Consider the following 53,222-nt stretch of genomic DNA (forward strand, 5'->3'; position numbering starts at 1 on the left):
CCCGTCCGCCGCTAAGATCAGGGAGCAAGCTCCCATCTCTTCGCTCGACTTGCATGTATTAGGCACGCCGCCAGCGTTCGTCCTGAGCCAGGATCAAACTCTCCGATAGAAAGCTTAATCTAGCTTTTAAAACAATGTTTTGTTTCCGTAGAAACAACTACTTACATGGCGTTTCGTTCAGTTTTCAAAGATCAATTTATTTCTTTCGATGTCGTTTTCAGCGACTTTATTAATATACCATGTTAACTAAGTCGATGTCAACAACTTTATTGAAATTCTTTTCGGCGTCAACCGCGTTGTTGCGGCGACCTATATAACTATATCAGGGTTACTTTAGATACGCAACCCCTTTTTTGAATTCTTTTTAGAAAAACTAAAAAGAATGAAGTTCGATAAACGAACTTCATTCTAAAGGCTTTTAACTTCTATCGTTCCGTATTTCTCATTTGAGGGAATAGAAGAACATCTCTAATAGAAGGAGAATTTGTTAGAAGCATTACAAGACGATCAATTCCAATACCTAAACCACCGGTTGGTGGTAAACCGTACTCAAGAGCTTCGATAAAGTCATGGTCCATCATGTGGGCCTCGTCATTACCTTGCTCTCTCTCCACAAGCTGCGCTTCAAACCGTTCTCTTTGATCAATTGGATCATTAAGCTCAGTAAATGCGTTGGCGTGTTCACGAGCTACGATAAACAACTCAAAACGATCTGTGAAACGGCCATCTTCAGGATTTTTCTTAGCTAGAGGCGAAATAGCCACCGGATGTCCATATACAAAAGTAGGTTGAATGAGCGTTTCTTCAACTTTCTGTTCAAAGAATTCATTTACGACATGTCCGAATTCCATTGTCTCTTTGATTTCGACGCCATGTTCCTTAGCGATACTGCGCGCTTCTTCATCCGTCATCTCTTTCCAGAAGTCGACACCTGTTGCTTCTTTAACAGCATCGACCATATGCACTCTTTTCCACTCTGGTTCGAGGTTAATCTCATAATCACCGTACTGAATCATTGTAGAGCCTGTTACCTCTTTAGCGATGTGAGCAACCATTTGCTCTGTTAAGGACATGACATCTTTATAATCCGCATAGGCTTCGTATAACTCAAGCATTGTGAATTCAGGATTGTGTCGTGTAGAAACACCTTCATTTCGGAAAACTCTTCCGATTTCATATACACGCTCCATGCCACCTACAATCAATCGCTTTAGATGTAGTTCAATGGCAATACGCATATAAAGCTCCATATCAAGAGCGTTGTGGTGTGTAACGAAAGGACGTGCTGATGCGCCGCCAGGAATAGAGTGCATCATTGGTGTTTCAACTTCTAGGAAACCCTGGTCATCAAGATAACGTCTCATCGATTGGATGATGCGACTTCTTGCGATGAACGTTTCTTTAGAGTCAGGACTCATTATTAAATCAAGATAACGCTGACGGTAGCGTTGTTCTACATCTTTCAAACCATGGAATTTGTCTGGCAATGGACGTAGTGATTTTGAAAGCAAATGAAGGTCACTCGCTTTAACAGAGAGTTCTCCGACTTTTGTTTTGAATGCTTCACCACTTACACCAATGATATCTCCAATATCCATTGAATCAAAAAGATCATACTGCTCATCTCCAACAGTGTCTTTACGAACATAAAGCTGAATTTGACCAGTTAAATCTTGAATATGCGCGAATCCAGCTTTTCCTTTTCCACGTTTAGTCATAATTCTTCCAGCTAAGGAAACTGCCTTGCTTTGTTCAGCTAATTCTTCCTTTGAAAAAGAATCGAACTCTTCTAACATTTCGCTAGCTGAATGAGTACGATCAAACCGATGTCCGAATGGATCAATATTATTCTCTTTCAGAACGTCAAGCTTTTCTCTTCTTACTTTAAGAAGGTCATTCAGTTCAAGCTCCTGACTCATCTCTATCACTCCTGTCAAATCTATGTTTATCCCGCTATAACTTTATCGGAAAGCATCATGAATAGCAAGCATTCACTTATATAAAACTTATGACAAACGCCCCGGGTGTATCATGGCAAAGATGAAGAGCTAGTTAGAAGGTCAAACTGCCTGTCTAAATTCAAGCTCTGCAATAAACCCGCATAGTAATTCAGCAAGACCATCTCTCGTAGTCGTTACATTGATTTGGTAAAGAATCTTACCGTTACCGTGAAGTTCTATTGAGTATTATTCAACATGTTTACCTATTTAGTGAACGGAAACTTTTTCTCCTTTAAGCTCTATAAGACGATCAAGATGAAGCATTGCTACATCAATCTTCTCTTTAACCATAGGATACCCAGAATCTTTTCGGTTTCAAGGTATTGAACCGTGCGATAAAGCAACATCACCAGTCGTTAACACGCTTCACTTCACTTTTTAGTTGTGTTCTAAAGGAAAAAGTTCCTCAAGCGGAACTCTGAGCTGCTTAGCTACTAGCTGCATAAAATCATTTGTAGGTCTTCGGTTCCCTCGCTCGATCTCTCCTAGTACAGATACCGAAACGCCGAGTTCCTTCGCAAGCTGTTCCTGAGTATAACCTTTCAACTTTCGAAAAGCGCGAATACGTCTTCCGTAGATCTCCGCTTCCATAGACGTACACCTTCTTTATCTTCTATATGATTAAAATAGGAATCAATTCTCTTATTGGTAGTTGGAATAATAATATCAGGACTCAATTCGTGAAGAGGTATAACCACAAATCCTCTTTGAATGAGACGAGGATGAGGAATGACCAGACCTTCTGCTACAATATTCTCATGATTATAGAGCAAAATGTCAAGGTCTATTGTTCTTGGACCCCATCGAATGTCGCGCTCTCTACCTAGAGACTGCTCAATCCCTTGGAGAATTTCGAGCAGCTGAAATGCATTCAATTCTGTTTCTAGCAAAGCCACCATGTTAAGAAAAGCACCCTGCTCTGTTACACCTACAGGAGCGGTTTCATATAATGAGGATGTAGATGTGATCTCTACACCTGGGTACTCTTGAAGTCTTAATAAAGATGTTTTGATATAGTTTTCTCGATCCCCTACATTGGATCCAATACCAACATATACACTATTCATTACGTTCCCTCTTCATCTCGATTGCAACAGAATCATATTGACCATCGATTGGAGGATCCGGTTTAGTCACTTTCACCGTACAAGCATCGACAATCTCAAATTCTTGAAACATCTTTTTTGTTATTTCCTCAGCAACAGTTTCAACTAGCTTTCTTGGTGTGCCTTCAACAATTGATTTGATTGAATTATACGCGTCTGCATAATTCACAGTGTAATTTAAATCATCAGAGTTACTAGCCTTGGATAGATCTGTTTCGAGGGCCAAATCAACATAGAAACGTTGACCAAGCTTATTTTCTTCAGGAAAAACGCCGTGATAACCGTAAAATTTCATTCCGTTTAGATAGATCTTATCCATATCATTCACTCTCCTGTTGTTTAATTAAGCTGTGGTTTAAGCATAGCATCCATCATACGAGCCATACGTACCATTGGTTTCACATCATGAACTCTGATAATTTGAGCGCCTCTTTCAATCCCGAGACAAACTGTCGCTCCAGTACCTTCTACTCGATCATTCGGCGGCGTATTCAATGTTCTAGCAACAATCGATTTTCTTGATGTACCAAGCAAAACAGGATATCCAAGAGAAGAAAATTCATCGAGTCTCCTCATAACTTCAAGATTTTGCTCATGAGTTTTTGCAAATCCAATTCCAGGATCGAGAATGATATTTTCAGTCCGTACACCTGCAGAACGAGCTATCTCAATACTTTCTTCAATGTCAGACTTGATATCAAGCATGATATCCGCATAATTCGTGTCATACCGATTATGCATAAGAATAATTGGTACATTATGTTCCGCTGCCACCCTGGCCATATCAGGGTCCGCCTTAGCTCCCCATACATCGTTAATAATATCCGCTCCTGCTAATATTGCTTGATTAGCCACTTCCGCTTTATAAGTATCAATAGAAATAGGGACGTCAACAGTATGACGCACAGCTTTGATAACTGGAATTACACGGTTCAACTCCTCATCCACCGGAACTATTGTAGCCCCTGGGCGGGTAGATTCACCGCCAATATCAATTAGGTCCGCTCCATCTTCAACAAGTTGGAGAGCATGAGCTACCGCTTGTGCTGTAGTGTTATATTCTCCACCATCAGAAAACGAATCAGGGGTTGCATTCAGAATACCCATAATCCAGGTTTTTTCATTCCAGTCAATGAATCCATCCTGCCATTTCATCATCATTGGGTGTTTTTTATGATTATCTATTACCGTCGCCAAACGGCTCACTCCTTTTCGTACATACGTTCTCGGTTAGCATTCATTTCGACTCATTAACGAAGTGCGGTGTTGTTCATATTGAAGGATGAGCTCATTTGTCGCATGACCCTCAAGTCCCGGTAAAGATTTGTGCTCAATCTTAGATAATGGCACAATCTCTTGGATAGAATTTGTAACGAACACTTCATCCGCTTCAAGAATTTCCTTTTTCTCGAAGTTACCTTCCCTAACTAAAATCCCCTTTTTTCTTGCAACATCTATTACATATTGTCTAGTAATCCCATTTAAGATTCCTGTAGTAAGGTCCGGGGTGTAAAGAATGCCGTTTTTAAACCAGAATAAATTTGAAACAATTCCTTCAGCAAGCTTTCCTCTTTGTGAGAGAAAAATCCCTTCCACTGAAGGATCATTTCCAACTTCTCTTTTCGCAAGAATATTATTTAAATAGTGGTGTGATTTAAGTCTTACAGGGCCTTCAGGCGTATTTCGCCTAAGCGAAAGAATCACACCATGCTTTTCTTTTTGTACTGGGTCGCCTATTTCTTTCACATAAATAATTACCGTTGGACTATTGTAAGGTTCCGTCCTCAGACCAATCTCTCCTTCTCCAGCAGAAACATTTAAGCGAACATATGCGTCTGTAATGCCATTCACTTCAATCGTTCGCCTTATCTCAAAGAGAAGCCCTTCTTTTGTAAAGGGTAGTGCAATTTGAAGTTCATTTAAGGAATCACAAAGGCGATTATAGTGATCTTCAAATAAAAAGGGATGTCCATTGTACGTTCGAAACGTCTCAAAAACTCCTACTCCATAGAGATAACCGTGATCATAAGCCGGTATAACAGCTGATTTTTCATCGACAAGTTCTCCGTTAACGTTTATAAACATGGCTCTTTTCGATGCTCATCTATAAAGTTCTTAAGCAAAGCTTTCCCTATACCAGTCATAATCGATTCAGGGTGGAACTGAACCCCTTCAATCGCAAGCTCTTTATGTCGAATTGCCATGATTTCGCCTTCCTGTGTCCAGGCGCTGATCTCAAAGCATTCCGGTAATGTCTCTTTTTTGACAATTAATGAATGATATCTCGTTGCAGTAAACGGATTCTCGAGCCCCTTAAAGATTGATCGCCCGTCATGATGCATCGGGGATGTTTTCCCATGCATTAGTCTATCGGCTTTAATAACATCTCCACCAAATACCTGCGCAATTGACTGGTGACCAAGGCACACACCGAATATCGGTATGCTACCGGCAAAGTGCTGAATAACAGACATACTAATTCCCGCTTCATCAGGACTACACGGTCCTGGAGAAACCATAATAAATGACGGACGAAGCTGTTCAATTTCTTGAATAGTTATCTCATCATTTCTTTTTACAACTAGCTCTTCTCCCATTTCTCCAAGGTATTGCACAAGGTTATACGTAAATGAATCGTAGTTATCAATCATTAAAATCATTTTGTTTCCTCCTCTAAGCTAATCTCTGCTAATCTCTTCACTTAACTCTTTTGCTTTCCATAATGCTCTTGCTTTCTTTAGTGACTCTTTGTACTCCGCTTCGGGATTAGAGTCAATTACAATTCCAGCACCGGCTTGTACGTGAGCAATATTATCTTTAATGACCATAGTTCGAATAGCAATATTTAATTCCATATCATCATTGAACCCAATCCATCCGATAGATCCAGTGTAAACCCCTCGGCGAACAGGCTCAAGTTCTTCAATAATTTCCATTGTTCGTACCTTAGGAGCTCCCGTAATTGTCCCCCCTGGAAAAGTGGCTTTAATAGCATCAAATGCTGTCGCTTCAGGCGATGAAATACCACGAACGTTTGAAACAATGTGCTGCACATGAGAATATTTTTCGATCACCATAAACTCATCTACTTCTACCGTTCCATAGGTACAAACGCGCCCCAGATCATTTCGCTCAAGATCGACAAGCATCACATGCTCGGCGCGTTCTTTCTCATTCTCAATAAGGGTCCGTGCAAGTTCTTCATCCTCATCGTCATTCTTTCCCCGTGATCTCGTCCCCGCAATTGGTCTTGTACTTAATTCTTGTCCCTTTTTCTTAATAAGTAATTCTGGTGAAGCACTCACAAGATCAAATGAGTGAGTATGAATAAAGGACATATACGGAGATGGATTAATCGTTCTAAGCGTCTCGTAAATAGAAATAGGGGCTGTGTGGATACTTCTTGACTCTCTTAAGGAAAGATTGACCTGAAAAACGTCTCCAGCTGAAATATACTCCTGTACTTTTCGAACGGCCATCGAGAATGACTCTTGACTCATTGAAAAGGTCTGTGTAGCTGCTTTTGAATAAGAATCAGCCACAGAAGAACTTGCTTCACTTTGTTGTACCCACTTCTCCTTATACGCTTCGAGACGCCGCTTACCTTCTTCTTTATTTCCCTCTTCAACTTGTGCAATAAACCATAGTGTTTGCGTAGTGTGATCATATACGCCAACATCTTCATACACAACAAAGAAAAGTTCAGGAAGCTCCAGGTCATCTGATGCTATATCAGGAAGTTTTTCAATTTGACGCGCAATATCATAGCTCAGAAACCCCATTGCCCCACCCTGAAAGTCAGGTAAGCGTTCATCCATGATCGACACATTCCGTTCCATCCAGTGTTGCATCAACTCAAGTAAATTACCCTCTAACGTTTTCGGTTCTTTTCCTACTTCATCAATCGTAAGAAAAGTGCCGTGTCCATACAGGCTCGCAATAGGCTTAATACCAAACATGCTATATCGACCACCACGTGTACTATCCAATAAAATATGTTCATCGCGGCCTTCAATAAAAGATTTATACCCTGAAAACCACTCATCCGCACTTAATTCGAGAGTTTCAAAAATTGAAACCCGTGTTGTTTTCTCTAGTTGTTCCGGCAAATTTTTCACACCCTATCACAAGCTAAGCGTACGCCCTGTTTATGCCTCTATTCTACATGAAGTCTTTCGTTGCTTCATCCTTTTTATATTCCCCAAACTCTTCTGAACAACCTTTTAGAAAAACTTACCTTTTTTCTTTTCGTTTAGCTTTTTGTTGTCTCTAATAAAAAACTTGATAGACTGTCTTGTTTAATTAACTATTATTTAGGATAGTAAAGAATCAATACTTCAAAAAACTAAAAAGAAAAACAGCCCGTTAAGGACTGTTTTTAGAGTTGCTTAATCTTCATCAAATTGAAAAAGAGGTGTGCTGAGGTAACGTTCCCCATTACTTGGAATTACAGCAAGCACTTTCTTTCCTTTACCCAGTTTCTTTGCTACTTCCAGCGCTGCATAAATCGCCGCGCCTGAAGAAATGCCTCCAAGAATACCTTCTTCTCGTGCAGCTTTTCTAGCCCACTCAAAAGCCTGATCATTTTGAACCTGAACGACTTCATCATATACATCCGTATTCAAAACTGCCGGTACAAATCCTGCACCGATCCCCTGAATTTTATGTGGGCCAGGCTTGCCTCCGGATAGAATAGGTGAATCTGTTGGTTCAACCGCGTATAGCTTGATCGAAGGGAAATGCTTCTTTAACACTTCTCCTGCTCCAGTAATCGTACCACCAGTTCCAATACCTGCCACAAATCCGTCAAGCTGGTCCATCTGATCTACAATTTCTTGACCAGTCGTACGACGGTGCACTTCCGGATTTGCTTTGTTATTAAATTGCTGAGGCATGAAATAACCATGTTCCTTCGCTAGTTCTTCTGATTTACGAATCGCTCCGCCCATACCTTCAGAACCAGGAGTAAGGACAAGCTTTGCTCCATACGCCTTCAGCAGGTTACGACGTTCCGTGCTCATAGTATCTGGCATAACAAGAACAGCCTGGTAACCTTTTGCAGCCGCAACCATCGCAAGACCAATACCCGTATTTCCACTTGTTGGTTCTACGAATGTATCACCAGGTTTCAATTCACCTTTTTCTTCAGCTGCTTCGATCATTGCAAGTGCAATACGATCTTTAACGCTGCTTCCAGGGTTCATGAATTCAAGCTTTAAATATACCTCTGCATGTTCCTCGTTAGTGATGCGATTTAGTTTCACAATAGGTGTTTGACCGATTAAGTCAGTAATAGAATTTGCTACCCTCATCATCACGCCTCCTCAAACCCGAGTGTTTTTATAGGAATTCTCTTTCTAAAAGAATATCACCGTAGGTCAAAAGTGTCAATTTGAACCTTTTTAAACTTTACTCTCAGCGTGTAATTCTTCAAGCTCTTCTTTCGAGAAGTGATAATGTGCATTGCAGAAGTGACAAGTTGTTTCCGCTTCACCGTCTTCTTCAATCATACTTCTGATCTCTTCTTTGCCAAGTCCCATAATGCCATTCGAAAAACGCTCTTTGGAACAACTACATTCAAATTGAACAGGCATATTGTCAATAATTTTAATGTTTTCTTCTCCGAGAAGATCATTCAAAATTTCTTCAGGTGTTTTCCCTGCTTCAATCAATTTAGAGATTGGAGGAATCGCTTCAATACGCTTTTCAATAAAACGGATCGTTTCTTCACCTGCACCAGGAAGTAATTGAATCATAAAACCACCAGCTGCAAGAATCGTATTATCTGGATTAACAAGCACGCCCACTCCAACTGCTGAAGGAACTTGTTCTGAAGTCACAAGATAGTACGTAAAGTCTTCTCCTAATTCACCTGAGACAATCGGAACTTGCCCTGTGAATTTTTCACGCATACCAATATCTTTTACAACGGATAAGAAACCATCTTGTCCAACAGCACGCGCAACGTCCAATTTCCCATTATCATTAAGATCAAAGTGCACATGTGGATTGCTTACATACCCGCGCGTTTCACCTTTCGCATTAGCGTCTACTACAACGGCTCCGATAGGACCACCGCCCTCAATCTTCACAGTAATTTTCTCTTCACCTTTTAGTCCTGTTGCTATCATTGTCGAAGCAGTCATAGCACGACCAATTGCAGCGGATGCAGTTGGCCAAGTAGTGTGACGTCGCTGTGCTTCCGCAACCATTTCAGTACTAGATATCGCATAAGCCCTTACATTGCCATCGAACGCAAGTGCTTTTATCAAATAATCATTCATTTGTTTGTAGCTCCTTTCACTAATGGGCCAATGCCCAATTACACGATACAATATTTTTTCAAGAACTTCCATTATGAGAAACTGACATGCTCTCGCTTCCATATCTTTCGTTAAATAAATCTGTGGTCTGCGACTTACCTTTTAAATACTTTTGTGTACTAACTTTAGATATCATTATGGAAAACGTCTCATTCAATAATAAAATAAGAGATATAAAGAGTATCTATTTTTATTTTCCCCCAAAACGCAAAATGAAAAACGCACCCCGTTTTATCGGTATGCGTTTAATTCTTCTTTGTTCTTATTATAAATTAAGTGTAATCCTTTTAATGTTAGAAACGGGTCAACCACATCGATAAGATCGCATTCTTCTGCTATAAGTGAGGCAAGTCCACCAGTCGCTATTACAGTAGGTTCCTTCGGAGAATGTTTCTTCATCCTAGAAACAATCCCTTCCACTTGTCCTACGTATCCATATAGCGTGCCGCTTTGCATGGCGCTAACCGTATTCTTTCCAACGATATGATTTGGCTTCGCAATTTCAATTCGTGGAAGCTTTGCTGCATGCATGTATAGAGCTTCTGTCGAAATGTTAATGCCTGGTGCAATGGCGCCCCCAACATACTGTTTTTGCTCATCAATGTAGCAGTAAGTTGTAGCTGTTCCAAAATCCACAATAATTAGCGGTGCTCCATATAAATGAATCCCCGCCACGGCATTCACAATACGATCCGCTCCTACTTCTTTCGGATTATCATATTTTATATTGAGGCCCGTCTTAATTCCTGGACCAATCACTAACGGTTTATGATGAAAATATTTCTGGCACATACGCTCAAGAGCGAACATAATAGGTGGCACTACAGACGAAATAATGATGCCTTCCACATCGTCAAAAGAAAGCTCCTCATGAGAGAAGAGTCCTTTAATAACCATTGCGTATTCATCTTCTGTCTGTTTTCTGCTTGTCCCCATTCGCCAGTGATGCGTTAACTCTTCGCCTTCATATACACCAAGAACAATATTTGTATTTCCTACATCAAGCACAAGTATCATATTATCACCTTATTAAAAAAATTTAACTTTCATCATGCTCTCTATAGTTATACCACACAATGGAATTAAAAACGAAGTTCTTTTTTGAAAACGATTACTATCCATATGGATTTCACAAAAAACAAGCATTTATTTTAAATAAAAAAGCAGGACGTCCTTGAGACATCCTGCTTTCAATCATATTTATTCTTGTTCTTCATCTGTTTCAGGCTTATCTTCCTTTTTAGAGATGTTAACTTTCACATCTTCAGAGGTACCAGTTGCATGGTGACCTTCAGGAAGTTTTCCATCTTCAACAAGAGAACGAATTTGTTCAGCATCGAGAGTTTCAATATCCTTAAGCGTTTCAGCGACAAGGTTTAACTTATCCTGATTTTCAAGGAGTATTTCACGACAGCGTTCATAAGCTGATTTAATGATTTTTTGAACTTCAAGATCAATTTCATTGGCGAATGAATCACTATAGTTCTGTTCATTTTGAATATCACGTCCAAGGAAGACGTTTCCTCCTGAACCTGATCCAAACTGCATCGGACCTAGCTTTTCACTCATACCATATTCCGTAACCATACTACGTGCAATGGCTGTCGCACGTTGAAAGTCATTACTTGCTCCGGTACTTGCTTCACCGAATGTAATTTCTTCTGCAACGCGTCCACCAAGTAAACCAATGATTTTATCAACCAATTCAGGCTTAGTCATTAAGTAGCGATCTTCTTTAGGAAGCGTTACGGCATAACCACCAGCTTGTCCGCGTGGAACAATCGTAACCTTATGAACAATATCTGCATTATCAAGTTGTGTACCGATAATTGTATGACCCGCTTCGTGATAAGCAACGATATTTTTCTCTTTTTCAGAGATCACGCGGCTTTTCTTAGCAGGACCAGCAATAACTCGGTCAGTTGCTTCGTCGATATCATTCATATCAACCTTTTTCTTGTTATGACGAGCGGCTACAAGCGCAGCTTCATTCAATAAGTTCTCAAGGTCTGCACCAGAGAATCCTGGAGTACGCATAGCGATCGTTTTCAAATCAACTTCATCGCTTAACGGTTTGTTACGTGCATGCACTTGAAGGACAGCTTCACGACCGTTCACATCGGGACGGTTTACCGGAATTTGACGGTCAAAACGTCCTGGACGAAGAAGTGCCGGGTCAAGTATGTCAGGACGGTTTGTTGCTGCAACGATAATGATACCTTCGTTTGCACTAAAACCATCCATTTCAACGAGAAGTTGGTTAAGCGTCTGTTCACGCTCATCGTGACCGCCACCAAGACCTGCTCCACGTTGACGACCAACTGCATCGATCTCATCAATAAAGATAATACAAGGTGCGTTCTTCTTCGCATTTTCGAATAGGTCACGTACACGAGATGCACCGACACCAACGAACATTTCTACGAAATCAGAACCAGAAATTGAGAAGAATGGAACGCCTGCTTCACCAGCAACTGCTCGTGCAAGCAACGTTTTACCTGTACCCGGAGGTCCTACTAATAGAACACCCTTTGGAATACGGGCCCCAACTGCAGCAAACTTACGAGGATCCTTCAAAAATTCAACGACCTCGACAAGCTCTTGCTTCTCTTCATCAGCACCAGCTACGTCTTTAAATGTAACTTTCTTTTTCTCTTCGCTGTATAACTTCGCTTTACTCTTACCAAAGTTCATGACACGGCCACCGCCGCCTTGAGCCTGGTTAAGTAGGAAGAAGAACAGAATGAAGATAATAACGAAAGGAATGATACTTGTTAAAAATGTTACCCACCCGCTTTGTTCAGGGGCTGGTTCTGTCGTTAATTCTACAATTCCTTCGTCAGCTGCAGTTAAGATATTCTCTACAGCTTTCTCTGAGTCAGGTACATTCGTTACGAATGTATTAGCATCTTCGCTGTCTTCATCACCACCAGCTAATTGACCAGTGACAGTGTAAACCCCGCGCTCAGGTTGTAACGTTAACTCTTGAATCTCACCATTATTCAATTTGGACTGAAATTCGCCGTAATCGAGGACATTCGTGTCATTATTTGTTCCGTTAAAGAAACTGACAACACCTACTACGACGAGGAATATTAACAAATAAAATATTGTATTTCGGAAGATACGATTCATTCCTTACCTCCTCCCACGAACAGGAAACCATAGATTATCTTACCATACTGGCACAACTGACTACAACAAATTAACCTTGATAAATCTCGGGTTTAAGAATCCCGATAAACGGAAGATTACGATACCTTTCAGCGAAGTCAAGACCGTATCCGACTACAAACTCATCAGGTACGATAAATCCTGCGACATCCGGCTTTAAATCAACTTTTCTTCCAGTAGGCTTATCTAGAAGCGTTACAATCTTAATCGACTTTGCTTTACGGTATTTTAGAAGGTCGATCAAATAGCTAAGCGTTAACCCACTATCTATAATATCTTCGAGAATAAGAACGTCTCGTCCTTCTACGGAAGTATCAAGATCTTTAATTATCTTTACTTCACCTGAAGAAACGGTTGAATTGCCATAACTTGATACGTCCATAAAGTCCATCTCAAGATGACAAGTCATACGCTTTGTTAAGTCACCCATGAAAGGCATTGCACCTTTAAGGACGCCAATTACAAGCGGAAAGCGATCCTCGTATTCGTCTGAAAGCCGTTTCCCTAACTCGCGGCATTTCTCTTGAATCTGTTCTTCACTAATTAGTGTTTCTTGAATTTCATTCAACATCAGTGGTATTGCCCTCCCAACCTATGTAAGTGTTTTTTTCTCATAGTGCACGTGCACGAGCTGATTCTTTTTTGCAGACAGTGTTGCCTTTTCAGAACGAGTTACTCCAGCGACCCAGATTGTGTGGCCCATCACATCCTCAACGATTGGCCATACATCGCGTTCTGAACGGTCTATTTTACGGTCGATAAAAATATCTTTTACCTTTTTCGTTCCTATCATGCCTTTTGGCTGAATTCGATCACCAGGACGCCTGGAGCGTACAACCGCAGGAAGCAATTGCTCCTCAATAATAAGATCATCACTTGTCAGGTGTTGCGGAACGTCGTTAACTGGAACGGCCGTAATCGTTCCAAGCGGCGTTTCGACAGCACCCCATAAAGGGAGATGATACTTATACGGTTCTGGTTGCAAAAAGGTTTCAAAAGAAAAATAACAGGTGGTATAAGATTTTACCGCCCTCAGTTCCAGGGGTAGATTAAGGGAAGCAGAAGGGTGCTCAGAATCGAGCATTAACCGCAAATCCTCAATATGTATAGAAGAAAAAGGAGCATTGCCTGTATAAAGATAATTTAATATTAGATGAATCACTCTTCTTTGTAAAGGAATAGGAAGGCAATCATACGCCTTGTTATCCATCTTCACAAATTTGTCATTTTGATCGATGATCACTTCATCGAGATATCTCTTAGCTAAATCCATTAAAAATGCTTCGTCACTTTGAGCTCGTTCGCTATATAATTGGTATCTTATATGGACATTGGGGTTTTCTTCCTTAAGAAAAGGTAGCACATGATTCCGAAACCGATTCCTCATATATTGATTGCTCTCATTAGATGGATCGAGCCTATACCCAAGTAAATGCTCCTTACAATAGTTCACGAGATGCTCCTTTGTAACGCATAGAAACGGACGAATGATTTTTCCAGTTGAGAAGGGACGTTGGACCGGCATCCCAGTAAGTCCAGAACTTGAGCTACCGTGAACCTGTCGCATAAGCATTGTTTCAATCTGATCGTCTCCGTGGTGAGCAAGGGCCAGGGCGCTAGCATGATGTTTTTCCATTACTTTTCGAAAAAAATCATAGCGGCAATCTCGTGCTGCAACTTGTGTAGAGAGGTTTCGCTCCTTTTTGTAGGCATTCACATCTACCGTAGAAGCTTCAAAGATGATCCCTTCTTGTTCACAATAGCTCTCCACAAACGCTAAGTCTTCAGCAGATTCCTTTCCCCGTAAACTATGGTCCACATGCGCGGCAACAATTGATAATTTTAATCTGGGAGCAATACTTACTAAGTAGTGAAGTAGCGCAACAGAGTCTGGTCCTCCAGAAACTCCAATAACTAGTGTATCCCCATGTTTGATTAAATCATGCTTATGGATAAAACGTTCGACATCTTGCAACAAACTCTGTCTTCCTCTCACTCACTGTCTCGATAAACAGCAATTCATTTTAGTACTAATAACCCAACCACGTCTTTTTCAAACCTTTCTTTTATATAGGCTCTGTTAAAAAACATGACCAACTAAGTATAAAGTATAGAAGAATAGAAGAAAAGCAACTATTAGTACGGTTTCAATCCATTTTGAGCCCTTTTGTTTCACACGTTTTGGAGGCTTCTGCCTTGAGGCTACCCTTGAGTTAGAAGGTGCTTCTGGTCGTTTACGGACCTTTGACTTATCTCCTTGCAGTAGGGAAAAAAGCTCCTGTCGCATATCTTGAGCATGTGTATACTTCCCTACTAGGGCCTTTCGAAGAATTGGCTTATACTCCCTAAGCAGATGACTTTGTTCTATTTTATTGAGCAAATAGGTTTCTGAGTCTTTCTTAGGACGGTCAAACCGCTTAGGGTAAGCGGCATTCATTACGATCATAGCTACAGAAAATAAATCATACGACGGCTCTGCTACTCGGTTGCCAAGTCCCCAGTATCCTCGATCGAAAAACTCCGTAAACTCCTTCACTGATCTTCCCATTGAAGTCGTCCCTCCCACATCAAGCCACCTCATAGTTGGAGGCGATCCTTCTACTAGAAGATTGTCTGGTTTCAGATCACCAAAAACCCAGCCTTCTTTATGAAGGGCTGAAAGATCACGGAGCAATTGAAGCATCAAGATCCCAATCCATTCTTTTCCTCTACGTTCAATGAAAGTAAAAAGAGGTTCACCATCAATATATTCCATCACATAAAAAGAATAACGCTTCCCGTTTATCTCCCAGTCATCCACCTCATAGAAAAACGGCCCAAGAACTGTTCCCTGGACCACCGAAAGCTGTTTTAGAACATTCACTTCTGACGTGATGGACATACTATCAGTACCTAATTTTAATGCGACTCGCCCCTTTGCAGAGTCAGCTAAGTATACTGTACCAAGTGCCCCGCTACCTAATTTCCTCATAATTTGGTAGCTTTGCTGATTCCATTTCCCTCTTATTCTTGTTCCACGAGGAACATTAGCTGCCTGATTCTTCGAAGTACCCGTCATCTAACAGCCCTCTCTTTGAGCGTTTTTTCTGATAAGCTTCGATCGCTTCTTTTAATGCCGGACCTGTTGGCGTAATACCGCCAGATGTCAGCTTTGGAAAAATGGTATGAATATCTTTCAACATTGGCGTCCATTCCATTAGACGTTCTACTTGCTTTCGTTTCCCGGGAAATGCATATAGAGAATATTCGTTTTCACCGATTCTTGAATGAAGGCTAATTGAAAGATCAAGAAGGGCATCTTCTACCGTAGGAAGTTTATGCTGCATACTCGCACTTGTATCGATCATAATTAACACTTCGAGATCCATCGTTTCCCCCAGTTCATCGACCACTTCCACGACCTGCCCCCGTTTGTCAGGTGGTAAATCTTCTATTTCTTTTTCGCTACCCAAGATCGATTGCAATTCTTTATGAATGAATCCTTGAATCGTCTGGGTCATCGCTTTACGTGTAACCATTTGCACCGTATGCGATAGCTGCTTAGCATAAACAAGCTGGTGGATGCCCCCGCCAGATAAAGCAATATTCTCAATTTCTTTTAGACCATGATCTGTCCGCTCGTTTTCGTCTAGCACGCCAATTACATTCACTGTCATTCCATGCTCCCGTGCAAGAGCCGCCATTGCAACCGGATCTTCCCCCTGATTTGAACATCCGTCTGTGATTAATAGAATCTGTCTTAGCGTTCCTTTCTTCATCTCGACTCCTCCTTTTTTGCTGTTACAAGCATCGCCTTTAGGAGGAGAGTTTATACTTACCTACTGCGCTTTTTTCTTCCTGAATGAAGGAGCTGAATAGATTGGAATAGTTGACCATTTAGGCACATTACGTTTTATTCTTGCCACTACAATCGTCATGTCATCATCAATTCTGCCATACTCCGTTCTAATTACTTCTTCCATGATGAGGTCTGCGATTTCTTGTGGCTTATCTGTTGAAAGCTCTCTAATTTTCCGCTTCATCCAGAACTCCGGATTCTCTATATTTTTAACCCCTTCATAAATACCGTCGCTCATCATAATCAAGAGATCCCCAGCTTTCAATTGTTCACTTACGACCTCTACATCAAATTCTGGAATAATCCCCATCGGTAGATTACCAGATTCCACCATCATGACTCGATCGCCTCTTTTTATAAAGCTTGGAATTGATCCGATTTTAAGAAACTTGGCTGAAGCATCCTGTAAGTCAATCATAGCTAAATCAAGTGTTGAGAATATTTCGTCGGTATTTCGTAAAGATAGAACAGAGTTAACCGATTTAATCGCCACCGTCTCATCAATTCCTGAATGAAGAATTTTTTGAAGGAGTTGAATGGTTTCCGTGCTTTCCTGATGCGCTCTTTCTCCATTGCCCATTCCGTCACTTATCGCAATAGCATATTTGCCTGCACCTAGCTCAATCGTAGAATGACTGTCTCCAGATATCCAAGCTCCTCCTTTCGCTGCATTTGCTACGCCTGTTTCAATCACGAAATCTTTAGCTGATCCAAAGTAAAGGTGACATGTGTCGTGCTCATGTTCTGCACACACTTCTTTTTTCACGACGATGTTTTCCTTTAGAATATCTGACAGCATTGGAGCGATGACCTTTTCTCCTTCTCCTCTCCCTCCGCAGGCAGGTATCTTCATTTCAATGTCGACGTTCCCCTCTTCTAGGCTGTAGATTTCCACCTGTCCTACTTCCAGACCCATACTTTGAATGGCATCCATGATTTGCTCTTCTTGTTGGTGGAGATTATCACGTTCTTTTTGTATTTCTTTTGCGAAATCCCCCATAACATGCGACACTCCACGCAATTGATCCGCAACGATCTTCCGGCTTTCACGAACTTGTTTTTTTAACATTCGATTGGCGTGATAGTGACTCATCTCCTTTCCAATAAGATCAATCACCTTATTTGCCTTAATGCAGTGCTTATCGAAGTCTCTCTTCAGACTATAATTAGTCAATTCTGCCGTTTGTTCCAGTTCCTCCATTATTCCTGTCATATACCCATAGGTAGCATCGAAGTTCTTCGCCCAGCACGTTTCTTTCTTAAAACAATTTTGACAAGTCTTTTCTGTAACATGACTTAAAAAATAATCAACTTCGCGCTCTGACTGTTCATCACCTTGAAGGTCGGCATCTGTAAAGCTACTCGACAGAGCCTGAAATAAGCTTGAAAACTGCTCGACGCGATTGGCTGTAACGTCGCGTACTTTTCTTAAGTATTGTTGCTGCTCATTCGCATGTTCCACCGTTCCTGGTATATATTTAGAAAGCTGAGAAGTAACTTTAGATGGTGTGAAGAAAAAGAGTAATACGGCAATCACAGACTCCATCAGATTAGGATATAGAAACTCAGGACCACTCCCATATAAAGCGATTAATAACGTACCGATCAGTAAACCCATACCAACTCCAACTTTTCTACCGTCTTTCAATAACCCTCCTAATAATCCCGAAAACGCAAGCATACTCATCTGATAAAGACTGGCTACATTAGCGAGGGCCAGTATCAAGCCAGTAACCACGCCAACTGTTGAGCCAATCGCTGCTCCACCTACATATGCGAAAATTAATACGAGATACCGAGAAAGGATATTTTCAATTGAGAAACCATATACAACCCAACCTATTGTTCCGGTTAACATCGTTGCTAATAAAATGATAAAACTAATGATCTCTTCATTTTTTAGAGCCTGTGTTCTTTTCTTAATAGATAATACCGGTATACTCTGAATAAAAATAATGGTTAGTATCATTCCAAGAGCACCTTCAACTGCTGCTAGGATCCAATTAGTGTTAGCTAATGAACGTTCAGTAAGTAAACTTAGGATCAGACGTCCCAACATACTCGTTGAGAACACAAGTATGGGTAACGTCTTAACAAGAGAAAGGGAAGATAACTTCACAAAACGATTAATGAATAGAAAAACAAGAATGCCACACATTATAAATGCTGTATTCTGCAAATTAGCCGTTGATACCGCTCCAGCTAATAAAGCAACGATAATCATAGGTGCACGTTCTCGTCTCAGGAAGAATACTGCGCCAAAAAAAGGAATAGCGAAAGGAGTAACCTGAGTAAGGATGACAGCTCGTCCAAGTAGGAACCCAATCACAAAAAGCAGAAGACCTCGCTGGAATAGAATCGTTTCTATCCGACTCTTTGTTCCGTGAATCCATTTGCCCATCTTCGATTTTGACCTTTCCATCACTAGTTCGCTTTGCATTCCCCCACCTGCTTTCTTTCATTCTTTTTTTCACCGATCTGCTTGAAGCAGTTTGTGTTAATCATTAAAACACAATAGAAATTCGCTTTTTGTCAAAAAAAGAACAGGTATGATATAAACTTCTCGACTTCTTTCAGTGAAGCTTGTCAATCACTTGTAGACAGAACAAGAAACCTGTAAACAAGTGGAACGATCTATAATATAGGAGAGTGTGAATTTTCATTAGAAAGATAAAGCTTTTTCATGCTTTTCTATCTAAAAAAGCAACTAGAAATAAAAGGTCGAAATGTTAAAGATAAAAAAGAAAAGAAACTCTCATAAAACCGATAAAAGAGTAGTAATAACGTTTGTTTTCACTATGAATCCTAGAACTCATAGTAAAATCATGAAAGACAAGACAAAAAAACACCCTGCATTAATAAAATGCAGGGTGTTTTTTAGCAGACTATGTATATAACTAACATTCAAATGAATAGTTATTACTAATAAGTGGTGACCCGTACGGGATTCGAACCCGTGATACCGCCGTGAAAGGGCGGTGTCTTAACCACTTGACCAACGGGCCAATTAATAAAAATGGTAGCGGCGGAGGGGATCGAACCCCCGACCTCACGGGTATGAACCGTACGCTCTAGCCAGCTGAGCTACACCGCCATAAGACTGTTGCTTTCTTAAGCACAAGATATATAATACATTGCGAGAAAGTTTGTGTCAACTTCTTTTTAATATATTTGCATAAAAATCTTATAATCTTCTTCAGAAACTATAAAAGATTCATTTCGTATAATCCTATACTGTAACTTACTTAAGAAAATTAACCAAAAACATTTACTGAGATGACAGGGAATACACCTTCACATATAACAAACCAGGCATGCGAATGCATGCCTGGTTTGTTATAGAATATAAATAGTAGACAACAAGCCCTAGCCGCGACGAGCGCCGCGACCACCGCGTTTTGACTCTGTTTGTTTCTTCAAAGTTGAAAGGCGGTCTTCACTGTCTTTAAGGAACTTACTCATCTTATCCTCAAATGACTCTACCGGTGGACGTCCGCCACCACCGCGTGGCTTACCTTTAAAACCACCGCCTCCAGATCTTCCACCGCCTTGTGGACGGCCTCCGCCACCTTGAGGGCGACCTTGTGGACGGCCCTGAGGACGCTCAGGAGCAGGTCGATCTTTTGCTTTCTTAATCGATAAACCAATTTTACCGTCGTTTTCAACCTGGATGACTTTTACCTCAACCTGATCGCCAACTGAAAGAAAATCATTAATGTCCTTAACATAATTGTCTGCAACTTCACTAATGTGAACGAGACCTGTTTTGCCGTCTGGTAGTTCAACAAACGCGCCAAAATTTGTAATACCTGTTACCTTTCCCTGTAACTTGCTGCCTACTTCGATTGCCATGTAAAAAAAGCTCCTCCTTAGAATCTTTAAAAGATCAGTCGTACGCTAATTATACCCCTTCAAAAAACAACGTGTCAATTTGAGGAAGAAGGAAGCTTAAAGATTGTCTCTCCGGGTTTTGACATAAAGTAGTCTCTTCTTGCCAATTCACCAATATAATCAAGGTCATTAAGTTTCTCAATTTCTTCCGTTAAATATTTTTCCTGTTCTTTCAGTTTCGTTAATTCTTCTTCAGCCTGCTTTTGCTGTAAGTTTTTTTCTTCGATCGTTGCTGCCTGTGAAGTGAATACGGAGATGAATAGAATAGCTATGGCTAAAGCAGCTACCGCGAAGGCCGTCAGACGCCGTACAAGACCTCTCTTTCTTCGTTCTTTCACTTTGTCCTGTAGCTGTTTCTCTTGATGATATTCCGAATGCACTTCTGTAACTTTAGGCTTACGCTTATTCGCAGTAACCAAGCTTTTCCCTCCTCACTTTCGTATTTTAGTTAACCAATGGTATATGTAGTTCTTTATTTTATCGGCAACTCCTGCTAATTTTATTAGTGGCATTTGTACCGATTGTGGTATTAATCGCCAGATCAACGAAGATCCCCACTTTAACGGTACCCAAAAAAACTTAAAGATAAACCAAAAAATGGTTGTCATAATACTCACTATCATCATACATAAGCTAAATACAACTTTCAATATGAACCTTATCGGCTGATAAATAAGATAAATAAATAAAGACTTCACAAAACGAATAATAGCAATAGTTATTAGAATGATTCGTTCAAGTAAACGGCGATATAACGGTTGAAAAAGGGACCGATATGCTGCATAACCACATAATATGGCCAAAAAGACATAAAATCGTAATTCACCCTCGTTAACAAGATAGAGAACATAAAAGATAATCAGCCCTTGTAGCAACCAGAAAACGATATCGTTCGCATAAAGCCACAAACTTTTACTTCTATCTGGATGAAGAAAACGGCTATAGGTATCCATGGCTATACCAAGCCACACCCCCATAGCCACCATGGCAACCATCGTATAAAATTGCACCGTTAGCGTCATTTGAACAGCTTGCTAAAGAAACCTTTAGCTTTTTCCCCTTCGTGATGATCGAGATAACTAAGGTCAAAGATTTTCCCTTCGATCGAAACACGACCTTGCTCGACATTTAAATTTTTCATTTTCAAATGCTGCCCTCTGATCGCAAGAAATCCCATTGCTGTTTCTAGAAGAAATTCTTCATTATCGAAGCTATCTACGTGCTTCACACCTGTAATTTCAAGCGACTTTCGCGACTTCATAACTAAATCATGCTCAGGGGGGTTAGAAGCCTTATCATATGTGCCATATTCATAATAATTATCCATCGCTCTCCTCCTCTTCTCGATACATGTCTATGAGAAGAAGAGATCATTTAGAACAAGCTGTTCTGATGGTTTAAACGATTCAAAAAGGAGCCCATCCCCTTCTCATTTAGAAGAGAATTTCAAAATGATCATCAATAAAAAAAGACCCTCTCGGATCTTTTTTTATTCACCTGCAGCTTCTTCTTTTAAAATGGTAAACATATTGCTAGCTTCTTCTTTCTTCGTTGTTTCTTTAATTTCATCAACGCGAGCCGTCACTTTCTTATGACCAAAAGAAATCACCAGTTCGTCGCCGGCCTTCACATTTGTTCCAGCTTTTGCTTTATTTCCATTCACTTCAATTCGTCCTTTATCACAAATTTCTTTAGCGATTGAACGACGTTTAATTAAACGTGATACTTTCAGAAATTTATCTAATCTCATTTGTTTCAACGCTCCCTATTAAATTCCTTTTTCTTTTGCCTCATCCCAGAAGTGATCAAGTTCCTCAAGTGATAAATTCTCGATCTCAAGTCCCTTTTCCTTTACCCGATTCTCAATATATTGAAAACGCGAGAAGAATTTATGATTCGTGCGATGGATCGCCACTTCCGGATCAACTTTATAGTACCGAGCTAAATTGACGACAGCAAACACTAAATCGCCTAATTCGTCTTCTCGATCATCAAAAGATTTTTCATTTACAGCTTCTTTAAATTCGGCTAGTTCCTCATAAATCTTTGCCCAAATCGGTTCAACTTCGTCCCAGTCAAATCCGACTTTCGCAGCAGCCTTCTGGATTTCATTGGCGCGCATGAGACCTGGAAGCCCTTTTGGTACCTGGTCAAACTGTGATGGTGCAATTTTCTTTTCTTCTTCTTTCACTCGCTTCCAAACACCAGCTACTTCTTCGGCTGTTTGCACATTTTCGTCGCCGAATACGTGTGGATGCCTCCGTATTAATTTGTCGTTTAGCTTATGAATCACATCATCCACAGAAAACATACCTTCATCTTCACCTATCTGGGCATGAAGCATAACTTGAAGCAGCACATCACCAAGCTCTTCTGCGAGATGCTCTTCATCTTGATCATCAATAGCTTCTAATACTTCATAGGCTTCTTCAATCAAATATTTTTTGAGAGACTCATGCGTCTGCTTCCTATCCCACGGACAGCCCCCAGGTCCTCGCAGTGTTGCAACCACATTTCGTAACCATCCGAAATCCTGGTAGAGAAGCTTTTCTTCTTTTACTGGAGGAACATAGACAGCGGTTAAATTATTTACTTCCATCGAACGATCTAATTCAAAAAGCGGAACAGAGACGATTTTCTCATCCCGACTTCCCGCTGCTTGCAGTACAGTAATTTCATAATCGTCAGGTAAGAGCTCCATTAATGTGAGTTTTACACTCGATGCTGTAAATTGATCATAAACTTGGACAAAGATTAAGTGATTACGTACCTGAACCTCAGACCTTGTAAAACGCGTGGCATCTAGAATTTGACAACCTTCAATAGGATCGATTTGAACTGCAGTAAAAAGCGCATCAAGAAAGCTTTGGCCTCCAGCAACAGTCACTTCAACACCATGCTGAGATTGTTCTTCCAACAGGAGCTGCACGGTTGCTTCAGCCATCATTGGATGACCAGGTACTGCGTAAACAAGCGATCCTTTTTGTGCTTCATGAAACAGCTGATTAACAATGGTTCGATAAGTCTCCTCGAAAGATTCATTCGCTTCATATACCTCATCAAACCCTGTCATCGATAGCCCATCATCCATCAATTCCCTAAGAACGGGGTGATCAAGCGTCCTAGCAAATATCCGTTCAGCTGACTGAAGCATGCGGTAACTTCCTAGTGAAAGCTGACTGAGATCTCCCGCTCCAGTTCCTACAATTGTTATACGTGGCATTGCTTATGCCCCTCTCCGTAATTTATTTTGATAGATCGTAATAATTTCTCCTTTTGGCAATTGCATTAATTCTTTCTCTGTAAACACCCGCAGCGCTAATGTTGCAAACCCAAAAACGATGCCTCCGAGCAACGCGCCTCCAAGTGCTGAAACACTTGAAAGCCCCCTAGAAAGGAAGGAGGGGATAAATAGTTGCAGAATGATTACAGCTGCACTCATGAACATAACGGCTGTTACTGCACGCCCTACATGAAATTGGTACTGGAGAAGCCCTACTTTGTAATATACGGCAAGAATGGCGAGCGTAGCGACAACGACAAAGCCAAAAACCGTGGCCACTGCCGCCCCATTAATACCGATAAGCGGGATTAGAACAAGGTTTAACAATCCCTTAACTAGTATTCCAATTCCAGCATACCGAGCAGCGTTTCTCGCTAAGCCCACTCCTTGCAAAACACCTGCTGCCGTCATGCTAAGCGAACTAAAAAAGATTGCAACGGCAAGGATACTGAGCGTAGCAGAAAGGGATTGATCTTTAAATAACATCATGTTTGTCTCACTCATAATAATGGCCAACCCCGCTGCAGCAGCAAGCCCTATTACAAAGCTCACTTTAAGAGCAAGAGCTGCTTTTTCGCGAATCAATATCTCATTATTCTCTGCAGCCGCTTTAGAAATGACTGGGACAATCGATAATGAGAGAGATGTGGCCAGAACGGTACCGACCTGCATTAATGGCTGTCCTCGATCAAATACCCCTTTCATTTCACGAGCTTCTAAAGAAGAAAGACCATGCTCAGTTAATCCCGGCACAATCGTTAAAGCATCCATTAACTGAAATAGCACCAATACAAGCGCACTTACACAAATTAACGTACCTTCTGTTAGGAGCCTACGCGCAATACCAATGAACTGAAAAGACTCAAATTTGATTTTCGTTATTTTAGCTACTCGGTTCTTAAATCGAAGCACTACAAGAAGCAATAGCGCAGCGACTCCCCCTAATATTGACCCTAGCGCTGCACCTGTACCAGTCGCATATGCATCCGCTCCGCCCGCTACAAGACCAATTGAGATAGCAAGAATAGCGATAACACGAATCGATTGTTCTGTCACTTGAGACCATGCAGTAGGTACCACATTTTCCTGTCCCTGAAAAAAACCTCTGATTGAAGCAATGCCAGGCATAATAAGAAATGAAAATGCCGTCATTCGCAGAGGACCAATTAAATTTCGATCCTCCATTAAAGCCGCCACGGCTGGCGCACCTGTATAGAGCAAAATAAAGCCTGTAATGCCTAGAATCACAAGCACGTAAAAGCTATACCGTGAAAGCTCCTCAGCCTTCTCATACTCACTTTTTGCAATTTCTTCTGAAATAAGTCGGGAGATTACGACCGGAAACCCATATGTAGCAAGTATTATTGCGATTGAGTAAAATGGATAGATTTGTTGATACACATAAAAACCGATGTCACCAGTTATATTTTGATAAGGAATTCGATAGCCGACGCTGAGAACTTTCATAAAAAGAGCTACTGCAGTTAGCAGAAGCGCGCCTTGCCAAAATCCTTTTTGATTTTCTTCTTTTGTCATATACACCTGCCAAATGAAAGTACCAGTTTATGTACGAATTATATCACATGAATAAAAATGGGAAACTTTTCAAGCTTCATAAAACGAAGAAAATGGAGGCATTGGCCTCCATTTTCTTCTATACTTATTGTTCCATTTGTCTTGCAAGGAAACCTGCTGCCGTTTCAGACAGCTTTTGTTCCAATTCAGTCACTTTTTCATCTTCTTTTGCAAGTAGAATCACCGTACCAATTGGATCGCCATTCGCTATAATTGGAGCTATCACGTGACCTGTATCAACAGGAACACCTTCAATGAGCTCTGACTTACTTTCGTTCAATAAACTTCTTCGCTCATTCATTGCTTTTTCTACAGAATCGCCAATGCTTTTGTTCAAATACTCTTTCTTTGGGCCACCTGCAGCTGTAATATAGACATCTCGGTCAGATATGAGAGCAATGTGTCCCGAATGTTCTGCAAGAGACTCGGCATACTCTTTGGCAAAGTCACCTAGTTCACTAATGGGAGAATACTTCTTAAGAATAACTTCCCCTTCGCGATCAACAAAAATTTCTAATGGATCTCCTTCTCTAATCCTGAGGGTTCTGCGAATTTCTTTCGGAATGACAACACGACCCAAATCATCAATACGACGAACGATACCTGTTGCTTTCATCTAAGTTGCCTCACTTTCTGGAAGTTGTAGGTGATTGCTCCAATCACTTTTACTATTGTTTGTTCTACAATATGTTTCCATTAGTATCCTTTCGAGGTATCAGTTCTATTCACAAACCTGTCAAAATTATGAGATTCATCCAAAATCGACTTTAATTCGCATTCATTGGCTGTTTTACTGCTTGCTTCACTTTCTTTAAGACTTTCTCAACAAGCTGTAGGTGAGCTTTTGTATCAAGACCTCTTCCTTTCACCGTTACCTTCACTTTATTTCCATCTGCTCCTAAAGCTAACTTATTTCCAAATTCATTCGCTACTTCAAAAATTGTTTCCCCACCAATCGCCTCTCGAGCCGATTCATGGAATAGAAGTTGAATATCTTTTTTACTTCGGCCAACTTTCTCAACCTTAACTTCTTTGGCAATCTCTTTCATGCGGGAGACTTGGAAAAGATAGTCCACTTCTTCAGGAAAATCACCGAAGCGATCCATCATTTCATCTTGTAAGTCCATAATATCTTTCAACGATTCAATTGATCGGAAACGTTTATACATATCGATTTTCTGTTTCTCATCGTTAATATACGTACCAGGAATATAGGCATCTACTTCAAGGTCAATTTCAACGTTAAATGCCTTCTCTTTTGGTGCATCACCTTTTCTTTCTTCAATGGCATCTTTTAACATTTGAGAATATAAATCAAAACCTACTGAATCAATAAATCCATGCTGCTCCGCACCTAGAAGGTTACCAGCACCTCGAATTGAAAGATCTCGCATCGCAATTTTAAATCCAGAACCTAGCTCAGTAAATTCCTTAATCGCTTGAAGACGTTTTTCCGCTACTTCGGTTAAAACCTTATCCCGTTGATAAGTAATATAAGCATAAGCTACTCGGTTGGAACGCCCAACGCGACCACGTAGTTGATAGAGCTGAGAAAGCCCCATTTTATCCCCATCATATACGAGCAGTGTATTGACATTCGGAATATCAACGCCTGTTTCAATAATCGTTGTACTTACAAGAACATCGTAATTCCCATCAAGAAAATCAATCATCACAGACTCAAGCTCCGTCTCAGTCATTTGACCGTGTGCAAAACTGACTCTTGCTTCAGGCACTAGTGTACGAATTTGGTCTGTCATATATTCAATTGATTCCACTCGATTATAAAGAAAATAGACCTGTCCCCCTCGAGCAAGCTCTCTTTCAATTGCTTCTCGTACAAGGGTGCCGCTATATTCAACCACATACGTTTGAACCGGGAAGCGATTCTCAGGCGGAGTCTCGATTACGGATAGGTCCCTCACACCTAACATCGACATATGAAGCGTTCGTGGAATTGGCGTTGCAGTAAGAGTAAGCACATCGACATTCGCTTTTAACTTTTTAATTTTCTCTTTATGTGTTACTCCAAACCGCTGTTCTTCATCCACAATAAGTAATCCAAGCTCGTTATAGGTGACGTCCTTTGATAAAAGACGGTGCGTACCAATAACAATATCAACGGTCCCATTTTTTAATCCTTTTAACGTCTCATTTTGCTCCTTACGTGAGCGAAAACGACTTAATAAGCCAATGTTAATCGGGTGATCTGCAAAACGCTCTTGAATCGTAGCAAAATGCTGCTGAGCTAGAATTGTAGTTGGAACAAGCAAGGCTACTTGCTTTCCGTCCATTATAGCTTTAAAAGCGGCACGGATACTGACTTCTGTCTTACCGTAACCAACATCTCCACAAAGTAATCGATCCATCGGACGTGTTTTTTCCATATCCTCTTTAATTTCTTGAATGGCTCTAAGCTGGTCGTCTGTTTCTTGATAAGGGAAGGCAGCTTCAAATTCTCTTTGCTCTTCCGTATCTTTCTCAAAGCTGTGACCAACGCTTGCTTCACGTTCTGCATACAATTTAATTAAATCGTCTGCAATATCTTCAACGGAAGATTGTACTTTACGTTTAACTTTCTTCCACTCTGTTCCACCAAGCTTATATAGCTTTGGTTCTTTCCCTTCAGATCCAACGTACTTCATCACCTGATCAATTTGTTCAACTGGTACATACAGGTTGTCATTACCAGCGTAGCTCACATACAGATAATCCTTGTGAATACCACTCACTTCAAGGGTTCGAATACCGAGGTACTTTCCTATCCCATGATTCACGTGAACGATATAATCGCCTACTTTTAGTTCTGAATAACTCTTGATTCGCTCCGCATTAGACATCTTTTGAGAACGGCGCGGTTTTTTCGACTGCTTCGTAAACACTTCCGCCTCTGTTAGAACGGCTAGTTTCTGCATCGGCAGTTCAAATCCACCATTAAGACTTCCGATTAATATTTGTGGCTGTTGATGAGAGATCGGCGTATCTTGTTCGACCATCATCGCATTAATCTCATAATCCTCTAGTACACGTTCAAGTCGTTTACGTCTTTCTTCCGTTGCTGCAAGAAAGACAATCGCCATACCGCTTTTCTTCCATCGTTCAATCTCAGTACTTAATACTTTCATCTGACCATGGAAATTTTGCATCGCTTTACTTGAAGCATTAATGATATTCTCAGGATTAGTATAAGGAACATGTCGTAAGAAAATTGATAAATAGATAGTTGAGTGTACAGGCTTCGAGAATAACGTATCATAAGATCTCGATAGGGAAACAGACGAGACAATCTCTCCTTGATTGAGAAGAGCTGTTTGCCATTCTGCTTCTTCCTTATCCAGATCAGTTGACATTTCCTGAATGCGACTCACTTCATCAAAAACGACCAAACCATCTTCGGGTAAATAGTCTAGCAAACTCGCAGGTTGATCGTAATAAAAGTCCATGTATTTGATAACACCCTGGAAATTTTGCTGGTTTTTCAATTGATCAATTTCGTAAGTAATGTTTTCATGCATTGCTTCTTTTACTTTCTGATCCTTCACTTTCTTTAAGGAACTCTGAAGTTCTTTTTGAAGACGTTCTGCCCCTTTTTTATAGTGCTCAGGGAATAAAACAACTTCGTCTGCTGGCCCAATCGTAATTCGTTCTGTTTTGTTAGCAGAGCGCTGAGACTCGATGTCAAAAAATCGAATCGAATCAACTTCGGTATCAAATAACTCAATTCGTATTGGGCTATTTTCAGTCAATGGATAAATATCTATGATACCACCACGCACACTGAACTCCCCCGGTGAAGATACCATTGGTACTCGTTCATAACCCATCGCTACAAAAGTAGCGAGTGTTTCATCTAAAGGAATATCGTCGCCTACTGCAAACGAAATCTGACTTCTTTCCCAGATACTCTTCGGTGGTAAATATCTTCTTACCCCCGAGATCGGGGCAATCACAATACCATTGTTATTTTTCATCCAATAATTTAAAGCTTCCATTCGCTGCCCTCTTAATTCCGGGCTAGCAATCGCGATTTCCGAAGAAATGAGTTCATTAACTGGGTATAAGTAAACTTCGTCTGGTGAAACAAGCTCACACATGTCTTCATATAGCTTTTGAGCTTGATATAAATTATGGGTAATAATCAGCTGGGGGCGCTTTGTTTCATGATAGAGAGAAGCCATTAGGAACATCCGAGCAGAACCAGCTAGCCCTGCAACAAGTTGTTCTTTAAGACCCTCTTTCACCCCGGTAAAAACGGACTGGAATTCATCGCCCTTACTAAAATATTCTCTTAAGCCTAACATCGGTAGGTTATTCTCCCCTCTCACTCTGAAAAGCGCAAGCGCACATGTAGTCCCAAGAAGCGCTTCCACCAATTAGTCAAAACAGATCTTGATTGTTTTGAAAAAGGCGAAGCAGCCCATGGGACCTGGCACTGAAGCTAGACTTCTCTTAAATTTATATTCTATAACACAAACTAATCTTTATAATCATTCTGTTAACGCAAAAATGCTTTGGACGAACTCCCAAAGCTTCTTACTGAATAAATGTATCAAGCTCATGAAAAGAAGGCGTACGCTCCATAGCTTCATGACAATCTTCACAAATGGCTTTCACTTCAATTGTACCATCGTGGTGGTAATGAACCATTGCTTGCCGCTCCTCTTCAGTGAGCTGCTGAAATCCGAGTTCATCAGCTGTGTGGTTCATCTGTGACAGTCTTCCAATCTCAGCTCTACAGTGACGACATACGTAATGAATATCCATAACAGATCCTCCCTGTTCCTAACTTTTACTAGTATGGACGGGAGAATAGAAGGATATTCACGTGTTATATTGATTCATTACTTCTGGGAAAGACGTTGTTGTCCACGCTTCACAAGCTTTGACCGTCTGTTCAATGGCAAGCTGAATTGGCTCTGCCTCTTCTTTAGAGAATGGCTTTAGAACGTAGTCAATGACGGACTGTCTGGCAGAACGATCAATTCCTATACGCACTCTCTTAAAATCTTGAGTATGAATGTGTGTGATAATTGACTTCATCCCATTGTGACCGCCAGCGCTACCTTTTTGACGAATTCTCACTTTACCAGTAGGAAGGTCCAAATCATCGTAAATGACTAACAAATCATTCACTTCAATATTAAAGTATTCCATCAAAGGACGTACCGATTCACCTGACAAGTTCATATATGTTTGCGGTTTTAAGAGGTACACTACTTCTCCGTTTACTACACCTTTCCCATAGATCCCCTGAAATTTCTTCTGATCTAAAGATATGCCTAAGTCTTTCGATAGCTGATCAATAGCCATGAATCCTACATTATGTCTTGTATTATCAAATTTCTTCCCCGGATTACCGAGGCCTACAATTAATTTCAACAGCTGACGCCCTACCTTTCATTACTTTTATTCTATCCTATCAAAAATGCGACCACTTATTCACCTGTTAGCTCATTATCTTGAAAAAAAGACGTAACCCGTTCGGTTACGTCTTCGAAGTTTATTCGGTTTTCGTTGTTTCATCATTAGTTTTTTCTTGATCTGCTGGTGGCTCTTCAGCCACTTCATCAGCTTCTTCTTCGTCTTCAGCAGGTTCTTCCGTCGGAGGAACAATTGAAGCAATTGGCTCTTCAGCGTCTAAAAGAATTTCGTATTTATCTCCTTTTGGAAGATCTCCCGCTTGAATAGCATCTCCAATGTTAAGTTCAGCAATACTAACGTCGATGCTATCAGGGAAATCGTTCGGCTTCGCTTTTACGAGAATCTCGTGAAGCATTTGCTGAACAACGCCACCCTCTTTGCTACCTGCAGCTTCGCCAGTCAAATGAACTGGAACCTCTGCTTCAACTTCCTTGTTAAGGTCAACTGAATAGAAGTCTACGTGAAGAACTTGATTCTTGATTGGGTCGACTTGCATGTCGTAAACCATGACTGGATAAGTGCCCTGTCCTTCAAAGTTCAATTCAATAACGCCGTTTTTTCCGACCTGACGATATACTTTAATGAACTCTAAAGCGTCAACCTGTACCGGTGCGCTTTTGCGGTCTTTACCGTAAAGAACAGCCGGAAGACCTTCTTCTGTTTCGCGTAATGTTCTAAGTTCACTTCTTTTTTTCGTATTACGATCTAATGCTTTTAATGTTGCTGCCATTTGAAATCACCTTCCTGATTAGGTTTTACTCTTCTATATGGATACCCATAATCACGAGGCAATAAACATAATTTATTTAATCAAATAATTTACTTACAGAAAGTTGCTCATGAACACGGATGATTGCTTCACCAAGAAGAGGTGCAACAGATAGTTGTGTGATTTTATCGATTTGCTTATCATGCGGAAGCGGAATCGTATTTGTGATAGCAAGTTCCTTAATTTTAGATTGATCGATGCGTTCAATAGCTGGTCCTGATAAAACAGGGTGCGTACAGCATGCAAATACTTCTGTCGCTCCATTTTCGATCAATGCATTGGCTGCTAAGGTAATTGTACCGGCCGTATCAATAATGTCGTCAATAATGATTGCCGTTTTTCCTTCAATATTACCTACAATATTCATGACCTCTGCTACATTTGGACGTGGACGACGCTTATCAATAATAGCAATTGGTGCCTTTAGTCGCTCAGCAAGCTTGCGAGCACGAGTTACACCGCCATGGTCTGGAGATACGACAACAATATCTTCAAGGTTCTTTTCTTCAAAGTGTTTAGCGAGAGTCGGAACCCCCATTAATTGATCAACAGGAATGTCAAAGAATCCTTGAATCTGAGAAGCATGAAGATCGAGTGTAATGAGTCGAGTTACTCCAGCAACTTCAAGTAAGTTTGCAACTAATTTCGCCGTAATGGGTTCACGAGACCTTGCTTTACGATCCTGACGTGCATATCCATAATAAGGGAGTACAATATTAATTGTTTTAGCTGAGGCTCTCTTTAGCGCATCAATCATGATAAGAAGCTCCATAATGTTTTCGTTTACTGGAGCACAAGTTGATTGGATTACGTAAACGTCACACCCACGAATACTCTCTTCAATGTTAATCTGGATTTCCCCATCGCTAAAGCGAACAACAGAACATTTCCCCATCGGAACACCAATATGTTCTACGATCTCTTCTGCAAGATCAGGATTCGAGTTTAAACTAAACACTTTCAAGTTTGGATCTAAATAATTAGCCATTGGCCGGTACCCCTCCATTAATTAGTAAGAAAAGCGCGAGCGTCTTAATCAATCCAAAACGATTATGCATTGGAGTAAGACACCAAGAGTTCAAGCTTTCTTATCTTCTTAAAATTAACTATCCTTCTTTTTCGTTGCGTAGTCTTCTTTATTCGTCTGACGAGAACGAGCAATTGATAGCGCCTGTTCAGGAACATCATCTGTGATCGTCGATCCAGCAGCAACTGTTGCACCTTTACCTACCGTTACAGGGGCAATCAAATTCACATTACATCCAATGAACGCGCCATCTTCAACTTTTGTTAAGTACTTTTTCTTACCATCATAATTTACTGTAATAGAACCACAACCAAGATTCACATCTTTACCAATTTCAGCGTCGCCAACATAGCTTAAGTGGGAAGCTTTGCTACTATCACCCATAACGGATTTCTTTACTTCAACGAAGTTTCCAATCTTCACTTCGTTTCCAATTTGTGAAGCTGGACGAACGTGTGCGAAAGGACCAATATTGACAGCATTTCCTACTTCGCTATCATGAATAACCGATTGTTTCACAACGCTCTTATCTCCAACTTTACTATCCTTAATTTCAGAGTTAGGGCCGATCTTAGCTTCATTACCAATAGTAGTTCTGCCAGTTATAGTGGTTCCTGGATAGATAACAGTATCTTGACCAATCACTGCTTCTGAAGAAATATATGTTTGATTGGGATCAATTAACGTAACGCCATTACGCATATGTTTCTCATTAATTCGTTTTTTCATCGCAATTTCAGCTTTTGAAAGCGCGACTCGATCATTTACGCCCATTGTTTCATCAAAATCTGCTGTTTGATAGGCGCTTACGATCTCACCTTGCTTTTGAAGAATTTCAACAACGTCTGGAAGATAATACTCTCCCTGAGCATTTTCATTCTTAACGAGCTGAAGCGTCTCAAAAAGGGTTTTGTTATCAAAACAGTATGTACCTGTGTTAATTTCCGTTACTTTCTGCTCAGCTTCACTTGCGTCTTTCTGTTCGACAATTCGTTGAACACTTCCATTCTCATCACGGATAATTCGACCGTATCCAAATGGATTATCCGCATCTGCTGTTAGAATCGTAGCTTTTGCACCCTGATCTTCATGATAAGTCAATAGCGCATCCATTGTTTCTTTCGTAATTAAAGGGGTATCTCCACATACGACAAGGGTGACGCCATCCTTATCGGATAGGGTGTCTTGAGTCTTCATCACAGCATGCGCTGTACCAAGCTGTTCTTCCTGGAGGACATAATTCACTCGACTACCAAGCTGGTCACGAACCTTTTCAGCGCCGTGACCGACGACAGTTACAATGTTTTGGAGCTTAAGTTCATCAAGTTGATCAACAACATGCTCTACCATAGGCTTCCCACAAACGGGGTGAAGCACTTTATAAAGCTTTGATTTCATCCGTGTTCCCTGACCTGCTGCTAGCACAACTGCAAATCTATTCATGTATATGGTTCCTCCATTGTATCCTATTTTTCCACTTTGACTATATCTCAAAAACCCCTCATTTTCAAGGAAGTTCCCTAAATCCTCAGCATATAAAAAGTTGGAAAAGAAAGGTCTATGACTTTTTTCTAAATGAAGCGAAATTTTTGGTCAAATAAAAAAGCCCGGTCAGTTGACCAGACTTTTACGATTAGGAAGCTCCAGCTTCCTCATAAGCAGCTTCCATTTCACCAACACGGTGATATTCAGCTAACACAGCTGTTTGAATCTTTTCCCTTGTATTCGAGGAAATTGGATGAGCGATATCGCGAAACTCTCCATCTGGAGTTCTTTTGCTTGGCATCGCTACAAACATGCCGTTATTCCCATCAATGACGCGAATATCATGAACGACGAATTCATGATCCATTGTGATGGAAGCGATTGCGCGCATGCGTCCTTCCGTATTCACACGACGTAGGCGAACATCTGTAATTTCCAACTTGAGTGCACCACCTTTTTCCATTAATTAGAGCATATATGCACTATTCAACTTCTAGTTATTAATTCCTTCTTCTAAATATAAAAAATGTTATAAAAATTTAGTTGCTTTCATCCTAAGATTCTATTCCAGAATAAAAAATCGATTGAAACAAGCTAAATTAATCACCTTAGTGACATTCACTCCAAGAACTTAAATAAGTCAGATAAAAGTTTCATAAATAAAAAACCCACTCAGCGGATGAGTGGGTTCAATTGATTAGCCTACTAGGGCAATTACTTCTATTTCGATAAGGGCATCTTTTGGAAGACGCGCAACTTCAACACAAGATCTTGCGGGTTTATGTGCATTGAAATATTCACCATAGATTTCATTGATCGCGCTAAACTGGTTCATGTCTTTAATATAAACTGTAGTTTTTACGACATTCTCGAGTGAAGATCCGGCAGCTTCTAGAACAGCTTTCACATTTTGAAATACTTGATGAGTCTGGTCTTCTATCGCTCCATCAATGAGCGTTCCATCTGCTTTAAGCGGAATTTGGCCAGAGCTATAAAAGATGTTGTTCACGATCATTCCTTGTGAATAGGGGCCAATCGCTTCTGGTGCTGATTTCGTATAGACTGTCTTCATTCGTTCTCCACTCCTTCTGTTAATGGCGTAAGAAATTTCTTGTAATTCCCTGGCGCAACCTGAATCGATCGCTCTTTCATATCGACTCCACCAAGGTTCATCATAGATACGTACTCTTCAACTAGTCGTTCTTCGCCTTCACCCTCAGCCTCAACAAGCACTCCAATTCCAGCAACGTCTGCTTGAAATTCTTCAAGCAAATTAACCATTCCTTGAATTGTTCCACCAGCCTTCATGAAATCATCTACAATCAATACGTTCGCTCCTGGTTTCAAACTTCGACGAGCAAGCGCCATTGTTTGAATTCGTTTTGACGATCCTGATACATAGTTAATACTTACTGTTGAGCCTTCAGTGACCTTGCTATCGCGTCTAACAATGACAACCGGAACGTTAAGATGACTTGCAGCAGCATACGCAAGGGGGATTCCTTTCGTAGCAACAGTCATCACACAATCAATTTTACGATCAGCAAAAACAGACGCAAATAAGCGGCCAACCTGATTCATAATTTCCGGATTACCGAGGATATCTGTTAAATACAAATAACCACCCGGAAGAAGACGATCAGGACTTTCTAGAAAATCGCATAGTTCGCCAACGACACGATCTGCTTCTTCTTCACTAATAAGGGGCATGTATCTTACGCCTCCAGCTGCACCTGGAACGGTTAATAATGATCCAACACCCTGTTGTTCAAAATTCTCTTTAATGATGACTAAATCCTCACTTATAGATGATTTAGCCGCCCCATATCGCTCTGAGAAATAAGTTAGTGAAACTAACCGGTGTGGATGCTCTAATAAATACCTTGTCATATCCACTAGCCGAGAACTTCGTTTCATCTTCATAGAAGAACCTCCAAAAAATCCGAATAATTAATCATAATATATCACTAATGTACGGATTTATTCAAGGGTTCTTCTCACCTAATAGACGTACCGCATAAACTTGACCACAGAAACCTCTTAAACCGTTATAAATTCGTTGCATGCGCGATTCATGTCGCGTAAGACCAAAGACGGTTGGCCCACTGCCACTCATTAGCACACCGTCTGCTCCGAGGCTTTCCATCTTTTCTTTAATTTGACGTACTTCAGGATGAAGTTTCAATGTAACATCCTCGAGAACATTACCAAGGCGCTGACATATCGCTTCATAATTTTTTTCCTCTATTGCTTGCATCATTCCTCTTACGTCTGGATGGTTCATCTCTGCTGTTTTAAGGCGTCGATATACATCTGCTGTCGATACCCCAATAGAAGGCTTAGCAAGAATCACCCAACAAGGAGGTGGTGCATCCATTGGCTGAATAATTTCTCCACGTCCTTTTGCAAGGGCAGTGCCACCATATACACAAAACGCAACGTCTGACCCTATCTCAGAACCAATATTAGCAAGCTCATCATAAGTTAAACCTAATTGCCAAAGCTCATTAAGTCCTCGTAATGCCGCGGCAGCATCACTGCTTCCTCCAGCAAGACCAGCAGCAACTGGAATTTGCTTATCAATCTTGATCGATAAACCCTGCCGAATATTGAACTTTTTCTTTAATAATGCTGCAGCTTGAAAAGCTAAATTCCTTTGATCGTCTGGGACAAAACCGCTTGTTGATTCAATAACGATTTCATTTCGTCTCAATTCCGTTAACTCAAGTCGATCTGCAAGATCGACATTCGTCATAACCATTTCTACTTCATGAAAGCCATCAGGTCGTTTATGAAGCACATCGAGTGCTAAATTTATTTTCGCCGGTGCTTTCACACTCAGTTTTCTTTTCATCTCGTTCACCTACATTTTCGTCCTACCGTTCGACATTTTAACTTACTGTGAATTATTGTAACACAACAAGCCTAAAAGAAAGAAACGGAATAGGATGCAACCACGGAAGAGTTTAACTTCTCTGCAACAAAAAAAGAACCCTGACTATTAGTCAGAGTTCAATCGTCACAGGGTTCAGTGTTTTGGTTGGTTTGCAAGTTGCTCCTCAGCTAGTTGAATAGCACGCTTCACGATGTTACCTGCATCGCGAGCTTTTATTCCTCCCCAACCTTCTTTCTGAACCGTATCATAAAAACCAAGCTCTTTCGCAATTTCTTCTTTCAATTGATCAGACATAATCCCTTTACGTCTTGCCATGCGAATCAAGCTCCTTTCTATCCTGTAACACTCTTAGTGTGAGGATCGAAAGCCATCGCTATACTGCAAATATGTAACCAAAAGAAGGAGAAAAATTATTTATTCCCAAATAAAGCAAAAAAGCAGTTAGACCATTTGCCTTAACCGCTTACTGCCGCTTGTTCTTCATTAAATGTAATTTGTACTGTATCTGTTAGAATATCTGTGTAGCTGTATGACACACGCTCAAATGCGTTCGTGTCCTGATCCAGCTTAACAATGAACACTGCCGGGTAGGTTTCTTCAAGGATGCCTGAACGTTGAATTGTCTTTCTGCGACCTCCGTTTGCCTTTAAGGTCAACCGTTTGCCAACCTGAGATTGTAACGTTTGTTTGATCTCAATAATCGTTTTTGCCATCGGAACCTCCACCTCACTTAGACAAATTATAACATCTTTTGCACCATCTTGTCAAATAAAACTTAAATTATAACAACGAAGCAAAAACAATGTCAATTGTTATTTACTGATGATGTGTATTTTTATTGTTTCTTAATTTGTCGAAAAATATGTATACTCATTGAAATATGCTGGTTATCTCATGTTTCGCAAAAGAACATTTCTCTATTCTAGTCCCTTTCAACAAGCATATTTTTTTATTAAAACTGACATAAAAAAGCGAACGGATGGATATGTATTCCACCCGCTCGCTTACTCTGAATAATCCTCCTGGTCCTTCATAGGCATACCTGTACGTAGAATTCCTCTAGTTTCTACTCCACCAAGTCCATCTTCACCAGTCAACGTGTTTCTAAGAGCGTCCCAAACATTAACGTGATCAGTAAAAGATGTGAGTGCAATTTTGGATACGATAAAAACTGGATCAAGCATGTGAATGTTAATTCGAGCTGGAGAGCTTGCAAAATTAGCCCCTGCACGAATGAGTGACTCAAAATGAGACTGACACGCTCCAGCAAAAATAACAAGGTGATCAAGATTCGGAAAAACACTTCTCACTTCTTTTACAGCTCGAACAAAGTACCGTGAATTTCGATACGATTGAAGATCCTTTTTCTCGCCTTTATGTTTTGTATACGCATCATGCCCTGTGATAACCAAAATATCTGGTCTAACATTGTTAACTAATTTGATAATATTCTCCGGTATTTCGCTCTCCTTCATATATAGCCCATAAACCGGGACGCCAAGACGCTTATACATTTCCAAACATTTACTAAGGTATAGTGGATCCCCGTCAATATGAAGAATTTTTCCCGGGAGTTCAAAAAAACTTGTTTCTTTCTTGAAATGACTAGTTGCCGAATATTCTCGCTTCATTCGCAACAGTTGATAGTCTTGTCGAAACAAACGAAAGGAATAGTCTTCTTTCTCTTTGGACTGCTCCCGTCTCATTTTGTGTTCATTGGAGTCAATTACCACTAGATCGTCAAACGGGGCATCTGCGATTAGCCTCATATCCTCGCCCACGAGCTCCGCTGACTTACTTGACTCATTCATCCTTGTCACTCGAAAGATTAAGTCACAGCCATATGAACGCCTGGCAACGATATCTCCTTCTTTCATCGTCATTATCTTCCCTCCACACCGCTTGACCTGAAAGACTAAACAGCATCTCCTTTACCTACTATATGAGAACTTTAAGAAAAGATGATTTATATAGAAATGAGAACTTGGTTTACCTTCACTGATTATTAGGAAGATGTTCGAATCATGACAACTAAAAAAAAACACCCGGGAAGTTAGTTTTTAACTCTAACTTTCGAGGTGCTCCACCATCAAGGTGTTCTTTTAGTTTCATCTTTTCTGCTATAAAAAGCATTACTCAACGCCGCGAATTCTTCCATTGAGAGCGTTTCGCCCCGACGTGTTCCATCAATCCCTGTCTCTTGTAATACTTCCTCAATCATTGGCTTTTGCTCTTTACTTAAAAGATTATTTTGCAGATTGTTCAATAAGGTCTTTCTACGTTGACCGAAGCTTGCTCGAATCACTTCAAAGAAATAGGCTTCATTCAAAAGATCGACAGGAGGCTCCTGACGCAGCTCCAAGTGAAGAACGGATGAATCTACATTGGGCTTTGGTACAAAAACGGTTTTTGGTACTGTGAGAGCCGTTTTAGCCACTGCATGGTATTGCACTGCAAGTGATAATGAGCCGTATTCCTTAGAACCAGGCTTTGCAGCAATACGCTCTGCTACTTCTTTTTGAATCATGACAACGATCCCACGGACTGGTAATTTTTCTTCCAATAACTTCATGAGAATAGGCGTCGTCACATAGTAAGGAAGATTCGCTACTACCATCAAATCCTGACCCTCTTCAAACTCTTCTTCAATCACTTGACGAACATCTGCTTCTAACACATCACTATGACGTATATGAACGTGTGGATAAGGAGAAAGAGTGTCTTCTAGAATAGGGAGTAGACGCTGATCAATCTCAAATGCTACGACCTTTTTAGCTTGTTTTGCTAGTTTCTCTGTTAAGGCTCCAATACCAGGCCCAATCTCGATAGCGCCAGAATTCGGTGATAACTTAGCCTGGTCTACAATTTTTGTTAGGACATTCGAATCAATTAAAAAGTTCTGTCCAAGACTTTTCTTAAAAGTAAAACCATGTTTAGATAAAATTTCTTTTGTTCTAAAAGGGGTTGATATTTCTTTATTCATTTCTCTTCCTCCTGTAACACTTCTTCCAAAGCCTGACTAAACTCTTCTCTTGAAATTTGAAATATTTGTAGCCGTTTGAAAAGCTGCTTTCCATTCATATAGCCCATTTGCAACCGATCTCCTAAAGCTTTTCTTCTCTCCTTAGAACGATCGCCTACAACCAGACCAGCAGCGATAAGATCCTCCCATTCAATCAAAACATCTGGAGCTTCTATCTCTTCTCTTACTGAAAGAATGGCTTCTTGAATATCCTGAATAGAGGCATGTTCAATTCCAACTTTCTTTCCATTAGATGAGATGGCACGTTTTTTATTTAGAAAGGCGTGTTTACAAGAAGGCAGTCGGTCACTAATGATCTGACGAATTCTTGTACCAGGATAATCTGGATCTGTAAAAACAATTACGCCTCGTCTCTTCCAAGCAAGCTCAATACGTCTAAGCGTCTCTTCGCTAACCTCAGATCCATTCGTTTCTAGCGTATCCGCATCAAGCGCTCGTTTCACAGCCAATGTATCGTTTTTGCCTTCTACGATAATAATTTCTTTTACTTTCACTCTGTTTCCTCCATAATACATAACCGATTCTACCCTGTTATTATAACTACACGTGAATTTTTATAGTTTCTCTCATAAATCTTTTCTTTATCATACAAAAAACACAGAGAGAGACTTTCCCCACTCTGTGTTATTAGCATACCATATCTCGATCACTAATCGAGAATTGTAATTTGAACAGTCTTGTTTCCCCATGCGTAAGCTGCAGACTTCGAAGAGAAAAACACATCAATCTTGTTACCTTTAATCGCACCACCCGTATCAGCCGCAATAGCCGTTCCATATCCTTCTATGTGAACTTTTGAGCCGAGTGGAATCACACTAGGATCAACCGCAATGATTTTCGCATCAGGATTAGATTTTAAGTTAAAGCCCGTAGATGTGATACCTGAACAGCCAGCACAATTTGCCGTATAAGCTGTCGTCGATACGTTCATTACCTTCCCTGACGACTTACTTTCAGGTTTAGATGGTGATTTTGAAGTTTTTGTAGCAGGCTTACTAGCTGTCTTTGTTGATTTAGATTGAGTTGAAGGGGCACTGCTAGTTTTCACAGCTGTTTGTGTAATAACCTGGGTACCAACAGCAACGATTTTGTCACTGCTTTCCTTCACTACATCGGTTTTCTTAAGCTCACGGGAAACCTCTTTACCATTTTCTAAAACAACTTCGTAATGTTTCTCCCGCTTGCCTTCTTGTCCGTCTTCTAGGACTGTTTCTTTACCTTTTTGAATTGAACTATCATTCTTCTTAATCGTTGCATAGTCAATCGTCTCTTCCACTACATCGGTGACCTTTTCCACTCGAATCACGTTGATTTCCGAGTTCGCTGTAACGTCCTCTTCTTTTTTGGGTTCTACGCGATCAAGTTCTCCAAGTTGTATATTCTGCTGTTCTAAAAAGCCAGCGACCGTAGTCGAAGTTGTCCAAATCTCTTTTTGTTTCCCACCGTCGTTTACCGCAACTTTGAAAGCTTCATCAACGGCAATCGTCATATTTTCTTTCAATTCATCATCGAGTGATACAGACATTTGATCATGCTTACCGAGCTCCATGTTTTGATCTTCAAGAAACCCTTTCACTGTATCTTTGGTGGACCAAACTTGTTGGTTATCCCCATTAATCGATAGCGTTACTTGAAAAGCCGGTTTCCATTCAATCACATCTCCAGCCTCAACCTTGGCTGATAAATCGTGACTTAAATAATCATGAGAACCAGGATTCAATTCTTCATCCTTTAATAACTCCGCAACTGTATCTGCATGTGTATCTACTGGCTTCTCTTCCCCATCAAGGACAAGCGTGACCGAAGCTTTTGTAGTTTCAAACACGATAAAGCCGGAGACTAAACCTAGTACAATTACACTTAAACAAATCATGAATACGTTCTTTCCACCCTTAACGCGAGCAAAAAAGTTTTCCATGTTCGATTTCATTGTCATAGTTACCCCCTGAACCGACTGTGTTTCAAAAAGAAAAGCTTCTTACTTATCCCCAATTGCTAGTTTAGTAGAAAAGGCATCTACTTTGATCTTGTATGATGGGAGAAGTTATTTTTAAAAGCATCCTATCATTTCTTTTCAACGACAACGGTCTTTTTTATTAGCGACTAATACCGAATAATGTCATAGCATTTTCGGATGTTCTTCTTGCTAATTCTTCATAATCCATTTCTTTCAAATCCGCAATTTGTTCAGCGATGAGCTTCACATATGAAGGTTCATTTCGCTTCCCGCGGTTTGGGTGTGGTGCTAGAAAAGGACAGTCCGTTTCAATTAGCAAACGATCAATTGGTATTTCTTTCGCTACTTCTTTTGGTAGTTTAGCGTTCTTAAACGTTACTGGTCCACCTAGAGAAATGTAGAAATTCATATCAAGGCACTCATTAGCCTCTTCTACAGTTCCAGCGAAACAGTGCATGATGCCACCTACCTCAGCTGCATTTTCTTCTTTCAATACATCAATGACATCTCGCGTCGCTTCACGATTATGTATGATGATCGGTAATTTCACTTTTTTCGCAAGTTGAATTTGCTTACGAAAAACATCTTTTTGTATGTCATGAGGTGATTTGTCCCAATGATAATCAAGTCCCATTTCACCGATTGCTACTACTTTTGGATGACCAGCAAGTTCTTCAATCCACTCAAGGTCCTCTTCTTTCATATCAATCGCATCAACAGGATGCCAACCTACGGCGGCATAAAGAAAATCATACTGTTCAACAAGTTCCATAGCATGTGTTATCGTTTCACGATCAAAACCAACAACAACCATCTTGCTTACTCCCGCTGCCTGGGCACGCTCAATTACTTCTTTTTGATCTTCGGAAAATTGTTCAACATTCAAATGCGTATGTGTGTCGAATAACATGTCAAAACTCCTTCTCCGCTCTAGTACGATGCTAGTGTACCAAATGTCCTAGTTATTTTCTAAGTCTAAACAGTTTCATTTTAATTACATTTTGTTTACAATGCTCACAAAATAAGTTAGAATATTCTGTATATTAAGGTGTTTTGGTTCTTTTTTATATACTTATCTTGCAACTCAAAATGGAAGTTTAGTCACAAATAGCAAAGTAAATAGCAGGGATTTATTGTGAATTAGAAAGTAAAAAAGACCCGGTCTATTTTAAGACCGAGTCATGAGTCATTATTTGATTTGTGTTCCATTTGGCAAGCTTTCAGCAATAGTCGACAATTTCAGCTCGCCGTCATGCTCACCTGCTAGAATCATACCTTCAGATAATTCTCCTCTAAGCTTTACTGGCTTAAGATTGGAAACACAAACAACTTTTTTGCCGATGAGTTCCTCTGGTTTATAATGTTTTGCAATTCCTGAAACAACTTGTCTCGTTTCATAACCAAGATCTAATTTTAATTTCAATAACTTATTGGCTTTTTTCACCGGCTCTACTTCAAGTACTTGGGCGACTCTTAAATCAACTTTTGTAAAGTCATCAATTGAAATCTCATCTAAATCTGGTTTTTCAATTGGCGGTGCTTCCTTAACGACATTGCCACCCATTTGTTCAACTATATATGCAACCTCTTCTTCACGTTCAAGTCTTGGGAAAAGCGGAGCATCTTTTTGAACCGTTGTACCACCGAATCCTTTTTTGAAGCCTAATGATTCCCAGCTTGTTTTCTCGCCTTCTTCAATACCTAGCTGTGACCAGATCTTTTTAGGCGTTTGCGTAAGGAAAGGCTGCAATAGAATACCCACTTGTCTCAGTGATTCAGCGAGGTGAACCATTACAGCACCAAGCTTGTCTTTATGAGTTTCTTCTTTAGCAAGAATCCATGGTTCTGTTTCATCAATGTACTTGTTCGTTCGACTAATGAGCTGCCAAATCGAAGCAAGGGCAACTGAAAACTCCATGTTTTCAAGAGAGGTCTCTACTTTAGAAATTGTTGAATCTACCATCTCTACAAGAGTATCATCAAAATCTGTGACCGATCCTTCATAAACAGGTACTTCACCGTCGAAGTACTTAGCGATCATCGCTACTGTTCGATTTAACAGGTTGCCGAGATCGTTCGCCAAATCATGATTGATTCGCTCCACAAAGCTCTCAGGTGTAAAGACGCCATCTGAACCGAACGGTACTTCACGCAATAAATAATAACGTAAAGCATCAAGGCCATAGCGATCAATTAAGGTAACTGGGTCAACCACATTACCTTTGGATTTAGACATTTTTCCATCTTTCATTAACAACCAACCATGAGCAAAGACTTTCTTTGGTAACGGCAGGTCTAGTGACATCAGCATAATTGGCCAGTAAATCGTATGGAAACGAACGATTTCTTTCCCAACAAGATGTACATCCGCTGGCCAGAACTTATTATAAAGCTCATCATTTTCAGTGCCATACCCAAGGGAGGTGATGTAATTGGACAATGCATCGATCCAAACATAAATGACATGTTTCGGATCTCCAGGAACTTTAACACCCCAGTCAAAAGAAGTTCTTGATACCGCAAGATCCTCAAGACCAGGCTTGATAAAGTTATTGATCATTTCATTTTTTCGAGATTCCGGCTGGATAAACTCGGGATTGTCTTCATAAAACTTCAATAGACGATCGGAATACTTGCCCATTTTAAAGAAGTAGGACTCTTCCTTTACTTTCTCCACCTCACGTCCACAGTCGGGACATTTCCCATCGACTAACTGGCGTTCAGTAAAGAAGGACTCACATTGTGTGCAATACCAACCTTCATATTGGTCAAGGTAGATATCACCCTTCTCATACATCTTTTGAAAAATCGTTTCGACAATTTCCTCGTGACGCTTTTCGGTTGTACGGATAAAATCATCGTAACTAATGTCTAACTTATCCCACAAATCTTTAATGCCAGCAACGATGTCATCAACATACTTCTGAGGAGTAACCCCCTGCTCGTGTGCTTTCTTTTGGATCTTTTGCCCATGTTCATCCGTTCCTGTTAAATACTGAACATCAAAACCTCTTAAACGCTTGTAACGTGCCATAGCATCTCCTGCTACAGTTGTGTAGGCATGACCTATGTGGAGCTTTCCACTAGGATAATAGATCGGTGTCGTAATATAAAACGTCTTGTCACCCATGTTGCTTCCTCCTTGATTAAAACAGTGATAAAGTGAAAAGCTTAATTTGTTCTTTAGGACAGTGAATCCCCCACCTTAACGCAAAATTGACTCACGTTTAGAGGTGGGGGCTACTGGACAAAAAGCTCCCGCCCCATGTAGGACGAGAACGTTAGCAACTCTCAACTACAGCCCGCGTTTGCGTATCGCTGTGTAACGTCATTTTGTTCATTCAAGTACAATTCTTCTTCATCAAAATATAACTAATTTAAGGAAGAAATGCAAGGAAGCGGAGCTTAAATCGCGTAACCTACACAAATTTACAATTAATGTCGAAGGATTTACAAGAAAATTGTCGAATTATTTATTTAAGGAAGTCAGGTTTTGGTAATAATATAGTACTTCGAATCCCGTAACAAACCTATTATAGGAAATATTTACCCAATTAAAAGGATTGACGCTTATGGGAAACACTGGTATTATATAGAACATAAATAGAGAAATTTGTCGAATCCTGACGTAATTAATAAAAAAATGGGAATAGGGGAGTATAAAACATGAAATCTACTGGTATTGTACGTAAAGTTGACGAGCTTGGCCGTGTTGTTATTCCGATCGAACTACGCCGTACACTTGGTATTGCTGAAAAGGACGCTCTTGAAATCTACGTTGACGATGAGCGCATCATCCTAAAAAAGTATAAGCCTAACATGACTTGCCAGGTAACTGGTGAGGTATCCGATGACAATCTTGCCATTGGTAACGGCAAACTAATCCTTAGTCGCGAAGGTGCGGAGCAAGTATTGGAAGAAATCCAAAAAGCTCTTGCTAAATAATGAACGTATAGAAAAGCTCCTGCCAATATAGGCAGGAGCTTTTTTTGTACTCTAAGATTCTACATGATAAGCCTGATACACTTCTCTTTTGGGTAGCTCACGATCAAGCGACACTTGTTTGATCGCATCCTTACTTTTCATTCCGTCATTAATATAGTGTTCTACATGATCTCGTAAAGTGAACTCTTCCCACCAAAGCTCTTCATTCACTTCTTCGGATATTCCACCTTCGACGATCACACAAAATTCACCACGGATTTCATTTTCTTCACACCAGCGAAGCACCTCTTCAACTGATCCCCTAATAAACTCTTCATATTTCTTCGTTAATTCTCTTGCTATAATAATTTCTCTGTTTCCCAGAACTTCAAGAACCGCTTTCATCATTTCTTTTAAGCGATGAGGAGCCTCGTAGAATAGAACTGGTGAAGGAATTGTTTTTAGCTGTTGTAATTCAATTTTCCGCTCTTTCCTTTGTCTAGATAAAAAACCATAATAATAGAAATGCTGTGTTGGCAAACCTGATGCCACAAGAGCAGTAATTGCTGCATTCGCACCCGGTAATGGAATAACAGGGATTTCCTCTGCCACACATGCCGACACAATTTCATAACCAGGATCTGAAATAGCGGGCATTCCAGCATCGCTAATAAGGGCAATACTTTGTCCTCCCCTTAATCGCTCCAGAAGTTTATATCCACTCGATTCCTTGTTATGTTCATGATAGCTAATCAACCGTGTCTCAATTTCAAAATGATTCGTTAGCTTTTTTGATTGTCTTGTATCTTCTGCAGCAATAAGATCTACGTCTTTTAACGTCTGAATAGCGCGGAAAGTCATATCATTCAGGTTTCCGATAGGGGTAGGTACGAGATAAAGTTTACCTGTCTCGCTCTTTTTGTAACTCTTCTGACTCCACATGAACTTGCCTCTTTTCTTTTATTATCTTTTCTTTTTGAATACGAGATAGTTGTTTGATTCGATATTCTTCTTGCATTGCTTTACTTTTTGTCTCATATTCTGCTTGATAAACGAGTCGTAGTGGACCTCTCCCCCTCGTATATTTTGCACCTTTTCCACATTCATGTTGAGCTAATCGATGAGATAAGTCCGTCGTATAGCCTGTATAATAACTACCATCTCGACATTCGAGCATATAAACAAAATGACTATAGTTCTTCATAAACATTTCTCATCTCGTCACTATATGTATTATCTTTCTGATAAACGATGAACGGCGGCAACACTTTTAAATCAGGCTTCCCATCTTTAATTCCTTCAATTAATAGCGTATTTGCTTCTTTACCAGCTTTCGGATAAACGAGCTGCATTCTCTTAGGTTCAACACGGTATTTTCTCATTAGCGTCACAATATCAAGTAACCTCTCAGGACGATGAACCAGTGATACCTTCCCACCCTGTTTCGCTAAACGACTGCAAGATTGAATAACATCTTCGAGAGTACACATAACTTCATGTCGGGCGATGGTAAGGTGTTCATTTAGATTACGCTGTTCATTTCGCTGACTTTGAAAATAGGGTGGGTTGCATGTTACTGCATCATAAGATTCCTTTAATAATCCAGCAGGTAGGTCCCGAATATCCCCATGATGTAGGGTAAGCTGATTATTAAGGTCATTTAAATCCACACTTCTCGTCCCCATATCATATAGCCGATCTTGAATTTCGACCGCGTCAATCGGAACCTGACTTCTTCTCGATAATAGAAGTGGAATAATGCCATTACCTGTACAAAGATCAATTATTTTACCACGTTTTATCGGCACCCAGGCAAATCGTGCAAGTAGAACGGCATCTAGAGAAAAAGAAAATACCGTTGGGCTTTGAATAATTCTTAATTCATTTTCAATGATGTAGTCAATCCGTTCATCATCATATAAATGCATGATGCTTTTCTCCTATCTATTTTAATTCTTTAGTGAACAAATTATATAATTGTAAAAAAGGTCTTTCCAGATGTGGAAAGACCAAATCACTACTTTTTATTTAAGAACGACAAGCAGAAAAGACAATCTCCCTCTGTCCGGATGCTACCATAATGGAGATTACAAATATGGAAACCTTCTTGATATAATCTCGCAAGATTATCATACCCTTCTCCAACTTCTGGTTTACCGCGCTTCTTTTTGCCAGATGAATGACTCTTCGGCTCGGAAGTTTGTTCTAACCGCTCTCGCAAGTGGTGATTCTCAATTTCGAGATGGTGATTTTCTTCCAGCAGTCCTGCAAGATGTTCTTTTAGTTCGCCTAATTGTTTGTATAAGTCACCAATCTGTTCTTCCATTGAGCTTACACGTGAAAAAACTTCTTTTTTCTCCACTTCCGTTCCACCTCAATCAATCTGTGGCTTGCGTAGATACTGCGCCGTCTTGTATCAATTCATCAAGCGTATATTCTGTCACGCGGTTGAGTTCAAATAATTCGACCTGAACAAGACGTTCCAATATATTCAACCCAACAACTTTTCCTTTACCTTGTCCGGTTTGAATCGTCTTCCCAACGTCTGGAAGCTCTTTTTTACCGGATTCGTATGCATCGTTCTCATATTTCAAGCAGCACATTAACCTGCCGCAAAGTCCAGAAATTTTAGCAGGATTTAAAGATAGATTTTGATCTTTCGCCATCTTAATCGAAACAGGTTCAAAATCGCCAAGCCATGTTGAGCAACAAAGCATTCGGCCACATGGTCCAATTCCACCAAGCATCTTCGCTTCATCTCTGACACCAATCTGACGAAGTTCAATTCTTGTTCTAAAGATGGATGCGAGCCCTTTCACAAGTTCGCGGAAATCTACTCTTCCATCTGCTGTAAAGTAAAAGATGATCTTATTGCGATCAAATGTATATTCAACATCAACAAGCTTCATATCAAGCTTGTACTCTTCAATTTTAGAAACACACACTTCAAAAGCTTCTTCAGCTGCGTGTTTATTATCTTCTACAGCAAGGCGATCTTTTTCATCAGCTATGCGAATTACTTTCTTGAGAGGAAGTACAACATCCTCTTCATCAACTTGCTTGTTTGCTAATACGACTTTGCCAAATTCAACCCCTCTTGCAGTCTCCACGATAACAAATTCTTTGTTGGACACCTGGAGGCTACTCGGATCAAAGTAATAGATCTTCCCCGCTTTCTTAAAGCGAACGCCAACTACTTCATACACAAACTTATCCCTCCCGTAACCTGAGTACTAGCTGTTCCATCACAAACTGCGGGTTTGTGTTTGCACTCAGACGTCTTTTGGCATCAAGTATCGCCATCATATGCTGACTTATCTTCTTTCTTCCGAATTGAAGGGCATAACGTTCGAGCTTATCCTTCTGATCTGCATAGACAATCCGATTATCCTGCAGTTGTATTTTCATTATATCCTTATACCAAAAAAGCATAAGATTAAGTCCCATATCCTGCTGCGTTTTATCCTTAAAATGAGCTAGCCATTTGTCATGGATCGTTAGGAAAACCTGATGAGGTCTTTCCTTCAACTCTTCAGTCAATTGTATCACTATCGCTCTAGCCTGTGCAAACCACTCATCAAGCGCCAACTCCTTTGCTGCACGCTGATCATTCGTTAATTGAGCAGCTAATTTAGCAAGCTGTGGTGTTACTCCGTCATTCACTAAGGCTTGTTCCACCCCATTTGTTGAAAGGGGTTGAAATGTAATAACCTGGCACCTCGAATAAATCGTGGATAGAATATGCTGCTTTTGCTCTGTTAAGAGAATAGCCATCGTCATTTGTCCTGGCTCTTCAAGAAATTTAAGTAAACTATTAGCAGCTTGAGTTGTCATTCGATCTGAATGATTCAATATATAAACTTTCTTTCGAGATTCTACCCCAAGATAAGAGAATTCCTTCTGAAGCTTACGAATTTGATCGATTTTAATCGATTGTCCATCAGGTTCTAGGAGATGTAGATCGGGATGATTTCCAGAATCAATCCTTTTACAGTCTCTGCAGTTTTGACACGGATCGATACCCGTTCTTTCCTGACAAAAATACGTTTTCGCCATATGAACAGCAATATCTTTTTTGCCTGTTCCTGCCCCACCGTCAAATAAATACGCATGAGAAAGACGTTCTTTCTTGAAACTATTTATGACCATTCTAACAACCGTGGGTTGCCGGTCTTTTAATTCATTCCAATCTGTCATTGCTATCACTCATCCTACCGTGCATATTAAAAATGATGGAAGGCCTCTACTGGAAGTACAAATACCGTTGCTCCTCCAACTGACACTTCAACAGGATACGGTACATAAGAATCTGCATTTCCTCCCATCGGAGAGACCGGTGCCACCATCTGTTCTCTACTCTGACAATTGTCTTTAATAATATCAAGAAGCTTTTGTACACGATGATCTTCCGTACCTACTAGAAATGTCGTATTTCCTGCACGTAAAAACCCACCTGTAGTCGCAAGCTTTGTCGCCTGGAAATTATGATCGACCAGGGCGTTGGATAACCGATTGCTATCCTTATCCTGAACGACAGCCATTACTAGTTTCATGTATATCCCTCCCCGGGCGGCAAGCATGCACCCGTCAATTAGTTATTACTACAATAGTTATCCCACAACACTGTAAAATCCTTTTTTATTGAAGAAAAAATCTCATCCACAGCATTTTCACCATCGATCAAATGAATCCGTTCATTATTATTTTTATATAATTCCAGAAAAGCTTCTCTCACTTTTTCATGATAAGCTGTTCCTTTTTGTTCAATTCGATCAAGTTGATTTCTTGCTGCCATTCTTTCTTTACCAACAGAAACAGGAAGATCAATCATATAGCTTCGATCAGGTGTTAGCCCTCCTGTTGCAAATTCATTGATGACCTTTATCGTTTCTACATCTAGTCCAAGGCCAACCCCCTGATAAGCAACTGATGCATCAACAAAGCGATCACATAGTACAAGATATCCTTCATTTAATGCTGGCAGAATCTTTTCTCTCACATGCTGAGCTCGGGATGAAGCATAAAGAAGCACTTCCGTCTCATCCACCATCTCTTCATGTTCTGGATTAAGGATCAAAGATCTAATTTGATCGCTTATAGCTGTACCACCTGGCTCTCTTGTATGAATAAAACGAATGCCTTCTTCGTTTAAATAATCGGCTAGTTTCTGAACCTGTGTTGACTTACCTGCGCCATCCGGTCCTTCAAATGTTATAAATAATCCTTTCAATGCCCTACTCCTCTTCTATTGCAATCTCAATCATCTCACCATTCATCCCCTGTATGTGTCCTCCGCCATTCAACACTGTTTCTACTAGTTGGATCTTACCTAAAGTTATGCGCTCCCCTGGGAGAACGATAGGAATTCCTGGGGGATAGGGGATAATGGCTTTCGCTGCAATTAAACCAACAGCGTTTCTAATACTAACTGTATTGGTATTCATCGTTTCCAACTTCGCAAAAGAATAAGCAGGAAATGTTATCTCTTCATGATTCAACTGATTCATAGATATTCTAAATGTGGCTTCATCCCTATGAACTGCAATCCTTTCAAATGCCTGTAACGTTCGTTCATAAGCCTCACCATTAAATGCTATGGGACAAATGAGCAAAATGTTTAATGGGTCACTAAGCTCAACAAATATACCTTCATTCTCAAGCTTTTTTGCCAAATCATATCCTGAGGTGCCAGATAACTGGACCGTTATTTTTATTGGATCAATCTGCTTATAAGCATGACTTACATCTCCAATAACGTTTATACCAGGAATCTTATTCAGCCGGTGCTTAAACTGAAGAATCTCTTCTAAAATTTGACCAAGTTGTTTATCAGGAAGTGAAGAAATATAGTGTCTTGCTAAATCGAGCGAAGCCATGATCGGGTATGAAGGGCTGCTTGATTGAAAGACTTGTAAATAATCGTTTATTGCATTCCTATATTTCGGATCACCTATATGTAAGTATGAGCCCATCGTCATGGCAGGGAGTGTTTTATGTGCTGATTGAACAACAACATCTGCTCCTAGTTTCAAAGCACTTTCAGGAAAAAACCTTTCTTTTACAAAATGTGCTCCGTGTGCTTCATCAACAAGAACCGGAATTCCTTTCTGATGAGCATAAGAAATGATCGGTTTTAGATCATTCGTCATTCCGTAATAATTTGGGTTTGTCAGTACGATTGCTTTAATATTTTTATATTTTGTTATCGCTCGATGGATGAGATCGACTGACACACCTGTGGAGACCTGACTTTCCTCATCAATGGATGGATTAAGAAAAATAGGGTGTGCTTTCGATAAGCGAAGTCCATTTAGTACTGATTTGTGACAGTTCTTCTGAACAAGAACAATGTCCCCTTCAGAACATAATGCCATGATCATCGCGAGGTTACCAGCTGAAGATCCCCCTACCAAAAAGCGGCTTTCAACACTTCCATAAAGATCAGCAGTAAGCTGCTCTGCCTTCTTAATTGGACCGTCTGCATGATGAAGATCATCTAGTCCCGAAAGTTCTGTAGCATCTATATTCAATATTTCTTTAAATGAGTTATCTGCACTTCTATAAGTTGAAAAGACCGAACCGTTTTTATGACCTGGTACATGAAATGAGAGGGGGTTCTGATCCTTCCACATAATTAATGCTTCATATAAAGGTGCTTGATCTGCTTTATTCATAAAACCAACTTCTATCTATCGAAGATTCATTGCTTATACTAGTATTCTATCATTATCTAGACTTTCGGAGAAGTAAAGGGTCAAGCAAATCTGTATCGTTTTTTCCTACTTACTGCTGCTTCACATTCATACGTAAAAAAGCAGATAGCCTATAAAACAGCTATCTGCTTATGCTAATCGACTAAGTCGTAGTTTTCGTAGTTTTTCAAGATAAAATTGATAGTTTTCATGACTGGTATCTGTTTGAATTACCTTTCGCTCACACTCATAACAAATAAATCGGTCGCAAATATGAATACCTTTTAAACTGTGTTCTTCGCAAACAAGACAGCACTCACTTAAGCTATGCCTAATTCTCTTCTCCATCTTCCCACCTCCATGGTAAAAGCTTTGCCCAATTATAGTGGATCTATACCGATTCACTTCATTTCAGCCTATTTTTTTCTTCTTTCTATGGATATGTGCCTTTAACTTATCCCGTGTCAGTGATTTTAAAAAAGAAAGGAAATTTCATAGGTATATTATCCTTGTAGCTTAAGAAGGTAAAAGAAGATACGAATTTTATTCCGCTACATTTTAGATATTTCCGCGAATTTCGGATTTTTTCCGCGCTTTTCCATAATAATTCCGCAAATTTGAGATTAATTCCGCGAACGTAAAAAAACCATACAAAAAAGCGAGAAACCCTCAGGTCTCTCGCTTCTCTTATGTTGCCCAGCGACGTCCTACTCTTGCAGGGGGAGATCCCCCAACTACCATCGGCGCTGAAGAGCTTAACTTCCGTGTTCGGCATGGGAACGGGTGTGACCTCTTCGCCATCATCACTAGACTAACAG

General features: G+C 40.3%; 54 protein-coding genes, 2 tRNA genes and 2 rRNA genes. 1 reads left to right on the forward strand and 57 read right to left on the reverse strand.

Going from position 1 to position 53,222, the window contains the following annotated elements:
* The 46 genes from ABVF21_RS21090 to metG form a co-directional block, all read right to left on the reverse strand.
* Positions 1 to 109 (reverse strand): 16S ribosomal RNA (locus ABVF21_RS21090); the annotation flags it as partial.
* A 316-nt stretch (positions 110 to 425) separates the two neighbouring features.
* A complete protein-coding gene (gene lysS / locus ABVF21_RS21095; protein ID WP_303536083.1) occupies positions 426 to 1,919 on the reverse strand; it encodes a lysine--tRNA ligase in 1,494 nt (497 codons plus the stop codon).
* Positions 1,920 to 2,378: 459 nt separating this feature from the next.
* Entirely contained in the window at positions 2,379 to 2,591 is a 213-nt protein-coding gene (locus tag ABVF21_RS21100) for a helix-turn-helix domain-containing protein (protein WP_283153205.1), read from the reverse strand.
* Positions 2,543 to 3,067: a 2-amino-4-hydroxy-6-hydroxymethyldihydropteridine diphosphokinase gene (gene folK, locus ABVF21_RS21105; protein WP_194222621.1), complete on the reverse strand. Its 525-nt coding sequence runs from the start codon at positions 3,065 to 3,067 to the stop codon at positions 2,543 to 2,545. The genes ABVF21_RS21100 and folK overlap by 49 nt, the downstream gene beginning before the upstream one ends.
* Entirely contained in the window at positions 3,060 to 3,425 is a 366-nt protein-coding gene (gene folB / locus ABVF21_RS21110; protein ID WP_194222620.1) for a dihydroneopterin aldolase, read from the reverse strand. The genes folK and folB overlap by 8 nt, the downstream gene beginning before the upstream one ends.
* Positions 3,426 to 3,445: 20 nt before the next feature.
* The gene (folP, locus tag ABVF21_RS21115; RefSeq protein WP_303536088.1) at positions 3,446 to 4,267 is read right to left on the reverse strand and encodes a dihydropteroate synthase; all 822 of its coding nucleotides are present in this window, start codon (positions 4,265 to 4,267) and stop codon (positions 3,446 to 3,448) included.
* 69 nt (positions 4,268 to 4,336) lie between these two features.
* Complete coding sequence (gene pabC / locus ABVF21_RS21120; protein ID WP_303536081.1) at positions 4,337 to 5,191, reverse strand: aminodeoxychorismate lyase; 855 nt, start codon at positions 5,189 to 5,191, stop codon at positions 4,337 to 4,339.
* On the reverse strand, positions 5,182 to 5,766 hold the full coding sequence (gene pabA, locus ABVF21_RS21125) for an aminodeoxychorismate/anthranilate synthase component II (RefSeq protein WP_226616869.1): 585 nt from the start codon (positions 5,764 to 5,766) through the stop codon (positions 5,182 to 5,184). The genes pabC and pabA overlap by 10 nt, the downstream gene beginning before the upstream one ends.
* 18 nt (positions 5,767 to 5,784) lie before the next feature.
* Entirely contained in the window at positions 5,785 to 7,179 is a 1,395-nt protein-coding gene (gene pabB / locus ABVF21_RS21130; protein ID WP_371018930.1) for an aminodeoxychorismate synthase, component I, read from the reverse strand.
* 315 nt (positions 7,180 to 7,494) lie between these two features.
* Positions 7,495 to 8,421, reverse strand: coding sequence for a cysteine synthase A (gene cysK, locus ABVF21_RS21135; RefSeq protein WP_303536078.1), 927 nt, complete (start codon positions 8,419 to 8,421; stop codon positions 7,495 to 7,497).
* Positions 8,422 to 8,508: 87 nt separating this feature from the next.
* Positions 8,509 to 9,390 (reverse strand): Hsp33 family molecular chaperone HslO, encoded by an 882-nt coding sequence (gene hslO, locus ABVF21_RS21140; RefSeq protein WP_303536077.1) that lies wholly within the window; start codon positions 9,388 to 9,390, stop codon positions 8,509 to 8,511.
* A gap of 270 nt (positions 9,391 to 9,660) precedes the next feature.
* Positions 9,661 to 10,446: a type III pantothenate kinase gene (locus ABVF21_RS21145; protein WP_303536075.1), complete on the reverse strand. Its 786-nt coding sequence runs from the start codon at positions 10,444 to 10,446 to the stop codon at positions 9,661 to 9,663.
* Positions 10,447 to 10,629: 183 nt separating this feature from the next.
* On the reverse strand, positions 10,630 to 12,564 hold the full coding sequence (gene ftsH, locus ABVF21_RS21150) for an ATP-dependent zinc metalloprotease FtsH (RefSeq protein ID WP_194222613.1): 1,935 nt from the start codon (positions 12,562 to 12,564) through the stop codon (positions 10,630 to 10,632).
* 70 nt (positions 12,565 to 12,634) lie between these two features.
* Positions 12,635 to 13,174, reverse strand: a complete 540-nt coding sequence (gene hpt / locus ABVF21_RS21155) for a hypoxanthine phosphoribosyltransferase (RefSeq protein ID WP_098445932.1) — start codon at positions 13,172 to 13,174, stop codon at positions 12,635 to 12,637.
* Positions 13,175 to 13,195: 21 nt separating this feature from the next.
* Positions 13,196 to 14,581 (reverse strand): tRNA lysidine(34) synthetase TilS, encoded by a 1,386-nt coding sequence (gene tilS / locus ABVF21_RS21160; protein ID WP_371018921.1) that lies wholly within the window; start codon positions 14,579 to 14,581, stop codon positions 13,196 to 13,198.
* Positions 14,582 to 14,683: 102 nt separating this feature from the next.
* Positions 14,684 to 15,661 carry a serine/threonine protein kinase gene (locus ABVF21_RS21165; protein WP_371018922.1) on the reverse strand — a complete coding sequence of 326 codons (978 nt, stop codon included), beginning with the start codon at positions 15,659 to 15,661 and terminating at the stop codon, positions 14,684 to 14,686.
* The gene (locus ABVF21_RS21170) at positions 15,630 to 16,361 is read right to left on the reverse strand and encodes a vWA domain-containing protein (RefSeq protein ID WP_226616863.1); all 732 of its coding nucleotides are present in this window, start codon (positions 16,359 to 16,361) and stop codon (positions 15,630 to 15,632) included. Before ABVF21_RS21170 ends, ABVF21_RS21165 begins: the two co-directional genes overlap by 32 nt.
* Before the next feature lie 60 nt (positions 16,362 to 16,421).
* Positions 16,422 to 18,881: a stage II sporulation protein E gene (gene spoIIE, locus ABVF21_RS21175; RefSeq protein WP_303536066.1), complete on the reverse strand. Its 2,460-nt coding sequence runs from the start codon at positions 18,879 to 18,881 to the stop codon at positions 16,422 to 16,424.
* Between the two features lie 490 nt (positions 18,882 to 19,371).
* Positions 19,372 to 19,446: transfer RNA gene (locus tag ABVF21_RS21180), tRNA-Glu, on the reverse strand.
* A 12-nt stretch (positions 19,447 to 19,458) separates the two neighbouring features.
* Positions 19,459 to 19,535: transfer RNA gene (locus ABVF21_RS21185), tRNA-Met, on the reverse strand.
* Between the two features lie 272 nt (positions 19,536 to 19,807).
* Entirely contained in the window at positions 19,808 to 20,293 is a 486-nt protein-coding gene (locus ABVF21_RS21190; protein ID WP_303536064.1) for a S1 domain-containing RNA-binding protein, read from the reverse strand.
* Positions 20,294 to 20,367: 74 nt separating this feature from the next.
* A complete protein-coding gene (locus ABVF21_RS21195) occupies positions 20,368 to 20,751 on the reverse strand; it encodes an FtsB family cell division protein (RefSeq protein WP_303536062.1) in 384 nt (127 codons plus the stop codon).
* Between the two features lie 12 nt (positions 20,752 to 20,763).
* Positions 20,764 to 21,354 carry a spore cortex biosynthesis protein YabQ gene (gene yabQ, locus ABVF21_RS21200; RefSeq protein WP_194222606.1) on the reverse strand — a complete coding sequence of 197 codons (591 nt, stop codon included), beginning with the start codon at positions 21,352 to 21,354 and terminating at the stop codon, positions 20,764 to 20,766.
* Positions 21,351 to 21,659, reverse strand: coding sequence for a sporulation protein YabP (yabP, locus tag ABVF21_RS21205; RefSeq protein ID WP_303536059.1), 309 nt, complete (start codon positions 21,657 to 21,659; stop codon positions 21,351 to 21,353). Before yabP ends, yabQ begins: the two co-directional genes overlap by 4 nt.
* A 162-nt stretch (positions 21,660 to 21,821) precedes the next feature.
* Positions 21,822 to 22,082 carry an RNA-binding S4 domain-containing protein gene (locus ABVF21_RS21210; RefSeq protein ID WP_194222604.1) on the reverse strand — a complete coding sequence of 87 codons (261 nt, stop codon included), beginning with the start codon at positions 22,080 to 22,082 and terminating at the stop codon, positions 21,822 to 21,824.
* An 18-nt stretch (positions 22,083 to 22,100) separates the two neighbouring features.
* Positions 22,101 to 23,555 (reverse strand): nucleoside triphosphate pyrophosphohydrolase, encoded by a 1,455-nt coding sequence (gene mazG, locus ABVF21_RS21215; protein WP_303536056.1) that lies wholly within the window; start codon positions 23,553 to 23,555, stop codon positions 22,101 to 22,103.
* Positions 23,556 to 23,558: 3 nt separating this feature from the next.
* Positions 23,559 to 25,151 (reverse strand): putative polysaccharide biosynthesis protein, encoded by a 1,593-nt coding sequence (locus tag ABVF21_RS21220; RefSeq protein ID WP_303536054.1) that lies wholly within the window; start codon positions 25,149 to 25,151, stop codon positions 23,559 to 23,561.
* Between the two features lie 124 nt (positions 25,152 to 25,275).
* Positions 25,276 to 25,806, reverse strand: a complete 531-nt coding sequence (gene spoVT / locus ABVF21_RS21225; protein ID WP_194222601.1) for a stage V sporulation protein T — start codon at positions 25,804 to 25,806, stop codon at positions 25,276 to 25,278.
* Positions 25,807 to 25,957: 151 nt separating this feature from the next.
* Positions 25,958 to 29,491 (reverse strand): transcription-repair coupling factor, encoded by a 3,534-nt coding sequence (gene mfd, locus ABVF21_RS21230; protein ID WP_371018923.1) that lies wholly within the window; start codon positions 29,489 to 29,491, stop codon positions 25,958 to 25,960.
* A 232-nt stretch (positions 29,492 to 29,723) separates the two neighbouring features.
* Positions 29,724 to 29,954, reverse strand: a complete 231-nt coding sequence (locus tag ABVF21_RS21235; protein WP_283153210.1) for an anti-sigma-F factor Fin family protein — start codon at positions 29,952 to 29,954, stop codon at positions 29,724 to 29,726.
* A gap of 57 nt (positions 29,955 to 30,011) precedes the next feature.
* Positions 30,012 to 30,569, reverse strand: coding sequence for an aminoacyl-tRNA hydrolase (gene pth, locus ABVF21_RS21240; protein ID WP_303536050.1), 558 nt, complete (start codon positions 30,567 to 30,569; stop codon positions 30,012 to 30,014).
* 121 nt (positions 30,570 to 30,690) lie between these two features.
* Entirely contained in the window at positions 30,691 to 31,341 is a 651-nt protein-coding gene (locus ABVF21_RS21245; RefSeq protein WP_303536048.1) for a 50S ribosomal protein L25/general stress protein Ctc, read from the reverse strand.
* A gap of 76 nt (positions 31,342 to 31,417) precedes the next feature.
* On the reverse strand, positions 31,418 to 32,368 hold the full coding sequence (locus ABVF21_RS21250; RefSeq protein WP_194222596.1) for a ribose-phosphate diphosphokinase: 951 nt from the start codon (positions 32,366 to 32,368) through the stop codon (positions 31,418 to 31,420).
* Positions 32,369 to 32,482: 114 nt separating this feature from the next.
* Complete coding sequence (gene glmU / locus ABVF21_RS21255; protein WP_303536046.1) at positions 32,483 to 33,850, reverse strand: bifunctional UDP-N-acetylglucosamine diphosphorylase/glucosamine-1-phosphate N-acetyltransferase GlmU; 1,368 nt, start codon at positions 33,848 to 33,850, stop codon at positions 32,483 to 32,485.
* 190 nt (positions 33,851 to 34,040) lie between these two features.
* On the reverse strand, positions 34,041 to 34,331 hold the full coding sequence (spoVG, locus tag ABVF21_RS21260) for a septation regulator SpoVG (protein WP_098445913.1): 291 nt from the start codon (positions 34,329 to 34,331) through the stop codon (positions 34,041 to 34,043).
* A 258-nt stretch (positions 34,332 to 34,589) separates the two neighbouring features.
* Complete coding sequence (locus tag ABVF21_RS21265; RefSeq protein ID WP_194222594.1) at positions 34,590 to 34,964, reverse strand: RidA family protein; 375 nt, start codon at positions 34,962 to 34,964, stop codon at positions 34,590 to 34,592.
* Positions 34,961 to 35,815 (reverse strand): pur operon repressor, encoded by an 855-nt coding sequence (gene purR, locus ABVF21_RS21270; protein WP_194222593.1) that lies wholly within the window; start codon positions 35,813 to 35,815, stop codon positions 34,961 to 34,963. The genes ABVF21_RS21265 and purR overlap by 4 nt, the downstream gene beginning before the upstream one ends.
* Positions 35,816 to 35,876: 61 nt before the next feature.
* Positions 35,877 to 36,746 (reverse strand): 4-(cytidine 5'-diphospho)-2-C-methyl-D-erythritol kinase, encoded by an 870-nt coding sequence (gene ispE, locus ABVF21_RS21275; protein ID WP_371018924.1) that lies wholly within the window; start codon positions 36,744 to 36,746, stop codon positions 35,877 to 35,879.
* Positions 36,747 to 36,920: 174 nt separating this feature from the next.
* The gene (locus tag ABVF21_RS21280) at positions 36,921 to 37,103 is read right to left on the reverse strand and encodes a small, acid-soluble spore protein, alpha/beta type (protein WP_194222591.1); all 183 of its coding nucleotides are present in this window, start codon (positions 37,101 to 37,103) and stop codon (positions 36,921 to 36,923) included.
* A 140-nt stretch (positions 37,104 to 37,243) separates the two neighbouring features.
* Entirely contained in the window at positions 37,244 to 37,501 is a 258-nt protein-coding gene (gene veg, locus ABVF21_RS21285) for a biofilm formation stimulator Veg (protein ID WP_098445908.1), read from the reverse strand.
* A gap of 291 nt (positions 37,502 to 37,792) precedes the next feature.
* Positions 37,793 to 38,671 (reverse strand): sporulation peptidase YabG, encoded by an 879-nt coding sequence (gene yabG, locus ABVF21_RS21290; RefSeq protein WP_194222590.1) that lies wholly within the window; start codon positions 38,669 to 38,671, stop codon positions 37,793 to 37,795.
* Between the two features lie 206 nt (positions 38,672 to 38,877).
* Positions 38,878 to 39,771 (reverse strand): 16S rRNA (adenine(1518)-N(6)/adenine(1519)-N(6))-dimethyltransferase RsmA, encoded by an 894-nt coding sequence (rsmA, locus tag ABVF21_RS21295; RefSeq protein WP_303536040.1) that lies wholly within the window; start codon positions 39,769 to 39,771, stop codon positions 38,878 to 38,880.
* The gene (gene rnmV, locus ABVF21_RS21300) at positions 39,768 to 40,325 is read right to left on the reverse strand and encodes a ribonuclease M5 (protein ID WP_369290141.1); all 558 of its coding nucleotides are present in this window, start codon (positions 40,323 to 40,325) and stop codon (positions 39,768 to 39,770) included. Before rnmV ends, rsmA begins: the two co-directional genes overlap by 4 nt.
* Positions 40,326 to 40,480: 155 nt before the next feature.
* Entirely contained in the window at positions 40,481 to 41,767 is a 1,287-nt protein-coding gene (locus ABVF21_RS21305) for a ubiquitin-like domain-containing protein (protein WP_371018925.1), read from the reverse strand.
* A gap of 160 nt (positions 41,768 to 41,927) precedes the next feature.
* Positions 41,928 to 42,698: a TatD family hydrolase gene (locus ABVF21_RS21310; RefSeq protein WP_303536035.1), complete on the reverse strand. Its 771-nt coding sequence runs from the start codon at positions 42,696 to 42,698 to the stop codon at positions 41,928 to 41,930.
* Between the two features lie 279 nt (positions 42,699 to 42,977).
* The gene (gene metG, locus ABVF21_RS21315) at positions 42,978 to 44,918 is read right to left on the reverse strand and encodes a methionine--tRNA ligase (protein WP_371018926.1); all 1,941 of its coding nucleotides are present in this window, start codon (positions 44,916 to 44,918) and stop codon (positions 42,978 to 42,980) included.
* A gap of 536 nt (positions 44,919 to 45,454) precedes the next feature.
* On the opposite strand from metG, the gene ABVF21_RS21320 reads away from it, so the two are divergent.
* Positions 45,455 to 45,733: an AbrB/MazE/SpoVT family DNA-binding domain-containing protein gene (locus tag ABVF21_RS21320; protein WP_136948810.1), complete on the forward strand. Its 279-nt coding sequence runs from the start codon at positions 45,455 to 45,457 to the stop codon at positions 45,731 to 45,733.
* 51 nt (positions 45,734 to 45,784) lie between these two features.
* Here ABVF21_RS21320 and rsmI read toward each other — a convergent pair whose 3' ends face one another.
* From rsmI to rrf, 11 genes are all read right to left on the reverse strand, one after another.
* Complete coding sequence (rsmI, locus tag ABVF21_RS21325) at positions 45,785 to 46,654, reverse strand: 16S rRNA (cytidine(1402)-2'-O)-methyltransferase (RefSeq protein ID WP_371018927.1); 870 nt, start codon at positions 46,652 to 46,654, stop codon at positions 45,785 to 45,787.
* Positions 46,614 to 46,916 carry a GIY-YIG nuclease family protein gene (locus ABVF21_RS21330; protein ID WP_303536028.1) on the reverse strand — a complete coding sequence of 101 codons (303 nt, stop codon included), beginning with the start codon at positions 46,914 to 46,916 and terminating at the stop codon, positions 46,614 to 46,616. The genes rsmI and ABVF21_RS21330 overlap by 41 nt, the downstream gene beginning before the upstream one ends.
* The gene (locus ABVF21_RS21335; protein WP_371018928.1) at positions 46,903 to 47,640 is read right to left on the reverse strand and encodes a tRNA1(Val) (adenine(37)-N6)-methyltransferase; all 738 of its coding nucleotides are present in this window, start codon (positions 47,638 to 47,640) and stop codon (positions 46,903 to 46,905) included. The genes ABVF21_RS21330 and ABVF21_RS21335 overlap by 14 nt, the downstream gene beginning before the upstream one ends.
* Before the next feature lie 89 nt (positions 47,641 to 47,729).
* Positions 47,730 to 48,074 carry a DNA replication initiation control protein YabA gene (gene yabA / locus ABVF21_RS21340; protein ID WP_098445898.1) on the reverse strand — a complete coding sequence of 115 codons (345 nt, stop codon included), beginning with the start codon at positions 48,072 to 48,074 and terminating at the stop codon, positions 47,730 to 47,732.
* Positions 48,075 to 48,090: 16 nt separating this feature from the next.
* Positions 48,091 to 48,918, reverse strand: a complete 828-nt coding sequence (locus tag ABVF21_RS21345) for a PSP1 domain-containing protein (RefSeq protein ID WP_194222582.1) — start codon at positions 48,916 to 48,918, stop codon at positions 48,091 to 48,093.
* A 4-nt stretch (positions 48,919 to 48,922) separates the two neighbouring features.
* Entirely contained in the window at positions 48,923 to 49,909 is a 987-nt protein-coding gene (gene holB / locus ABVF21_RS21350; RefSeq protein ID WP_371018929.1) for a DNA polymerase III subunit delta', read from the reverse strand.
* 26 nt (positions 49,910 to 49,935) lie between these two features.
* Complete coding sequence (locus ABVF21_RS21355; protein ID WP_048313368.1) at positions 49,936 to 50,265, reverse strand: cyclic-di-AMP receptor; 330 nt, start codon at positions 50,263 to 50,265, stop codon at positions 49,936 to 49,938.
* Between the two features lie 38 nt (positions 50,266 to 50,303).
* Positions 50,304 to 50,942, reverse strand: a complete 639-nt coding sequence (gene tmk / locus ABVF21_RS21360; RefSeq protein ID WP_226616834.1) for a dTMP kinase — start codon at positions 50,940 to 50,942, stop codon at positions 50,304 to 50,306.
* A 4-nt stretch (positions 50,943 to 50,946) separates the two neighbouring features.
* Positions 50,947 to 52,386, reverse strand: coding sequence for an aminotransferase class I/II-fold pyridoxal phosphate-dependent enzyme (locus tag ABVF21_RS21365; RefSeq protein ID WP_303536018.1), 1,440 nt, complete (start codon positions 52,384 to 52,386; stop codon positions 50,947 to 50,949).
* 168 nt (positions 52,387 to 52,554) lie between these two features.
* Positions 52,555 to 52,752: a sigma factor G inhibitor Gin gene (locus ABVF21_RS21370; protein ID WP_303536016.1), complete on the reverse strand. Its 198-nt coding sequence runs from the start codon at positions 52,750 to 52,752 to the stop codon at positions 52,555 to 52,557.
* A gap of 346 nt (positions 52,753 to 53,098) precedes the next feature.
* A 5S ribosomal RNA gene (gene rrf / locus ABVF21_RS21375) occupies positions 53,099 to 53,215 on the reverse strand.
* Positions 53,216 to 53,222 lie beyond the last annotated feature (7 nt).

This window comes from Pseudalkalibacillus sp. JSM 102089, assembly GCF_041366475.1.
GTDB classification, from domain to species: domain Bacteria; phylum Bacillota; class Bacilli; order Bacillales; family Guptibacillaceae; genus Guptibacillus; species Guptibacillus hwajinpoensis_B.

Coding starts and splice junctions, on each gene's coding strand:
- lysS (WP_303536083.1), bottom strand. CDS start 1,919: ATGAGTCAGGAGCTTGAACTGAATGACCTTCTTAAAGTAAGAAGAGAA.
- ABVF21_RS21100 (WP_283153205.1), bottom strand. CDS start 2,591: ATGGAAGCGGAGATCTACGGAAGACGTATTCGCGCTTTTCGAAAGTTG.
- folK (WP_194222621.1), bottom strand. CDS start 3,067: ATGAATAGTGTATATGTTGGTATTGGATCCAATGTAGGGGATCGAGAA.
- folB (WP_194222620.1), bottom strand. CDS start 3,425: ATGGATAAGATCTATCTAAACGGAATGAAATTTTACGGTTATCACGGC.
- folP (WP_303536088.1), bottom strand. CDS start 4,267: ATGATGATGAAATGGCAGGATGGATTCATTGACTGGAATGAAAAAACC.
- pabC (WP_303536081.1), bottom strand. CDS start 5,191: ATGTTTATAAACGTTAACGGAGAACTTGTCGATGAAAAATCAGCTGTT.
- pabA (WP_226616869.1), bottom strand. CDS start 5,766: ATGATTTTAATGATTGATAACTACGATTCATTTACGTATAACCTTGTG.
- cysK (WP_303536078.1), bottom strand. CDS start 8,421: ATGATGAGGGTAGCAAATTCTATTACTGACTTAATCGGTCAAACACCT.
- hslO (WP_303536077.1), bottom strand. CDS start 9,390: ATGAATGATTATTTGATAAAAGCACTTGCGTTCGATGGCAATGTAAGG.
- ABVF21_RS21145 (WP_303536075.1), bottom strand. CDS start 10,446: ATGATACTTGTGCTTGATGTAGGAAATACAAATATTGTTCTTGGTGTA.
- ftsH (WP_194222613.1), bottom strand. CDS start 12,564: ATGAATCGTATCTTCCGAAATACAATATTTTATTTGTTAATATTCCTC.
- hpt (WP_098445932.1), bottom strand. CDS start 13,174: ATGTTGAATGAAATTCAAGAAACACTAATTAGTGAAGAACAGATTCAA.
- ABVF21_RS21165 (WP_371018922.1), bottom strand. CDS start 15,661: ATGACGGGTACTTCGAAGAATCAGGCAGCTAATGTTCCTCGTGGAACA.
- ABVF21_RS21170 (WP_226616863.1), bottom strand. CDS start 16,361: ATGAAGAAAGGAACGCTAAGACAGATTCTATTAATCACAGACGGATGT.
- spoIIE (WP_303536066.1), bottom strand. CDS start 18,881: ATGCAAAGCGAACTAGTGATGGAAAGGTCAAAATCGAAGATGGGCAAA.
- ABVF21_RS21190 (WP_303536064.1), bottom strand. CDS start 20,293: ATGGCAATCGAAGTAGGCAGCAAGTTACAGGGAAAGGTAACAGGTATT.
- yabQ (WP_194222606.1), bottom strand. CDS start 21,354: ATGACGCTAACGGTGCAATTTTATACGATGGTTGCCATGGTGGCTATG.
- yabP (WP_303536059.1), bottom strand. CDS start 21,659: ATGGATAATTATTATGAATATGGCACATATGATAAGGCTTCTAACCCC.
- ABVF21_RS21210 (WP_194222604.1), bottom strand. CDS start 22,082: ATGAGATTAGATAAATTTCTGAAAGTATCACGTTTAATTAAACGTCGT.
- mazG (WP_303536056.1), bottom strand. CDS start 23,555: ATGCCACGTATAACAATTGTAGGAACTGGAGCGGGAGATCTCAGTCAG.
- ABVF21_RS21220 (WP_303536054.1), bottom strand. CDS start 25,151: ATGACAAAAGAAGAAAATCAAAAAGGATTTTGGCAAGGCGCGCTTCTG.
- spoVT (WP_194222601.1), bottom strand. CDS start 25,806: ATGAAAGCAACAGGTATCGTTCGTCGTATTGATGATTTGGGTCGTGTT.
- mfd (WP_371018923.1), bottom strand. CDS start 29,491: ATGTTAGGCTTAAGAGAATATTTTAGTAAGGGCGATGAATTCCAGTCC.
- ABVF21_RS21235 (WP_283153210.1), bottom strand. CDS start 29,954: ATGGATATTCATTACGTATGTCGTCACTGTAGAGCTGAGATTGGAAGA.
- ABVF21_RS21245 (WP_303536048.1), bottom strand. CDS start 31,341: ATGGCAGCAACATTAAAAGCATTAGATCGTAATACGAAAAAAAGAAGT.
- ABVF21_RS21250 (WP_194222596.1), bottom strand. CDS start 32,368: ATGGCTAATTATTTAGATCCAAACTTGAAAGTGTTTAGTTTAAACTCG.
- glmU (WP_303536046.1), bottom strand. CDS start 33,850: ATGAATAGATTTGCAGTTGTGCTAGCAGCAGGTCAGGGAACACGGATG.
- ABVF21_RS21265 (WP_194222594.1), bottom strand. CDS start 34,964: ATGAAGACAGTCTATACGAAATCAGCACCAGAAGCGATTGGCCCCTAT.
- purR (WP_194222593.1), bottom strand. CDS start 35,815: ATGAAGATGAAACGAAGTTCTCGGCTAGTGGATATGACAAGGTATTTA.
- ispE (WP_371018924.1), bottom strand. CDS start 36,746: ATGAAAAGAAAACTGAGTGTGAAAGCACCGGCGAAAATAAATTTAGCA.
- ABVF21_RS21280 (WP_194222591.1), bottom strand. CDS start 37,103: ATGGCAAGACGTAAAGGGATTATGTCTGATCAATTGAAAGAAGAAATT.
- veg (WP_098445908.1), bottom strand. CDS start 37,501: ATGGCAAAAACGATTATTGAGATCAAACAAACGTTACAATCTCAGGTT.
- yabG (WP_194222590.1), bottom strand. CDS start 38,671: ATGACGATGAAAGAAGGAGATATCGTTGCCAGGCGTTCATATGGCTGT.
- rsmA (WP_303536040.1), bottom strand. CDS start 39,771: ATGAATAAAGAAATATCAACCCCTTTTAGAACAAAAGAAATTTTATCT.
- ABVF21_RS21305 (WP_371018925.1), bottom strand. CDS start 41,767: ATGACAATGAAATCGAACATGGAAAACTTTTTTGCTCGCGTTAAGGGT.
- ABVF21_RS21310 (WP_303536035.1), bottom strand. CDS start 42,698: ATGTTATTCGACACACATACGCATTTGAATGTTGAACAATTTTCCGAA.
- metG (WP_371018926.1), bottom strand. CDS start 44,918: ATGGGTGACAAGACGTTTTATATTACGACACCGATCTATTATCCTAGT.
- ABVF21_RS21320 (WP_136948810.1), top strand. CDS start 45,455: ATGAAATCTACTGGTATTGTACGTAAAGTTGACGAGCTTGGCCGTGTT.
- rsmI (WP_371018927.1), bottom strand. CDS start 46,654: ATGTGGAGTCAGAAGAGTTACAAAAAGAGCGAGACAGGTAAACTTTAT.
- ABVF21_RS21330 (WP_303536028.1), bottom strand. CDS start 46,916: ATGAAGAACTATAGTCATTTTGTTTATATGCTCGAATGTCGAGATGGT.
- ABVF21_RS21335 (WP_371018928.1), bottom strand. CDS start 47,640: ATGCATTTATATGATGATGAACGGATTGACTACATCATTGAAAATGAA.
- holB (WP_371018929.1), bottom strand. CDS start 49,909: ATGACAGATTGGAATGAATTAAAAGACCGGCAACCCACGGTTGTTAGA.
- ABVF21_RS21355 (WP_048313368.1), bottom strand. CDS start 50,265: ATGAAACTAGTAATGGCTGTCGTTCAGGATAAGGATAGCAATCGGTTA.
- ABVF21_RS21365 (WP_303536018.1), bottom strand. CDS start 52,386: ATGAATAAAGCAGATCAAGCACCTTTATATGAAGCATTAATTATGTGG.
- ABVF21_RS21370 (WP_303536016.1), bottom strand. CDS start 52,752: ATGGAGAAGAGAATTAGGCATAGCTTAAGTGAGTGCTGTCTTGTTTGC.